This is a genomic window from Levilactobacillus parabrevis ATCC 53295 (assembly GCF_001434055.1).
GTDB classification, from domain to species: domain Bacteria; phylum Bacillota; class Bacilli; order Lactobacillales; family Lactobacillaceae; genus Levilactobacillus; species Levilactobacillus parabrevis.
Genome location: NZ_AZCZ01000022.1, coordinates 1 through 41180, shown reverse-complemented (window position 1 = coordinate 41180; position 41180 = coordinate 1). Strand labels below are relative to the sequence as shown.

Below are 41180 nucleotides of genomic sequence, written 5' to 3'. Positions count from 1 at the left end.
TGTCTATTTTATTGACAGGGGACCATTGAAGAAGGGGGCGAAGATCAAAAGGTACAATCTGGGAATCTAATACGTAATGGAAAGAAAATAAATCACCGACGAGATTGGCTGGTCCTCGCGGATATTTATAATAATGGAGATTATACACAGAAGTTTCATCTTCATAACTACATTGATTTTAAACTGCATGACGGAGCTACAAGGGCTGATTATCTTTACGATGGTAGAATAAGAAATGCAGCACTTTATTTATATATTCGAGAAATTGTTTATGAAGATGATGTGACCGATGCCTGTGAGAAAGTTATTAATTTTTATAATCCAACAGATGGAAAGAAAGTTAGTCAAGTAAACAATGTTCACGGATTACACGGATTCTTGTAAAACATAGTGTTTTTAGATGATTGCTTAGTTGATGATGCCTCTCATAAGATAGACAGCGGTTTAAACTTGAAATACAATTTGAGTCATCTGTTTTAAATTGCAAGAGCTGTTACTATATTACTGTAAATGAACGAGAAGGCATTCTAGAATTTTCAGCCGAAAAATTTTCAATTACTGGATTGTTTTGAAGTTGCGCCGTTCATTTAGTTCAATTTAAAGGAGATTAGGTCGGTTGACCAGTTACCATTCATTGCTTAAGGATCAAAGAAATGTCGAGAACGATGAAATAGCAACAAACTCAGACTTTCTTGATTAGCTACCCAGTTGTGTTCAAAGCTTGCTCAGTTAATCAGGGAGTGCCAATGCTGTTCTTAACAGATTGTCAATCGCTTGAAATTTGGGGGCCGAGTATACGTTGATTGTAATAGTATTCTACTGGCGCATGAGTAACACAAACGTAATTAGCCTTTTATTTCTTATGGAGGTACTGAAATTTAGTGTAAGTTAAGGCACAGAAGTCCGTCAGCGACATCGTCTGGCGAGCGTAAGTACACTGAATCTAAGATAAGCTAGAGAGACCTAAGCTTATTAATGGGCGTCGTTGCATCAGATATTGAAAATTAGTCATGGTTCAAGAAAAAGTGGGCAGAAAAATGTTAGTGACCTTTGTGGAGGAATTCTTGGTCGATAAATAATCCACGTATTGAATATGTTCAGACGTTCCCCTAAAGGATTTGCCACTTGATTCCCTCAGACCACGGGACTGAATTCTTACAGTTAGCAGATATTTCCGATGAACAATGGGCGGCTATTTTTTATGATGGTGATATCCTGGGAATGTACCAAAATACATATTTGGAGCGTGGAGTTATGAAATTCAGAAAAATTTTGTTGTCACTCATGGTGTTGGACTTGGTTCTCCCATTATTCACAGTTTCGGCCAATGCGAGCTCAAAGAAGATTCCTAAGAATCTTCGGGGAACCTGGGTGTCTAAGGCCCAATACAATAGCAAGCACCACAGCAAGAAGACTTTATGGTTACCTAAGATGAGGGTCCGAGTTTACAATAAAACCGTTAAGTGGCAGTTTAAGGGAACTTTACCTACGGATGGTGGACACTATGATCACAAGGTGTATACCATAAAGACCATCAAAAGTAGTCATGGCTTGACCCAATTGACAGGCCACACGATCTTTACGCATTGGAATTTCTTGAGTCGTCACGGCAAGGAGCTAGACTATGGCTGGCAAAATGGCGGGGATCTTTTCATGACTCGCGCTAAGTAAGATATCTCCATAATATGTTATAACTAGTTTTATAAAACAGGCCCATCAGTCGGCACTGGATTTTTTGCATGCCGAGATCTAAGTTTGATACCAAAGAGAGCTACTAGCCAAGAAATTGGCTAGTAGCTCTCTTCTTAATTTCTTATAGTTGCATTAGAACTTGACACGTATGTTAAAATTAATTTACTAAAACAAATTTAATGCCACACCTACAAATTAATTTTCACCTACATACAAGTCTGTTTTTTATTTAGCAGCGGCGTTAAGCTAGCTTTAACCAATTCGGTTGAGGCTAGCTTATTTTTTTAGGGGTGAATGGCGTATGGAAAAAGTAGAGAATCCATTATTGAGTCGATTACAGCTATTGCAAGATTTGAAGTTTTTAATTGATCGAGGGTCGGACCACCGAATTGATTACAGAAGATTTCGTATTTTTGAAATTAAGTTACCGACTGGCGATATTGATTTGGTGGCCGAGTATCAGACCTATGCAAATCAGTGCACGCTGGCCGAAATTGCAGACCTGATTGTAAAGAAGTACCAGCTATAATTTTAAAATTTTCAGGATACTTTCTGAGACAATCTCGCGTTGATTCTCTGGAAGGGACTTTAGATAGGCAATTAATTCTAAAGTGTGGATCCCAGTTAAAGAATCATCTGTGAAAAAGTCGCTTAGTTTTAGGTTGAGAGCCGATGCAATGGACTGTAACTTCTTGAGACTTATATTCTCGAATTCTCCGCGCTCTATTCGCGAGATCAGGCTAACAGAAACACCAGCTCTTTCAGCTAGTTTTTCAATGGTCAAATCTAATGCTCGTCGTTTCTGACTCACCAGTTTACTAATTGCGTTTTGCATAGTTGGCTTCTCTCCTATCGTGGCGTTAAGGCTAACCATAATGGAGTCTTTGTGCCATTAACAGAGAAAAAAAGACCTTTTTATTTAGAAAATAAGGAAAATAATACCTATTTGTTGTATATTATACTGTAAAGCCACTTATATTTGCGTAAGTGGCAAATTATTGATGAGGAGGAGCTTCATGATTAAAAAAGTTTTAGATATTTTCAAGCAAGAGTTTTTCGCCCTGAACGTGCGGTTTTGGGCAACACGGTACGCGATTGCAATTGGGACTGCCATTGCATGGATTTACTTCGGTAAGCAAGCCTTTCTGGGTGGTCAACTTCCGATTTACTTTATCTTCATCGGCGTTCAAGCCGCGATATTTTATCCGATTGCGAACGGGTTACTTGTGTTATACGAGTGGGAACACGGCCGACAGGCGAAGGGGATTTTTGATAATTACTCTGAGATGCAAGCGGCTGATTTCAGAAAAGCGCAGTTTCGCGCTGTCCGATTGGTCAACTCGAATTTCAGAAATAATGATCACTCCTTCGGCGAAACCAAAAATGCTATTAAGAGTGATGCGGCAGGAATGAAGATGATGTTTAAAGCTTTTGGCCATGCAATCTTATGGGCTTTTTCCCTGTTCTTCGCCATCGTTGGGATTGGCCGGTACTTGGTAACGTGGAAACCGGAAAATTATTCATTTAATTATCGCGAAGATGGGACGTTTACCGGCGATTCAAATACTGAAAATTAATTACTGAAGGAGAACCAAAGTTATGAAAAAAAGATTTTTCGCAGTTATTCTCGCTATCACACTAGTTGTAATGGGGGCTAGCTTACTGGAATCGCCAGCAAACGCATCAGCATCGGCCAAATGGCAATTTGGAACCCCAAAAAAGGTTAGAGGCTTGTTTCGTACGAAAACGGTTAAGCACCATTACAACCAGCTCAACATCGCCCAAAACGTCGTGTACAACGAAATTCGAAAACCTAATTGGCCCGCAGAAAAAAGCGGACCAATTACCCTGCTACTGATGTGGCGGGTGCCATCTCGCAAGCTTAGCGCGCACCTTTATCAAATCAAAAGCGTTACCAGCAATGGCAAGCATGTTCGCTATTACATCAAAACGTTTAGTCATAATCGCTTGAAGATTTCGAAGACTAAGGCATTTGCGCACAAGCCTTACTATTACAGAGCTAAGAATTAGTCATTCGTTGACTAATGACGACAACTTTTTTAGGAGAAACCAACAATGAAATTTAACTGGATAAGCAAAACAACGACAATTTTACTTAGCAGCATCTTAGTAGGGGGCGTCGTCACCACCACCGTTCCCATGTTCACGCCCCAAGCACAAGCCTATAACAATGAAGATGCCCCAATTAGTTATCAAGTTTTTTAGGATGACGAAAATAGCGTTAAACGGATTGTCAAAAAGGCCAGTCCTAAAGTAAAGCAACAACTCAATGCCGCCTTCTTTAAACGCATGGCGCAAAATCCCGTCAAGGCGTATGGCAGTTCAATATCAGCGTATTTTTCACAGGTCATGCACGTTCTGACAACTCATGCGGTCAGTGAACTTGGTCGGAAAGGTCAGGTAACCCCAGCATTTAAACAAGACTATCGGGCAATGTTGGCGGTTTACGATCAGTTTAAAGGACGCTTAGATACTGATTACCAGAATTCTGTCAATGACGAGATTGATGAAGCTGATCAACAGATTAGCAAGAATAAAGTTGATCCGGACAGCATTAGTGATGTTGGTGAGTATTTCACTCAGTACTTTGAAACCAACATTCGGCCAACTAAGATCACTGGCATTCCGAGCGTTAAGAGCAAGATTGCTAAGTTAACCGCTAAAAAGACGTCTTCTAAGAAGTACATCAAAGTTACCGGTACTGTGAAATTAGGCAAAAAAGCAAACTATGCTCAGATCAAGACGTATAAGGGAACCCGTTATGCAAAGCTAAAAGGTTCGCACCGTTTCAATAAGAAAATTTACGCACCCAAAGCTAAGAGGGTCAGTGCTACCGTTGGCTATTATTCGCACGGCCATTTTTCACGAGTAACACCGACTAAGACGGTCCATGTTAAATAGCTTTAAAGCATTTGCTAAATAACTTAAGCCATATCGAGGTGAAATCTATATGAAACGACTGATCGCGAGCCTGGCCGTCGTTGGGCTGAGCCTCTTCTTGGGGACAACGACCAGCGGTGTGGCCAACGCGGCAACGGCTACGTCGCTGGCTTCATCATCAACGACCCAGACGACCGCAGCTAGGGAAGAATCCACTTCATCTGAATCAGCTGGCGCTTCTTCCAGCTCGTCAACAGCGTCGAGTTCAGCAACTAAGCCCAAGGCCAAGCCAAAGCCACGAGTGACTTACCGTAAAGTCATCGGTAGGCAAAAAGTGAACTACTACACCAAAATTGGGACCAACCGAAAGCATAACTACAAGGTGTACCGAACGGGAGGCGCCAAGTCTTCGGCTCAGAATATGAAGGCCATTTCGACTGGTCGGCACTACGCGAAGAAAAAGGTCCACATTACTCGCGAAGAAAAGATGGGCGATGGGACTTGGCTGAAATTTACTTATAAGCATACGCGAACAGGGTGGATTCACCGCAACGGGACCGTCAAGTCCTACCGGTGGCTCAACATTCCTTTAATTGCGCAACGGCCCCAACTCCCGACTGGCTGTGAGATTACAGCGACGGCGATGATGCTCCGATACGCTGGGGCTAAAGTCACCAAGCTGTCGCTAGCCAAAGAAATGCCACGGAGTTCAAACCCCAACAAGGGATTCGTGGGGAGCCCCTATTCTCGTTCTGGTTGGTGGATCTATCCGAAGGGTCTCACGAAGATCGTCAGACATCACCTAGGTTCAGCTACAGACATGACCGGGGCTTCGCTTAAAAAGATGAAGGCCAAGATCAATCGCGGGCACCCCGTCGTTGTCTGGGTTGCTGGCGTCGATGGCTTTGTGAATCACGCTGTCACGCTTTCTGGTTACAGCAAGACGCGGGCCTACTACAATGACCCGTGGACCAAGCGGAAAACAAGCATGACCATAGCTAGCCTGCACAATCACCGGAAACATGATGCCTATCGGGCTTTGAGCTATTAATCAAGTTTATATTTAATAAATTCACAAAGGAGTAAAGTATAATGAAGAAACAATGGCTATCCACATTACTCGTCATTGCCGGTCTAAGCAGCGTTGGTATGACTACCTCCGCACAAGCTAAGACCAGTTACTACACCAATAACCCGGGCATTATCCGGGTCAAGAAGACGGTTGCCTACTACAAGGACGCCGCTAAGAAGCACCACGTGGCAACGGTTCATAAGGGCCACTACGCTAAGATTTCAAAGGTGGTAACGGTTAAAGGGCACGCGCCCGTGCTGAAGACCAACACTGGCAAGTACGTTACTGCCAACAAGGCATGTGTTGCCAAGACGAAGGGCTACCAAAACCCGAAGAAGTATTATCAAGTCAATTACAAGCAAATCAAGCCTTACGGTAAGGTAGGGTATACGGTCAAGCGGGGCTATGAGGGGATTAAGACTTGGAGAATCATGCGGCGCTTGGGTACCGCCAATGGTTATAACAAATATAATTCTGCAACCTACTACGCTGTCAAAAACTTTCAGCGTAAGCACCATTTGAAGGCTACTGGGAACGTCAATGAAAAGACATGGGTTAAGTTAGGCTTCTCTAAGTCCAGCTGGAAGAGCATTGATTCATACGTAGCCCCATTGGGTGCTCACGCCTGGAATGGCCGTTCAGCCCACATTGAAGCGATGATTAAGCAAGCCTACAAGTACAAGGGCAATCCTTACTTAGTCGGCTCTTCATCTAAGCCATTTTACGGCACGGACTGTTCTGGTTTGGTTATGCAGTCACTATATGCTGGTGGTATCAACACTAAACCAATCAGTGCCATCCATCATGCTTACCCCGGTAACGAGTGGAATTCTCGCAACCTGTGGGCTAGCAAGAAGTTCCAACACGTCGCCTACAGTCACAAGAAGCGTGGGGACTTGGTCTTCTATTACCAACCAGGCACCCACACGATTTGGCACGTTGCCATTTACTTAGGTAAGGGCAAGGTCATCGAAAGCTGGCCACCACGGATCATGGTCCAACCGATTAGAAACGGTCAACGCTCTAACGTGGCTGGGATTGCTCGCGTGTTCCATTAGTCGTTAAGTGCTTCAGCGCATATAATTTAGGGCTCCTTATCAATGAGTGTTGATGGAGGGGCTTGGAGGGGGTCAATTCGTTGTCGAATTGGCCCTCTTTTTGTAACGGGAGTTTGAATTCAATTTAGATGCGATAGATAAAAATAAAATGAATATGATGAAAAAATAAACTAGCGTTCGATTGTGCTGGTACGCAACGTCCGGCATACTGGAGAAACATCTATACAGTATGGGAGAGACATTTGGAAAATTATTTGGATGTTATCACGTGGTATCACGGGACTGTGAGTATCTTTTACAAAGAGATTCAAGAAATTGATATTCAAAAATCTTTTGGCAATAAGGATTTTGGCCGTGGTTTTTATTTAACGCCAGATTACAATCAGGCGTTAAAATGGGCCAAACGGAAAGCAAGTATTGTTAATCAAACAGGCAATCGAAAGTATGTTGGGGCGCTTGTAGCTTCATTTCGCATAGATTTTCGATATCCCACAGAATTTGAAATCTTGAGTTTTGGTTACGAGTTTAACAGATCGTATTTAGATTTTATCATTAGTAATCGCTTAGGATTGCGTAGTACTTGTTCACCTGATGTCGTTTATGGTCTCATTGCGGATGGTATTAATTTAAACGCAAATTTACGAGATTATTGGAGTGGAAAAATCAACTTTATTGAAGCGAAACGTCAAATAAGGTATAGTTCAGATACAGTACAGCTCTGTATTCGCAGTCAACGGTTTGCAAATGAACGAGTGGCTTTCCTTAAAAGTAAGGTGGTTCCAGTATGAAAAACGTATTAACGATAAGACAAGACCTACAGCAACAAATAGAGACTCGGTTACGCTCGTATAATTATAATGATTCAGAAATTGCGAAATTGTTAATAATCTATCGTGCTAGCATTCTTGAATGGCAACAAAGCTACCTCGTAACTGGAACCCATGTATCACCGGAAAATATGGCTGATGATATTGTATTTTCGGAGAGACTGTAGTCAATTTTAAGAACAAATCACATAGTCCAATAAAAAACACGCTTACCTTTTGGGGGTAAGCGTGTTTTCGTTTCGATCATCATTTTAAACTGGGTTAACTCGCGTTGCTTCATTATTGATTAGTTTTGTGGCTGTTCGTAATCTCATTAGCATGTTCAATTAACGAGACGAACTGTAGAATACTGCCCACTTGTTCCTCAGTTAAGCCGCCCATTTTGAAAGGCAGGTTATCTGAGACACCTAGCAGGTAGTCCGCTGATGTATCAAGAATGCCGCAGATTTTGACGAATGTTTCAAGTGAAGGATGGTTCGTAGGTGGAAACCGTTTTGTGTTAGGTGGGCGTAAAGTCAGTGAATAAGACTTAGTAGTTGGCTTGTTCTAAAAGGAATGTTTGCGTTCATGTATGTTCATTTTGAAATCAACGTTAGTTCTTTTAACAATCATTGCGAATACCGGTGAAGGGTTTAAATAGTACACAATTCATTGAAAAATTCGATTGATTTATCAGGTCATTTAACGATTTTTATTTAAAAATATAATTGTGGTAAGTGCTGTTATAGAAGCATCCTTAGACACTTTCAAAAACATTTATGTGGCACAAAGTTTTATGCCGTTGATTATTCCTCACAATCTGACTATAATGGATAGTAAATAGAGCTTATAGAATGATATGCGGTATAAGTTCGGCGTCAAAGTATCTGATTTTTGGTCATAGTTAATGAGGGGGACCAATCATGAAGGATTTTGAACGGAAAACACATTATAAGATGTACAAATCACATAAGGGCTGGCTGGTAGCCGGTATCACGGTAACCAGTATGGCCGTTGGGATTATTGCGGGACCACAAGCCACACAGACGGCGCAAGCGGCGGACGAGCCAGAAACAGAAAATGTTAAAGAGGGTCAGCCAGCGAACGAAGCCTCAAAAGTACTTTTGAAGACAAAAGTGGCTGATCAGTCGGTCAGTGGTGAGTTGACTGCTGGCGTTGGTGAGCAACAGGAACAGTCACAAGAGGCACAAGGGCAGTCTCAAGAGCAACAAGAGCAGCAAGAACAACAGAAACAGCAAGAAGAACAAGAGCAGCAAGAGCAACAGAAACAGAACCAGCTACAACAGGATCAGGAGCAACATGTTCAGGGACAACCACAAAATTCTGGTACTGGAAATTCTGCACAAAATCTGAGTGGTACAGAGACAAAAACAGTAAATGAAAATCCTGGAGACAGTGGGAACACGCGACCGACATCGAGAATGGGGAGATCGAATCTTGCGCGAGCTGCTGTTGTAACGCCAACTAACGTGAAAACCGGGATCACGGTTCAAAATCCGGATAACTTGACGGATAAGGTTACGGGTCAACCAGTATTCAATGTCAGCAAGACCCAGCGGCTTCAATATACTTATGATCACTCTGACGCTAATGGGGTCAGCACTGATCTGCGTGTGGTAGATGGTTACAGTGACAAGTATCAGGCGCAAGGAGCTGGGACCTGGGTAGGCGAGACATATGCTAACAATATTGCCCAGGATGCTAAGGGAATGGATATGAACTCCCCATTAAAGTACAGTGATGGCACGCATCCACTCTACATTGATGAATGGATGCCCGATTCTGGTTTGCAATACTTCATTTGGCAAAGCAATTTTGCTAAGCAGTTCGCAACGATTGATGACTTCAGAAATAACTTTACGAAGGCAGATCTCGCAACAGTTACGAGTATCAACTCGAATGAACCCATGCAAGCTGCTAACAGTAGTAACCAGGCTTCAACGTACTACTATGCGTTGATGTCGATGACCACGTTAGAAGGTCTTCAGAACGCGACGAATCTTCAAAGCCTGTATCTTTACCCTAATCTTTTAGTCAGTGTCAATACGTTTGGCAATGGGATGCAATCTGGTAACTTATGGGACATTCGGGCGTTAAGCAACTTAAGTAAGTTGCAGAGCGTTAATGTGACGTTGTTCTCTGTGAACGATATTTCTGCGCTGAGCAATAAAGACCAGTTGACGACTGTTGACATGTCCTACAATCAAATTTCTGATATTTCACCGCTAGCTACGGATAAGAACCTGGTCATTAAGACTGGGACAGAATTAAGGGAACAACATATTTTATTGGAGCCAATCAGCGTTAGCTCAGCGCTTGGTAAGGGTGATAACGTTACGGCCGATGGGACATTGAGTTACACGACACCATCCTTTATCATCAAAGACCTGACTGCAGCTAACTTACCGGTTAAAGGTTTCGATAATGCTAACGATGCGGAATATCCGTCCTTATTTCCATCCAGTGCCGATGCTGGGAACATCAACAGTAATACCTTGAACTGGTACAACTTACTTACTGGAACGGATACAGACTATGGTAGCCTATCCACAATTTGGTCCGATCCAAATAGTGACTTCGCTGGGTACATCATTCAACCGTATGATATGGCTGAAAATGTCAGCGACTTAAACGTCAACATTCAACTCCTGCAAGCCGATGGACAACAGCTTAACTTGGCACCTGCAACGCTGATTTCAGGTGATGTAGGTTCCGATGTCAACGTGCAAGCCAATGCCACGGTCATGACTTTTCTGAACCAGCAAATTGCCAAAGGATACACCTTCTCTGGTCTGATTTTAGATGGTACGGGTCTGTACTCTGATTGGGCGGCAGACAATGGCAAGGCGACGCGTCAGGCAAGCTGGACCACGACTTTGACGGATGCTCCTAAGACTTGGACGGTCCTGTTTTACAAGGACGTCTTGCCTTGGAATGTTTCCGTTGATTATGGGACTAAGGATGCCGCTGGTAACTTCACGCCAATCACCAATGAAGATGGCACGTCAGTTACTGACAAGTACAACGGGACGTCAGATGCTCAGGTCGCTCTGAACAGTTACCAGAAGGATTTCCCAGACTACGTTTACACTGGTGCTGAGACCAGCGTGGATGGTAAGACTTGGACCGATATCAGTCAGTCAACCGATATTCCATTTGCTGGGGCTAAACAAGCCATTCGCATGGTTTACGCCAACGCCAAGCGCGCTACCGTTACCATCAAGGATGCCACTACTGGCAAGACTGTTCAGACGTTAGACTACAAGACTAACCCCGAACTGCGGGGCGCCATTGGGACTACCAGTAACTTTGACTCCGCTTCAGTGATTGATCTGGCCGTGGCTAAAGGATATAAGCTGGTCAGCGACACCACTAAGAATGCCGATGGGACCAGCGCAATTGTCTTTGGCAAAGATGCCGACACAAATCTCGACTTTACGATTACTTTAGCGCACGACTTTAAGACGACTGAAAAGGCCGTTACTGAAAAGATTACGTACCAGGATCAACAACAGAAGCAAGTCGCCGCTCCGGTGACGAAGACCATGACCTTTGCTACGGTAACTGATCAAGTCACCCAAGACGCTGTGACCTACAGCAATCCAGTTGCCACTGGCGCGCCAGAATTGGATGTTACCGGTCAGCCAACTGATACCAATTGGACCGTTTACAAGGACGGCGACCAATTAGCATTCGCTGCCGTTAAGAATCCAACTGTAGCGGGGATGCACGTCGCTTCAACGACTGATCCAGCCAAGGATTTGACACAAACCACGGCACAGGCAGTTACGCCGGATAGTGCCGATGTGGCCGTTGCTGTGACCTATGCGGCGGATGCCACAACTGGTGGCGGCGGTGATAACGGTGGCGGTGCCGACATCGTCAAGCCTGGTAAGGAACCAGCAACGACGCCTAAGACACCAGCTAAGAAGGCTAAGACACCTGATAAGGTCGCAACAACGCCTAAGGCCAAGGGTGGCCAAGCAGTCGTTGTTACGAATGGTGGTCAAGGTGCTAAGGTGCAACAGCTGGCTACGCCTACCAAGCAAGTACAGTCACGGAAGGCACCTGTTAAGTTGGCTCAAAGCAAGACTGAATTGCCACAGACCAACGAACAACGGGGGAGCAGTTTAGCCCTTGTTGGATTAGCCCTATTAGGTAGCCTAGTCGGGTTAGCTGGTTGGAAGAAGCGGGAACACTAAGTAAGCATTTTAAATCGAATAGGATTTGGCACCGTCTGGTTGTCCTTAGGGATGACGGGCGGTGCCTTTTTTGATAGTTGAGTTCGTAGTTAATAATGGTGAGCAACAGCCACTAATAGGCCATTCCAACGAAAAAGGACAGTGCCATTCAACTAGAGTGCGGTACTGTCCTTTGACATTGATAGCTTAGTTTAATTTTTGGGGATTCTTGGAAGTCTCAGCTGGGGATAAATTTCTCAATTTGTCCATGGAGTCGGTGTTTGTTAGTAAGGTTTGTAACTGACGAATAGCCATCTTGTTCAGCCGCTTGGTTCTTTCTTCAGCTGGAACTTTAGAAATTAGTAACTCCGCATTAAAGCTTTCAAGATTTGTTAGAACAGTTAGTTGTTCTAGACTCGCGTTGTCTCTAATATTGCCAGTAGCATTTGGATTTTCGTTTTTCCATTGTTTAGCAGTTTCTCCGAAAATAGCCATATTTAAACGGTCAGCTTCTGTCGCATACTTGTATTGTGTTTGTTGAGAAGATAGGACGACGATACTATCCTTCACAGCATCGGTATGAATACGGTAGTTAACCTTTGCTAATTGACGATTGAGATTCCATTCTGTGTTTAAATGACTGTGGCTATTTTGCTTCAGTTGCTGATAGTCTTTAATCAAGTAGAGTCTGAATTGAGGAGAAATCCAAGATGCAAAGTCAAAAGCGATATCTGAGTGTGCATAAGTCCCGCCATAGCGTCCAGGGCGAGATAAAATGCCGATGGCGTTAGTTTCTTTTATCCATTTCGTAGGGGAGAGAATAAACGCATTAGAGCCAGCTTCTGTGAGAAGATCGGTTAATCCTTTAGTGTTTAAGTGGCTATTGTGTAGTTCTTCCCACGTGCCAAGGTACTCAATTGTATTCTTTGAACGCATCCAGTTCCGGATTAGTTCGTTTGGAGCTGTCTGGTTTTTGTATTTTGCAATATCAGTGAGGCAGATGTAGTCAGTCTGCGCATCTTTTTGAAAAACTGAAACTGAGATGCCATAAGTGTGGATTGTGTCTCGATGATTTGTCATTTCTCTCCTTTTTAAACCCATCGAATTCGACGGGTTTAGAACACGAACATTGCAACAAATATGATAATGACGCGCATTATCCCTGTGGATAACTTTCGATTTGGAAAAATCGAACGTAAATTAAAGAATCACCTGAGACATTTCCAGATAAGGGTACGACGGAAGATACTGAGGTTCAACATTAATCATAGGATGTTGAGAATTTTAAATCCAGTTATTTGCTAGTGTTTTCAGAATCTTCTCATAACACCTCACGTGGTTCCCACCAGCCAAAAGTGTATAATGAGGATATTCTAATAATTCAGGAGGAAATCATGGCAAAATCCACACATTTTTACGAATTATTCCAACCTACGCATTACAACGTATACTTAGACATTAATCGTGCCGCTAAATCAATCTCTGGGACGTCCACCATTACCGGTGACGCCAAGGCGACTAGCATCGCCATTCACCAGAAGTTCATGACCATCAGTGCCGTTAAAGCCGACGGTCAAGATGTGCCATTTACCTTCGATGACAAGAGTGAAGGCATCCATATTGACCTGACCAAGACTGGCGAAACCACGCTGGCCATCGACTTCACCGCGCCTCTGACCGACAGCATGATGGGCATCTACCCATCTTATTACGACGTTAATGGCGAGAAGAAGCTGATCATCGGGACGCAATTTGAAACGACGGCTGCCCGCCAAGCCTTCCCCTGTGTCGACGAACCCGAAGCCAAGGCAACATTTGATCTGGCCATCAAGTTCGACGAACACGACGGTGAAACCATCATCAGTAACATGCCTGAGACCAAGACCGAAAACGGCGTCCACTACTTCGACACCACGGTCCGTATGTCCACATACCTGATTGCCTTTGCCTTCGGGGAAATGCAGAGCAAGCTGACGACCACCAAGAGCGGCGTGCAAGTCGGTGTCTTCGCCACCAAGGCGCACCAAGCCAAGGAACTCGACTTCGCCTTAGATATTGCCAAGCGCTCCATCGAATTCTACGAAGACTTCTACCAGACGCCATATCCACTGCCACATTCTTGGCAGATGGCCTTACCCGACTTCTCAGCCGGTGCCATGGAAAACTGGGGCCTGGTCACGTATCGTGAAGCCTACTTATTGTTAGATCCCGACAACACCTCATTTGAAACCAAGCAACGGGTCGCAACGGTTATCGCTCACGAACTCGCGCACCAATGGTTCGGTGACCTGGTTACCATGAAGTGGTGGGATGACCTCTGGTTGAACGAAAGTTTTGCCAACATGATGGAATACGTTGCTATCAACGCCATCGAACCCGACTGGCACATCTGGGAAGTCTTCCAGACGACTGAGGCCCCAATGGCGCTCCAACGGGATGCCACCGATGGCGTGCAGTCCGTTCACGTGCAAGTTGAAGACCCCGCCGAAATCGATGCCTTATTCGACAGTGCCATCGTTTACGCCAAGGGTGCCCGGATGCTCGTCATGGTTCGTGCCTTGATCGGTGACAATGCCTTGCGTCAAGGCTTGAAGGCCTACTTCGCCGCTCACCATTACGGTAACGCTACCGGGGCTGACCTCTGGGCCGCACTGGGTGACGCTTCCGGTATGAACGTCGGTGCCATCATGAACTCTTGGCTGGAACAACCCGGTTATCCGGTCGTTTCCGCCGCAGTGGTCGATGGCAAATTAACCATTACCCAGCAGCAATTCTTCGTGGGTGAGGGAAAGGACGCCGGTCGTCAATGGCAGGTGCCGTTGAACAGCAACTACAGTGCCGCTCCAGCCATCTTCGCCGACCAATCTGCCACCTTAGGGGACTACGCCACTCTGCGCAAGGCCAGTGGCGAACCGTTCCGTTTGAACGTGGGCAACAATTCTCACTTTATCGTGAAGTACGATGACACCTTGTTACAAGACATCCTCGCTAACCTGGATTCCTTGGATGCCATCACCCAGTTACAATTGCTACAAGACTTGCGGTTATTAGCCGAAGGTCGTCAAATTTCCTACGCGGCAATTGTGCCATTACTGGACCGTTTCGCTGCCAGCCATTCCACGGTCGTCAACGATGTCTTATACGGGGTTGCCAGCAACCTGAAGAAGTTTGTGACGCCAGATTCTACCGAAGAACAGCAGTTACAAGCCTTATTCGATAAGCTGAGTGCCAAGCAAGTTGCTCGGTTAGGCTGGACGCCTAAGGCCGGCGAATCTAACGATGACCAATTAACGCGGCCATACGTTTTGAACGCTACCTTATATGCCAAGAATGCTGAATCGATTGCTGCTGCTCACGCGGTCTTCGTTGCCCACCAGGACAACCCAGGAACGTTGCCAGCCGCAACCCGGGTCTTCATTTTAGCCAACGAAATCAAGCATTTCGGCAGTGACCAGTTGTTCGATCAATTGTTGAACGACTACCGGACTTCCAGCGATGCCGGCTACAAGGCAGACCTGTCCTCTGCGCTGCCAACGACGCCAGACGCCAAGCAGATTGCCAAATTAATCACGTTGTTTGAAGATGCTGAAACCATCAAGCCACAGGACTTGCGGGCTTGGTATCGCGGTGTTCTGGGCAACGACAAGGGGCAACAAGCCGCTTGGGACTGGATCAGAAACGACTGGCAGTGGCTGGAAGACACGGTCGGTGGCGACATGGAATTCACCACGTACATCACCGTTACCGCTGGCATCTTCCACACGCCAGCCCGCTTAGCCGAATTCAAGGCCTTCTTCACACCAAAGATCAACACTCCAGGCTTAACCCGGGAAATCAAGATGGACACTAAGGTCATCGAGAGCCGAGTTGACTTGGTAGAAGCCGAGAAAGATGCCGTTCACGCTGCAGTTGCCAAGACGGTGAAGTAAGCGCGGATCATTTTAAAAGTAAGTTATCGTGAGCAGTTACCAGTAACTTTGGTAGCTGCTTTTTTGCCCTCTACTTACTACTAATGTAATTTTTCGCAATCCAGTCGCATTTTTCTGCCAGTTCGTGAGAAAAATTGGTTTAAGCCAATAATTGTTTCCGTGCTAATGGAGGCGGCGCTGCCGATACTGCCGGTGTTATGGCATGGAATATGGTATACTAAATCTACTATTTTCAAGTTAAGTGACTTGACCAACTGGTGACTGCCACCGATACTGGCGTTCGCCTTTTACGTGAAAGAGGGTTGTCATGAACGACGTCATCAACTATTTTCAATCAATTAGAATTCGCGGGCTTGGGTGGCTCCTGCTCATCAGCTTGTACCTATTTGCCAATCAACCCATCCTGATTATCGTCTACATTTATTTGGCGGCAGTGATGGTCGTGCGGACCTGGCTCGCCCAGTTTCCTCGACCGGCGAAGTTGGGACTGACCGCTGCTTATGGGCTCCTGCTGGTCCTGCAGATTATCTTCATTTCGGTGGTGGTTTTTCCCATGCGGGGATGGTCGCCCGTGTACTTTCCGGCTAAAATTTTAGGTGTCATTATTATTCTCGTTCCGTTATGGGTCGAACGGTTCGTCACGACCAACAATCAGACGGTTTTCTATTTGCCGACGGTCGAAGAGGCGGCAACGGTCAGCTTCGATGAGCTGCGGCAGAGTGCCGACAAGCTGAGTGACCTCATGAACACGGCGGCTGAGGCCAAGGATAAGGTCTCGGTTGCTCACGTGAAGACGATTCTGGAAGACTTACCGCGCCACAGTTCGGTACGATACATCAACCACGGGACGCTCACGAACGCTTACTTTGATGCGGCGGACGCCACCCTGGGTGATACCAACTTGTATCTGGCCGTGTCCAATACGGGGAGTGCCGCTAGCGAGATGATCTCGGTATTTACCCGTAAGCAGTTCAACCATGTGTCACTGGCCTTTGACCGCGATCTGGAGACCATCATCAGTTACAACGGTGGCGACAACGTTTACCCACCGGGGATGAATGCCGAAACTCTGGAGTTCTTCCATCAGAAGGCGGGCGCGTCTTTGCTGGTTTACAGTTTGCCGGTGACCGCGGCACAAAAGGAGTTCGTGATCGACAAGATCGATGAGATCAATCGCGAGGGAAGTGCCTACAACATGCTGGGGCTGGTTTCCAAGCATTCCGCTAAGCCCAACATCATGTTCTGTTCCCAGTTTGTCTATAAAATGCTCAAGATGGCGGGGGTGGCCTACTTTGACATGAAGGATGGTGCGGTCCGGCCAACGGACTTCATCGAACAGGATTACTATAAGAAACTGAAATTTGAGTACGAACTGAAATTCTAAGTTATATCAAAAGGGCGAGCTACCGGCGTTTTATGCTGGTGGCTCGCTTTTGCTTTGTAAAGTTTGTGAAAGGGGCTATACACCTATGGGGTGAAGCAGTTATACTGACTGGAATGGTGAGAAACGGAAGAAAATGGTCAAGGCAGGTGTATAGCCAACGGGAGGACACAAAATGACAATGGTTGAGGGTGGCAAGCTGAAACAAGTTATTAAAGTTAAGGATCGGAAAGAGTACGACAAGGTTATGAAAATCTTGTTGCCTACGGGAAATGAACCGACTGATACGGAGAAGGCTCATATTGAACGCGCAGTTATTGCATTTAAGAAGGCATTAGAGACACCCGATGTATAGAACCCATATTTCAAAGATAAGTTCGCAAGAATCATTGGTCAAATTTGACTGTGGCGAGCCAACTGTTAATCGTTTTTTAAGAGAACGGGCTGCTTGGGCCGATCAGTTAGGGCAAACTTCAACGACCGTCTTGGAAGCGAAAGATAAGAGGGTGATTGTTGGATTCTATGCATTGTCCGCGAGTATTGTAGAGGTTCAGAGCGCATACGATGCACAAATATTTCGAAACTTACTGGATGATTTATCGTGGCTTAGCCAAGCGGTAATCCCGTATCCTGCTATTGAGATTACTTGGCTAGGTGTGGAGCGAAGTCTTCAGAATCAAAAGAATGGTACAAAGTTGATCCTAGATATATTTGAACAAGTACTAATTGCCAGATTCAAGTTGAACATTGGCATTTTTGGGATTCAAGTTGCTGCATTACCTGGTGCCTTGGAATTCTATCAACAATTAGGATTTGAATATTTACATGCTGATTATGACACTGTGCCAGCTATACTGGAAACTTATCCGATGTTTGTCAAAATTGAGGTGGTCATTGAAATCATGAAGCGTCTAAAATTGGCATAAAAAGATGACTGCTCAAGAGCTAATGTTAAGCTTCTGAGCAGTCATCTTTTGTTAGTGAGAATTAGTCGTTTAAGTTGTACCGTAACTTCATGTGTTCGGAACCAAACGTCACCATGTCACCCAATAACTTCGTTTGACGGGTGAAGGATTCATCGGAAAGCTTTTCGTTGGCTTCCTTCAGGATCTTGGTGTCGGCACCGTCAACGATAGCGGCATCCGTTTCGTGTTGAATCTTCCGGTAAGCAGACATTGCCTCTAAGGCGAAGGTGTTACGGAAGTCTTCGTAAAGACTGTAATCCGTGTCACCCAACAGTGCCGTAGTGCAGCTCAACCAGTACATGTGGTTCATGTTGAACGTCCCGTCAGCGTCTTTGTAAGCAGCTGGCGTGTCATCAACGTTAGCGTAGAATGGCACAACGGTGTTGAACGTGTTGGCACCAAAGGCTAACCAGTGAATCCCGGCGATACTGTCGGGCACGTTATTTCTGATTTGTAAGATGTGCACATCGTGGTTCCGGTTGATCCCAATTGGACGGAACAACGTCTTGTCGTCTTCAGAGCCGTGGCCGTAAACGTCGTACTTCGTGTTTTCAAAGTGAGAGCTCAAAACGAATTTTACGTCGTCGATTGAGATCTTCCGGTTGGCGTGACAAATGAATGGCAAGTCTTGGTCCTGTGGATCTTGTTCGATTTCAGGATTGAAGTACTTCTGACCGAACCAAGCACGGGGGTTGTTGTAGACCGTGTCCTTAATGGAAGCACTGCCGAAGATGTGACGCAGGTTAACGTGGTCGAAGTCGGGGTTCAGGTTGTACTTGGTGATCAAGTCTTCCAAGTCGTCTGAAGCCAAGGTATCTTCGGCACTAAAATCAAAGTCGTCAATGTTCATGCGGTTAGGCGCAACCACGTAGGCGTCGTCTGGAATCCGCTTAGCAGCCCAGTGATGCCCACCAATGGTTTCTAGCCACCAGATTTCGTTGTTGTCGGAGAAGGCAATCCCGTTTGGTTCGTAGGTTCCGAATTCTTCCAGCAGGCTACCTAAACGCTTCACACCATCGCGAGCGCTGTGAATGTATGGCAAGACCAACGTTACCAGGTCTTCTTCACCGATTCCGCCGTCAACGTAGGGGTCGATCCCCAACACGCGGGAGTTCGTGGTAATGGTTTCGGTAGCGGACATCGCAATGTTTTCACTGTTGATGCCGGCTGCTGGCCAGATACCGTTGGTTAAGATGGAGTTAGGAATTGAGGTGTAACGCAGTGGGTTGTCGGGTAACTTGATTTGCACACCGCTGATCACCGCTTGGTAATCGCGAGGTTGGTCATCAGGGTTGACCACAACGAACCGTTCTGGGTCTAGGGCTTCGTGGCCGTCATCGTTCCGTGAAATGATGGTGGAGCCGTCTAAGGAAGCCTTTTTCCCTACTAAAATCGTGGTACATGAACCTTTAATTCTCTTCGTCATGAATACAGCACTCCTTTTAAAAAACATTATAGCATTGATAGCAGGAGCGTTGAAGTGGTTGGTCAGTCTTCGAGGGCTTTTGTGATATTCATTGCAACCTTTTGCTAGTCGGTGAGGAGCGGTTTCAGCTCAGTTGATTAAGGGGGATAGTGGAGCGGTGACGAAACAATAGAAAAGGGGCCAGCCGCAATAGTGACTGGTCCCAATACGAGAATCATGTAAAGATTGTTATGCACCGTTTCGTTAGAAAAGCTCGGCGTGTGTGTCGATGGAAATTGAAAAGACTTGGTTAGTTTCCGGCAAAATCGTATAAATTAAGAGATGATCGCCGTTTTTGCCATCCAAGTGACATTCCGTGATGCTAACGGAAATATGCTGCTTTGAGAGTAGAAACTTGATTTGTTTGGCAAGCTGTTGTTTTCCATGTAAGCGATGAGGATAGAAGTAACTTGGTATTGGAGTGCCAGATAGTAGACAAGATATGACGATGTCCCAGGCTGGACGATTTTCACCTGCTAGGGGTGCAGTGCCACTGAAGACGCGGTTCCAACGCGGTGTCTTTTGAACATTCTTGAACTGTTGCTTGAATTTTCGAGTTGGGTGAATGGTGTAAAGTGACCACCTAATTTGATAAGCCTTTGTTTAAAGCATCTAGCGTTGTATAGGATTCAAGTTCTTCTTTGCCATTTAAGGCGTTAAGCACCTCATCAATGGAAGCAAGTAGATCAGCCTCGGTGATTGTTGGTGAGGGGGATGTCTGATTGTCGGCAATACTCGTGATAATAGTCTGTAGTAAATGTGTGAGGGAAATACCGTTCATCTGTAGGTTAGTTTCCGCACGCTTTCTAATCTCAGAATCAATGTCGATTTGAATTTTGTCTTTGGTTGCCATAGTAAATGGCCTCCTTCTTGAGTAATCCGAGTTTAGCATACTCGAATGGAGATAGTTGGAAACTTGCTTGAAATTAGTCATGGGAATCACTCCTTTCTAATTAACTACGTAAAAATCGCTTCATTATTTTTTTAAAATGAACTTTTCCGATTCAATTTGGCGTAACTAGAAAAGGGGCCAGCCGCAGTAACGACTGGTCCCAATAAATAGTGATATAGCGTGTGAAAGTAACTAGGCTTCCAATTGAACAACGTCTTCCGGTGTAGTAGATGCCAACAATGGCAAGAGGTGCGCCGTAATTTTTTGAATGGCTGTTGGGCAGGTGGCCGTCAAATCGGCAAACTCATCGGCTGATAGTCGTTGCGTGATGGCAATGGTCAGCGCGTTCGCCAGAGTGGGAGCGGCCATGCCAAAGATATCAGCGCCGACCAAGTGATGGGCGGCATCCAAAACGACCGTCATTTCGGCTGCAACCTCGTGGGGGCCTTTGGTGCCAGTAAGCTTGCCATAAGGAATCTGGGCGATCTGGTAGTCGGAATTACCGGCGGCTTCGGCAGCGCTGATTCCGACCCGCGCAATGCGAGGGCAGGCGGACAGGACGTTGGGGAGAACCGGGTAACTGATTGGCGCGGTATCGCCCAGAATTTGAGCGGCGATGTAGTTGGATTCAAAGGTAGCCGTTGCGGGTGTCTTGGCAACGGTTTTGGCGACGGCATCACCGCTGGCGTAGATGTTGTGGCTGGTAGCACGCAGATGATCGTCCACGACGATCCCGTTATCGCTAGTGTAAATGCCAGCATTTTCCAAACCCAGCATCTGGGTATTGGGTTCATGTCCCGTCGTCGCCAGTACGTAGTCGGTGGCAATGGTCAGACCACTTTCCGTCGTGACACCGTAACCCGTTGCCGTCTCATCGACGCTATGGACAGGTTCGCGGAACCGAATGTCGACGCCGGCTTGTTGCAGGCGGACTAATAATTTTGTGACGTAGTGGGGCGCAAAGTTCTTAGCTGCTCGTGCACCGTGGGTTAAGATGGTAACCTTGGTGCCGAGATATTGCGCTAGGGAAGCAAACTTAAGGGCAAGGACCCCAGCACCGATAATGGTTAAGTGGTTGGGTAGTTGCTTCAGGCTCAGAAAGTCTTGACCGTCGTGAAGATATTCCTTACCCATAATAGCAGGTAGTACGGCGTGTTGGCCGGTACCCAGCACGATATTTTCAGCGAAAATGTGTTGGCTACCGATCTGAATCATGTGTTTACCCATCAGGATACCGGTACCGTGAATGAGCGTGATGTCGTATTTAGCGAAGAGTGTCATCAGTTGTTGGGTTTGGGTGTCGCTAACGTGTTGCCGGTGCGCTGTCACGTCTGCCCAAGTAAAGTCGTCAGTATCACTGGCCAGGTCTTGAGGGTGTGCCGTCAACGCGGTAGTTTCGTCCAAGGTACTGGTTCCACCAACGCGGTCCTTTTCAATCAGGACCACTGACTTGCCAGCTTTTCGTAAAGCAACGGCGGCGTGCCAGTTGGCGTGGCCACTGCCGATAAATGCGACATCGTAATGCATCATAAAAATAAGTTACCTCTTTCTCTTTTCCTAAGTGTCAATAAATAGTCGTGCACGACTGATTGCTGAAAATAAATAACTGCTAATCTAGCATTTTTTCAAGAGTCGCAATTAATTCATGATTCTGTTTCAGGGTGCTTTGGTAGCGTTCTGGATCAATATTCTGCTGGGTGACGCACAGACGGATCGCTTGAAAAATAGCGGTCTTGCTAGCTCTCCCTTTTTCCGTGAGTTGGATAATTAATTGACGATGGTCCGAAGAACCAAGTTGGCGGGTCAGCCACCCTTTATTCTCCATCCTTTTCAGGAGTGGGGTCAGGGTGTTACTGCCAAAGTCTAATTGTTCACCTAATGCGTGGAGGGGTTGGCGATCCTCTTCCCACAGCGCCAAAAGTACCAAGTATTGGGGATAAGTCAGTGCAAACGGTTGGAGTGCTTGCTGATAGAACTTGATAAAAAGGCGGCTTGCGTGGTACACCGAAAAGCAGAGTTGGTTGGCCAGGGTCATATCTGAGTCTTCCACGAGTAGTTCCTCCAATTCGGTTGCGTACGATTTAATTTACTATAAGCGAATATGTGCTGGCTGTCAACTATTTCAGGGTATTTTGTGAAAAAAAGCTGTTCGGGTATCCGTTCGGTTGTATCGGTTGACGTTTGCCAGTAGAATAGAAGCATTGAGAAGAAGGAGTAAGCATTGATGGACTTAGCGGCAGCGCAACACATTTTAAAGACCACGTTTGGGTACGATGACTTTCGCCCCGGGCAGCAGGCGGTCATCGAGCACGTCATGGCGGGGGAGAATAGCCTGGCCATTATGCCCACGGGTGGTGGGAAGTCTCTGTGTTACCAGATTCCTGCGCTGATGTTCGACGGGATTACGGTTGTGGTGTCGCCACTGATCTCCTTAATGAAGGATCAGGTCGATGCGTTAAATGATAGTGGCATCCCCGCGACATTTATCAACAGTTCGGTGGACTGGCCGGATATTCAAGAACGCCTAGCCGGACTACATAACGGCGCTTATAAATTGCTGTATGTGGCACCCGAACGGCTAGATTCGGCGGCATTCCTGCAGGCACTGGGCCAACTGCCAGTGGACTTGTTGGCGGTTGACGAAGCGCACTGTATTTCACAGTGGGGACACGATTTCCGGCCGAGTTACTTGGCATTGAGTACAGCCATTGAGCAACTGCCAACGCAGCCGCAGGTATTGGCGTTGACGGCGACGGCTACCGAACAAGTGGCGGCCGATATTTGTCAGCAGTTACGGATTGACCCACAAAATGAAGTCAATACTGGCTTCGCCCGCGACAATCTGGACTTAACGGTGGTCAAGGATCAGGATACCGACCGGTTTATTTTGGACTACTTGAAGGTCAATCAGGGTGAGACGGGGATCATCTATGCCAGCACGCGCAAGGAAGTTACCCGGTTGACGACGCTGTTGACCCGGCACCACGTTAAGGCGGCCGCCTATCATGCGGGTCTGAGCGACGACGAACGGCGCGCAAATCAGGAGGACTTCCTTTACGATCGGATTCAGGTGATGGTTGCGACTAACGCCTTTGGAATGGGTATCGACAAGAGTAACGTGCGTTTCGTGATTCACGCGCAGGTGCCCGGAACGTTGGAAGCCTACTATCAGGAGGCTGGTCGGGCCGGTCGGGACGGGTTGCCGAGTGAGGCTATCCTACTGTATCGAGCTCAGGACCTCCAGATTCAACACTTTTTCATTGACCAATCTGAACGTGACGAAAGCAATAAGCAACGCGAATACCAGAAGCTACAGGTGATGAGTCAGTACGCTAACACGCAGGGGTGCCTACAACAGTTCATCCTCGCTTACTTTGGGGAGGATTCAGAACCGTGTGGCCGTTGTAGTAACTGTCGTGATGATCGTGAAGCCCAAGATATTACGGTGTCGGCGCAAAAGGTCTTGTCGTGTGTCGTTCGGCTGCGGTCACGGTTTGGCAAGGGAATCGTGGCGCAAGTTTTAACGGGAGCGCACAATCAACGCGTGCGAGACAACCATTTGGAAGAGCTATCGACCTATGGCATTATGAGTGGTCAACGCCAGAAGAGCGTCGGTGAACTGATTGACTTTCTGACGGCGGCGGGTTATTTGCAAAGTGTCGGCGGACAGTATCCCACGCTAGCGATTACCCAGGAAGGCGCGAGCGTGCTGAAGGGGGAGACGCAGGTTTTCCGGAAGATGGCGCGCAAGGCCAAGCGGCTGGCACCAGTGGATGATGAACTCTTTGGCAAACTGCGAGAGTTACGGCATCAGCTGGCGGAAGATCAGCACGTGCCGCCGTTCGTTATCTTCTCGGACCGGTCGTTACACGGCATGTGCGAGGTGCTTCCGCAAGACGACGAGGCTTTTTTGTCGGTCAAGGGTGTGGGTCAGAGCAAGCTGGAGAAGTATGGCGAAGCCTTCATGACGATTATTCGCGAGGACCAGGCGGCGGCTAAGGCATAGCGTGTCGTGCACGGTTGAATACGTTTGATGACTTTAGTCAATGTGGCTCCTAGTCTATGATGATAAATAAATGATTTCGAAGTGACGCGATGAACGCCACTTTTTTAATATCTGCAGGTTCTCTGGCGTCTTAGGTACTGATGTTGGATGATAGGTGTCGTGTGAAGATGAGGAAAGTGCGTCGATTGAAATAATGTTTGGGCTAGAACTAGCTTAGCTGGAGGAGGTCAGAGGTGTAGCCAGCCGTGGCGATGGCGTTAGCACGGGCGATTGTTTCTCCCCGTGTTTACGCCATGGGACGACCTTGGAAACTCGCGGTTTGGGCGAGGTTTCAAGTCGAGGTAAAAGACCGCTTTTTGGGTTTTACCGTTCCTCACAGCGGCGGAACTCACGGCAGCCGTGGACGACGATTCTAGCCCAGAATTTGCGAGTCTATATGCTTGGGTCGTTCAGGGGGTTATGGTACTCTTAAAGGCGCTGTGTTGCTCAAGTCTAGCAGAGGAGGGTTCTGCCATGTCTGATCCAGATTTCATTGAGATTGTGAATGACCGTGAGAATAACCTGAAAAATATTAGCCTCAAGATTCCTAAGAATCGCCTGACCGTCTTCACTGGGGTCTCTGGTTCCGGTAAGTCTTCTATCGTCTTCGATACAATTGCGCAAGAGGCTGGACGTCAGTTGAATAGTACATATGATAGTTTTACGCGAACCTTTCTGCCGAATTATCGGCGACCAGATGTCGATGAGGTACGGAACCTCTCGACTGCCATTGTGATCGATCAAAAGCCGCTGGGCGGAAATGCGCGTTCAACCCTAGGAACGGTCAGCGATATTAGTCCCTTGTTGCGAATCTTATTCTCACGATTCGGCACGCCACATTATGGGACGGCCAGCAATGCCTTTTCCTTCAATGATCCGGCCGGTATGTGTCCAACCTGTGAGGGGATTGGGAAGACCTACGTGGTCAAACGCGATGCGATTCTAGATCCAGAGAAGTCGCTCAACGATGGTGCCATCTTATTGCCCGGTTATGGGCCACAGACCTTTTTGTTTCAAACGTTGGTGGCGACCGGCTGGTTTGATTTGGATCAACCGGTTAAGGAATTTTCACCCGAAAAGCTAGCGCAACTCTTAAATGGGGAACAGTCAGTGCGGGTTAATTATAAGGATTCAGTCTTTAATGTGAAATTTGAAGGCTTGGAACGACTGTTTTACCGGCAGAACTTGAAGGTCGGCAAAGGGATCAGCGAGGGCGCCCGGAAGAAAATTGAGAAATTTGCGACCATGAGTCCTTGCCCAGATTGTCACGGAACGCGGTTCAATCCTGAAGCTTTAGCCGTGAAGATCAATGGCTATAATCTCTATGACTTGACCGCCATGCAGCTAACGGATTTGCGGACGACCCTGGCCGAATTTAGTGATACCCGGATGTCGAACTTAATTGACAGCATTCAGGAACGGGTCGAGGGATTGATCGACGTGGGTCTCGACTATCTCAGCCTGACGCGGGAGACGACGACGCTTTCTGGTGGCGAGTCGCAGCGGGTCAAGACGGTCAAGTATCTGGCTAATAGCCTGACGAACCTGCTGTATATTTTGGATGAACCCAGCACGGGCTTGCATCCTAGAGACGTTCATCGCCTCAACGACCTCCTGATCAAGCTGCGCCAGAAGGGCAACACGGTTCTAGTGGTTGAGCATGATCCGGATGTGATTCAGGTGGCGGACTACGTGGTCGATGTTGGCCCGCGTGCCGGTATTCATGGTGGACAGATTACTTTTACTGGCACGTATCCAGAGCTGTTAAAGTCCGAGACGTTAACGGCAAAATACTTGAATCGGCACTTAGCCATCAAGGATGCGCCAAGGTTGCCGGAAAAGTTTATCACGAGTGAACCGAGCCGTCGGCATAACCTTAAGGATGCTATTTTGAAAATCCCAGTCGGGCTATTCACGGTGGTGACGGGGGTGGCGGGTTCTGGCAAGAGTACCCTGGTTGAGCAGGTCTTTGCCAAGGAACATCCCGAGGCCATTCGGATTGACCAACGGGCGCTACATGCGAACAGTCGTTCCAATCCGGCTACTTACATGGGTGTCCTTAATGACATTCGTAAATTGTTGGCAGCGGAAAATGGCGTCAGCGAAAGCCTGTTCAGTGCTAATTCGAAGGGTGCGTGTCCGCAATGTGGCGGTAAGGGGGTCGTGGAGCTGAATTTGTCCTTTATGGAAAACGCCACGGTCACGTGTTCACTGTGTCACGGTGGACGATTTGACCCTCAAGTACTGACATACCAGTTCAAGGGAAAGAATATTGAAGAGATTATGGCGATGACGGTGGAGGAGGCCACGGCTTTCTTTGCGGGGACTAAGGTCGTTGCTAAGCTCAAAAACGTTTTGACCGTGGGACTGGCATACTTGGCATTGGGACAACCATTGAGTACGTTGTCCGGAGGCGAGGGACAACGACTTAAAATTGCGAAGGAATTAAATAAGCGAGGAAACATTTACATCCTCGATGAACCGACGACGGGGCTGCATCCTTCGGACATTGTAACAATTGTCCGAATCATCAATGATTTAGTGGACAAAGGAAACACAGTAATTGTGATTGAACATAACCTAGATGTTATGCGCAGTGCCGATTGGCTGATCGATATTGGTCCGGATGGTGGGACTAATGGGGGTGAAGTCTTGTATGCCGGACCAGTGGCTGGCGTACGGATGATCCCACGTTCGGTAACGGGACAGTACCTTTAAAAATAAATCAAATAAATTTAGGCGGCCAATCTTTCCCGGATTGCCGCTTTTTTAAGTTAATTATTTATCCGGATGAATATAAAATTGCTCCAAATTGGCGAATGAATACATTGTAATCGCTTACACAGTGTGCTACTATTATTCTCATAAATTACTGTGAAGGACTGACCACTGATGGCAAAAACTGAATTTCAAAAAATGATGGACGAGGAACTCTATGATGTCAACGATGAAAAGCTGGTTGCGGATCGTTTTGCTGCCCGCGATTTATATGAAGAATTAGATACGATTCCCTTCCGTGAGAAGGATCGCGTCACGGCGTTGGTGACGAAGTTATTTGGATCGGTTGGGAAGAATGTTGAGATTCGACCTAGATTTGCTTGCGACTACGGCTACAATATTCACGTTGGGGATAACTTCTTTGCCAACTTTGACTGTATTTTGCTGGATACTTGTGAGATCAATATTGGCAATAACGTGTTATTGGCACCAAAAGTTCAAATTTATACGGCCGGCCATCCATACAACTTGGAGGCGCGGACGTCCTGGTTGGGTTACGGGAAGCCTGTCACCATCGGCAATAACTGCTGGATCGGTGGGAATGCCGTGATTGTGCCGGGCGTGACGATTGGCAATAATGTTATCGTTGGTGGGGGCGCGGTCGTCACCAAATCATTTGGAGACAACGTCGTCATTGCCGGTAATCCTGCACGAATCGTGAAGCATCTGGACGCTGAAGGCAACGTGATTCCAGAGAAAAAGTAGATTTATCCGCATAAAAACTACCTAAAGTTGGCGGTTTAGTGGGAAATTTGCTATGCTAGTGTTAATCAAACAAATTGCGAACAAATTTGGGGCCGTTGCATGGCGGCTGGTGGTGTTTGCGCAAAATGTAAAAAACGTTACCATGAGCCACTACCGTCCGGCATGGATACGAACTATGGGAGAGTAACTATGGAAAATAAATACCAAAGAGTCAAGGACTCTCTGAAGGAAGCAATTCTTTCCGGGAAGTATCCGATCGATGAAAAATTACCAACTGAAACAGAACTGATGGAACAGTTTAAGGTTTCTCGGTACACGATTCGTCGTGCCGTGGGGGATTTAGAGACCGAACATTTCATCTACCGGATTCAAGGTGGCGGCATGTTCGTTCAGGACTGGCACAAGGACTGGACGACCGAGAACGACAGTAAGATGATTGGTGTCATTACTACCCACATTGCCGACTACATCTTCCCACGGATCATTTACGGACTAGATGAGGTTATTTCCGATAGTGGCTATTCAATGTTGCTGGGAAATACGCGGAATAACCATGACCGTGAGCGTAAACACTTGATCAACATGCTTAATAGCAAGGTTGCCGGGCTAATCATCGAACCGACCCAGAGTGCCTTGCCCAATCCCAATATGGATTTATACCAGGAAATTAAGGATGACCAGATTCCCGTGCTCTTCATTAACGCGGCTTATCCACAGCTGGACTTTCCGTACGTCAATACGGCGGACGCTAAGACTGAAAAGAAACTCGTGGAATATTTGTTGGGCATGGGCCACGAGAGCATTCTGGGCATCTTTCAAGTTGATGATATCCAGGGGGTTAACCGGATGAATGGGTTCGTTCAGGCCTACCAAGAGCATCCGGATATTTCCTATAAGAGCAATCTGATTATGTACCAGTCCGGCGATGACTTTGAACGGATCACTAGCCGGGTGGCCTCTTATATAGATAGTACTGATCGACCAACTGCGATTGCCTGTTATAATGACCAACTGGCTATCCCGGTCATGTCCTACGTTAAATCGCGGGGACTGCGGGTACCACAGGACATTTCAATCGTGGGCTTCGATAACTATCAGATGTCGCAGTACATGAGTCCTGGACTGACCACGCTCAATCACGTGAAGGATGTCATGGGGGAAGATGCAGGGCGGATGATGCTCCAGTTGTTGAATAAGCAGCCGGTGCAATCGATCACCTATGAACCCGACTTAATTGTTCGACAATCCACGGCGGCACCGAAGCACGTGGACTAGATAGGTTAGGATGAATTTTGGACCAACCTCAGTGATTGGCGCTATGACAACTCAAAACAGATAACTTTGAAGGCTTACGGAAAACTTCCGTGAGCCTTTTTGGTTGTGCCGCTGTCAATCAATGAACTTGCACGTGGGGTTAATCGACCAACTGAGGGGGAGTGGGCACCCAATTGTGGGGATTGTGGCAATCGCCCGATAACTAACCAACCAACTGAATGGATCGGAAATGTGGAGACGGAACTTGTCCGATTAAAAAAAACATTTCCCAATAAACTGGTCTGTACCGCGAATTGATTGAAAGGGTTCGGTCGAAGTAAAAGGCTTAACTTACCGCGATTCGGAAACGCTTTCAAAAAAAATAAAAATGCGCAAACCCGTGTTATAGCAAGGGTTTTCACGGAATATTAATCCGCATATAAAAAATAGGTGTTGATTTATGCGTATAAATATAATACACTAAGTTTGTTCAGAAATGAAAACGCTTCACAAAGTTAACCGGAATTTTCGGGCTGGCCGGCCAGTTTGAAAGGGTGATTAACGTCAGGTGGAACTGCTTCATTTCTATCAATAGTTAAGCGGGAGAAGCCATTATTTAGTTTTTTATCTTTGACCCCTTTAAACTTAGGAGGAACGAAATTTGGAAGCGAAAGCGGAAAAGAAAGTTTCAAGTAAATTCATATTCTTCTTTGGATCGTTCGGTGGAATTCTGTTCGGTTATGATATTGGTGTTATGACCGGTGCCTTACCATTCTTGAAGACCGACTGGGCATTGACTAACGCGTCATTAATCGGTTGGGTTACTTCATCAGTTATGTTCGGTGCCATCTTCGGTGCCGCAATTGCTGGTCAACTTGCCGATAAGTTAGGTCGTCGTCGGATGATTCTGATGTCATCCTTAATCTTCGCCATTGGGTCAATCCTTTGTGGGTTCTCTCCTAACGGTGGGACTTACTACTTAATTGGGATGCGGATCTTCTTGGGGTTAGCCGTTGGTGCTGCCTCAGCCTTAGTCCCAGCTTACATGTCAGAAATGGCACCAGCGCGTTTGCGTGGTAGCCTTTCCGGGATCAACCAGACCATGATTGTTTCTGGGATGTTGATTTCTTACGTTGTTGACTTCGTCTTAAAAGACTTACCTGGTAACTTATCATGGCGTTTAATGTTAGGCTTGGCTTCAGTGCCTGCCTTCATCCTCTTCTTCGGGGTTCTGAAATTGCCAGAATCACCACGTTTCTTAATCAAGACTGGTAAACTCGACGAAGCACGTACCGTTCTTTCATACGTACGTAAGCCAGAAGATATTGAACCAGAAGTTGAATCCATTCAAAAGACTGCTGAAACTGAAGAAAGTAACTTAGAAAAGACCTCATGGGCTACGTTATTTAACGGCAAGTACCGTTACTTAGTTATCGCCGGTGTTGGGGTCGCTGCCTTCCAGCAATTCCAAGGTGCCAACGCGATCTTCTACTACATTCCACTGATCGTTGAAAAGGCAACTGGTAACGCCGCAAGTTCTGCTCTGATGTGGCCAATCATTCAAGGTGTTCTGTTAGTTCTTGGTTCATTACTCTACATCGTGATTGCTGAAAAGTTCAATCGTCGGACGTTGTTGACTATGGGTGGTACGGTTATGGCTCTGTCATTCCTGTTACCAGCTATCATCAACAAGTTAGTTCCTAACGCAAGTCCAATGATGATCGTTGTCTTCTTGTCAATCTACGTTGCATTCTACTCATTCACTTGGGCACCACTTACCTGGGTCCTCGTTGGTGAAATCTTCCCATTAGCTGTTCGGGGCCGTGCATCTGGTTTAGCTTCATCATTTAACTGGATCGGTTCATGGGCTGTTGGTTTGATCTTCCCTATTATGACTGCTGCAATGTCACAAGAAGCTGTGTTCGCTGTCTTCGGTGTCATCTGTGTATTCGGTGTTCTGTTCATTCGTTTCTGTGTTCCAGAAACTCGTGGTCACTCACTTGAAGAAATCGAAGCTCGTGGGACTAACCATGGTAAGAGTAAAGAAGCTACGAACAACGACTAGTAATTCTCGATTTAAAATTATTGGGAGGTAAGTTAAATGAACTTAGTTGAAACGACTCGCGCTATCGAAGCCGGTGAGGTTTCCTTAGGGATTGAGTTAGGTTCAACCCGGATTAAAGCGGTATTGGTCACTGATGACTTCAATACTATCGCCTCAGGCAGTTATGTTTGGGAAAACCGCTTTGAAGACGGTGTCTGGACATATCCTATCGACGAAGTTTGGACTGGGATTCAACAAAGCTACACGCAAATGGCAGCCGATGTACAAAGCAAGTACCACAGTGCTTTGACTAAGATCAGTGCCGTTGGGGTCAGTGCCATGATGCATGGTTACTTGGCCTTCGATAAGAGTGGCAAATTGTTGGTACCATTCCGGACTTGGCGGAACAACATCACGGAACAATCCGCTGATGAATTGACCAAGTTGTTCGATTTCAATATTCCACAACGTTGGAGTATTGCCCATCTGTACCAAGCTATCCTGAATGGTGAAGACCACGTTCGCAACGTGAACTTCATTACCAGTTTAGCCGGCTACGTAACTTGGAAATTATCTGGCGAAAAGGTCTTAGGTGTTGGGGATGCTTCTGGTGTCTTCCCAATCGATGACAAGACGGGTTCTTACGACAAGAAGATGTTGGAGAAATTCAGCAACCTCGACAACGTTAAGCAATACCCTTGGGACATCGAAGACATCTTGCCTGATATCTTACCAGCTGGTAAGGTTGCCGGTCACTTGACCGCTGAAGGGGCTAGTCTCCTGGATGCAAATGGCAACTTGGAAGCCGGTAGTGTGATGGCACCACCTGAAGGGGATGCTGGTACCGGGATGGTTGGTACGAACAGTGTGCGGAAGCGGACTGGGAATATCTCCGTTGGGACTTCATCCTTCTCCATGAACGTCTTGGACAAGCCATTGACTAAGGTTTACCGCGATATTGATATCGTGATGACCCCAGATGGCTCACCAGTTGCCATGGTCCACATTAACAACTGTTCTTCAGATATTAATGCTTGGGCTAGTGTCTTCAACGAATTTGCTGCCCGTTTGGGTGTTGAATTGAAGCCAGACCGTCTGTACGAAACGCTCTTCTTAGAAGCAGCTAAGGCAGACCCAGATGCTGGTGGATTGGTCAACTACAGCTATCAATCAGGTGAAAACATCACCAAGATCAAGGCTGGTCGTCCATTATTCGTCCGGACACCAAACAGCAAGTTTAGCTTACCAAACTTCATGCAAACTCAGTTGTATGCTGCCTTTGCACCATTGAAGATTGGGATGGACATCTTGATCAATCAAGAACATGTTCATACTGATGTTATGATTGCCCAAGGTGGTTTATTCCGGACACCTGTTATTGGTCAACAAGTTTTGGCCAATGCGTTGAACGTGCCAATCACTGTTATGAGTACTGCCGGCGAAGGTGGTCCATGGGGGATGGCGGTCTTAGCTGTATATGCTAAGCGCGATACCGATGAATCATTGGAAGACTTCTTGGATAAAGAAGTGTTCACGAACCCAGAATCCATGACTTTGAGTCCAGAACCTGATGGGGTTGCTGGATACCAGAAGTTCATCGAAAAGTATCAAGGTGGCTTGCCGGTGGAAGCTGCCGCTGGCGATGCAATTAGCGACTAAGAGAGGAAGTTAATTGAATGTTAGAGGAATTAAAGCAAGAGGTTTACGAAGCCAACATGCAATTGCCAAAACTTGGCCTGGTTACCTTTACTTGGGGTAACGTTTCCGGGATTGACCGGGAAAAGGGTCTGTTCGTCATCAAGCCTTCTGGGGTTGACTACGACAAGTTAAAGCCTAGCGACTTGGTCGTCGTAAACTTGCAAGGTGAAGTTGTTGAAGGGGATATGAACCCATCCAGCGACACACCAACGCATACGGTACTTTACAACGCATTTCCAAACATTGGTGGGATTGTGCACACGCACTCTCCATGGGCCGTATCCTTTGCTGGCGCCAACTTAGACGTTCCAGCAATGAACACGACACACGCCGACACGTTCTACGGTGATGTTCCAGCGGCCGATGCATTGACCAAGGAAGAAATCGAAGAAGATTACGAAGGCAATACAGGTAAAACCATTGTCAAGACCTTCAAGGAACGTGGTTTGGATTACGAAGCTATTCCAGCTGCTCTGGTTAGTCAACATGGTCCGTTCGCTTGGGGTCCTACTCCAGCCAAGGCCGTGTACAACTCCAAAGTTTTGGAAGTGGTTGCTGAAGAAGATTATCACTCCATGCAATTAACCCATAAGAACCTGGAATTGCCACAATATCTGTTGGATAAGCACTATTACCGTAAGCACGGTAAGAACGCTTATTATGGGCAAAACAATGCCAAGTCGCAGAGTCATGCGGCGCGTGAATAATCTGGTATCAATTGCTTCATGAATAACAATCAATTATATAGAAGGAGTGCTTAAATTATGTTATCAGTTCCTGATTATGAATTTTGGTTTGTTACCGGTAGTCAACATCTCTATGGTGAAGAACAATTGAAGTCTGTTGCCAAGGATGCCCAAGACATTGCCGACAAGTTAAACGCAAGCGGCAAATTACCTTACAAGGTTGTCTTCAAGGATGTTATGACGACTGCCGAAAGCATCACTAACTTCATGAAGGAAGTTAACTACAACGATAAAGTTGCCGGGGTTATTACCTGGATGCACACGTTCTCTCCAGCCAAGAACTGGATCCGTGGGACTGAATTGTTGCAAAAGCCATTACTTCACTTGGCTACGCAATACTTGAACAACATCCCATACGCTGACATTGACTTTGATTACATGAACTTGAACCAAAGTGCGCATGGTGACCGTGAATATGCTTACATCAATGCTCGTTTACAAAAGAACAACAAGATTGTTTACGGCTACTGGGGTGACTCAGAAGTCCAAGACAAGATTGCTTCTTGGGAAGATGTTGCTGTCGCTTACAACGAAAGCTTCAAGGTTAAGGTTGCTCGTTTCGGAGACACCATGCGTAACGTTGCCGTTACTGAAGGTGACAAAGTACAAGCACAAATCCAAATGGGCTGGACTGTTGACTACTACGGTATCGGTGACTTAGTTGAAGAAATCAACAAGGTTAAAGATGCTGACATCGACAAGGAATACGCTGACTTGGAAAGCAAGTACACCATGGTTCAAGGTGACAACGATGCTGACAAGTACACCAAGTCTGTACGTACCCAATTGAAGCAATACATCGGGATCAAGAGCTTCTTGGAAAAGGGTGGTTACACTGCCTTCACCACGAACTTCGAAGACCTCTGGGGTATGGAACAATTACCTGGTTTAGCCGCACAATTGTTAATTCGTGACGGTTATGGCTTCGGTGCCGAAGGTGACTGGAAGACCGCTGCTCTTGGCCGTGTCATGAAGATCATGTCCCACGGTAAGAAGACTGCCTTCATGGAAGACTACACGCTTGACTTACGTAAGGGCCACGAAGCAATCCTTGGTTCTCACATGCTGGAAGTTGACCCAACTATCGCTTCCGACAAGCCTCGTGTTGAAGTTCACCCATTGGATATTGGTGGTAAGGCTGACCCTGCACGTCTTGTCTTCACTGGTTCAGAAGGTGACGCCATTGACGTTACTGTCTCTGACTTCCGTGACGGCTTCAAGATGATCAGTTACGCCGTAGCTGCCCACAAGCCAGAAGCTGAGACTCCTAAGTTGCCAGTTGCTAAGCAACTCTGGACGCCAAAGGTTGGCCTTGAAAAGGGTGCCTTAGCTTGGATGCAAGCTGGTGGTGGTCACCACACTATGCTCTCATTCGCTCTGACTGAAGAACAAATGGAAGACTTTGCTACTATGGTTAACATGAACAAGGCATTCATCAAATAGTCATTAATGGCTGAAAAAATGGTTGGGGTTGCCGAGAGCAGCTCCGGCCATTTTTATTTAACCAGTCAAGCGGCCGACGATTGTGACGTGAAATGGGTAAGTGAGACAGTGAAAATGTGGTCAGGTAGGCTCTAGATGGTGAGTCGTCGTTCTCAGCAACGTCTTGAGGCGTTGATTGCGCACTGAGAGGGACGATTGATTCGTTGCGGGGCTGTGGTGGCCGGTTTCAGCTGTGTTGTTAGCTATTATGCATTATAAATCGAGTCGTGGTTTCAACAGGACGTGCAAGGAGGAAGAGAATATGGGAAAATCAGAAAAAGAGAAAATGATCACCGGCGAATTGTTCGACGTGTATAATGACGAATTGGTCGCAGAACGGGGTGCTGCTCGTAAACAGGTCGAGGCAATCAACGCCCTGGGTGAAAGTGATCCCGAACAGAGCCAGAAACTGATTAAGAAGCTCTTCGGTTCCACGGGTAAGGACGTTAGTGTTCATGCGAGTTTCAAGTGTGATTACGGTTATAACATCTACGTGGATGAGGATTTCTTTGCCAACTATGATTGTGTAATGCTTGATGTTGCCCCCATTCGAATCGGTAAGCACTGCCTGTTAGGACCCAAGGTGCAGATCTATTCCGTAAACCATCCGGCAGATCCTAAGTTGCGGCGTAATGGTGCCATGGGCATTGGTAAGCCAGTGACAATGGGAGACGATGTCTGGGTCGGTGGTGGTGCCATCATCTGTCCTGGCGTGACGTTAGGGAATAACGTCATCGTCGGTGCTGGTAGCGTGGTCACGAAGTCCTTTGGGGACAACGTGGTCGTTGCAGGCAATCCAGCCCGGGTCGTCAAGCACTTGGATTAGACCGACTATACCAGGTTCATGGGGTGAAAGATACCTTTGAACGCTAATCCGGTATTAAGTGACTCATCAGAACGCTTCCATCCTTATGGGTGGGGGGTTCCGATGAGTCACTTTTTTTGTGGAAAAAAGTCAATTTTCGAAAAAAGTTTTTAAGCAAGCGGTTGCTTTCATACCGGGATTTGTTAAAGAAAGCGCTTTGAAAGATCATCCGCATAAGAGAAAACGCTATTGATTTATCCGTATAACTGTTTTAAAATATTTGTATTGCGTTTGTGAAAACGTTTTACCTGGTTCCTGGTAAACACCGGTTTTCCTGACGTTGAAACGATAACTATGATTTATCGGACCAATATACCTTTAGCCCGATTTGGCACAGAGAGAACACGCAGAGACATTGGGAGGTATTTTTAAAGTGAAAGGCAACAAGAAAATTTCAAGCGGTTACATCTACTTTTTCGGCTCTTTTGGGGGCATCTTATTCGGGTATGATATCGGGGTCATGACGGGGGCGTTACCCTTCCTCGAGACGGACTGGAGTCTATCAAACGCAACGTTAATTGGCTGGATTACCTCGGCTGTCATGTTTGGGGCGATCTTTGGTGGCGCGCTGTCTGGTCAGCTGTCAGACAAACTTGGTCGGCGGAAGATGATTCTGCTCTCAGCCCTGATCTTTGCGCTGGGGTCACTGATGTCCGCCATGGTTCCTAACTTGGGTGAGTACTATCTGATTGGGGTTCGGATCTTCCTCGGCTTGGCTGTGGGGGCTGCTTCAGCTCTGGTGCCAGCATACATGTCCGAAATGTCTCCAGCTCGGCTACGAGGCCGACTGACGGGAATCAACCAGACCATGATCGTATCAGGGATGTTGATCTCCTACGTTGTTGACTTTCTTTTGAAAGGGCTGCCAGAAGCTTTTGCTTGGCGGCTGATGCTGGGCTCCGCCGCAATTCCCGCAATTATTCTCTTTGCTGGGGTTCTCCGGTTACCAGAATCACCACGTTTCTTGATTAAGAACGGCCAATTAGACGCCGCGCGGACGGTCTTGAGCTACATTCGCCCAGCCGATGAAATTGACAACGAAATTGAGACGATTCAAAGCACGGCCAAGACGGAAAGCGTTGCGGCCAAGAACACTTCTTGGGCAACGTTGTTCTCCAGAAAGTACCGGTACTTAGTCATTGCTGGGGTTGGTGTCGCTGCCTTTCAACAGTTCCAGGGTGCCAATGCCATCTTCTACTACATTCCATTGATCGTGCAACAAGCTACCGGGAGTGCCGCTAGCAACGCGCTGATGTGGCCAATTATTCAAGGGATCATTTTGGTTACCGGGTCGTTAGTCTTTCTGTGGATCGCCGATAAATTTAATCGGCGCGCACTGTTGATCTTAGGTGGCGCAGTGATGGGTCTATCCTTCTTACTGCCAGCCTTTCTGAACGTGACTCACCTCAACAGTAACCCCATGTTAATTGTGGTGTTCCTGTCCATCTACGTGGCGTTTTACTCCTTCACGTGGGCTCCATTGACTTGGGTCCTTATCGGTGAAGTCTTCCCGTTGGCAGTGCGTGGTCGGGCTTCCGGTTTGGCCTCATCCTTTAACTGGATTGGGTCGTTCGCAGTGGGACTGTTATTCCCAGTCATGACGGCTGCAATGTCTCAGGAGGCGGTCTTTGCCATCTTTGGGGTAATCTGTCTGCTGGGTGTTGCCTTCATCCGGTTCTGCGTGCCAGAAACTAAGGGACGGACACTGGAAGAAATCGAACAACAGGGGACGCGTGCCAAAGAAATTGAAACTTTGGCGACCTCTGAGGACTACACGGAATAAGTTAACTATTAAGCAAAAAAAGTCACAAGGACCTGCGAATTTTGATCGCAAATCCTTGTGACTTTTTAATTACTATTTACTGAGATTAAATGAAGCAGACCCAGCTACCCATGCCTAACAACCCAATACCAACAATCGTAAAAATAATCAGTAAGATTTTGGTGTCAGCATCAGCCTTGTGGTTTGTTTGTGGAAATAACTTAAAGATGATTAGGACCAACAGCGCAATGCCCGCTAATAGAATTAGTGCCCCCGTTAAGATATTGTGCGACATCATCATGATATTCTCCCCCTTCAACTGGTTTCATTATAACGGCTCGGCTAGACTTATGCCAGAAAAGGGTGAAATAATTCCCGTGGATTCTACGCCTATGTTAAAATATACCGTGATTAGAAGAATTTTACCCACGCCTACTGCGGTAGGATCATCGCAAGTAATCAAGTGGTGTCAATTTGTAAGTAGAACTAACAGCACATAAGGGGTGACGAGAATGATCGATAAGCCAGAAGTAAGTGCCAGTGCTCTGTGGCTAACGCCGTTGGAGCAGGGGATTATCCGCATTGGATTCGCCGATGACGGGCGGGAACTTTTAGGGCCCGTTCAGAAGATCACGTGGCAGGTCGAACAGGGCCGGGTCCACTTGGGGACACCATTTCTCATTGTTAGTGGGGTTAATGAAGAATTAACGCTGCACTTCCCGTTTGCCGGGAGGATCGCGCAGATCAATGAAGACTTAGCGGCTCACCCGGAATGGCTGAACAATCGCAATGACGATCTCGATTGGATGGTCGATCTCGCGATTGAATAGAAGGGAACTTATGGCATGGAATTAACGTGGCAGGTAACAACACCGGTGACGAGTCTCAAGCGGTTCTTGAACCAGCAAGGCGTCAGTCACCGGGTTTTTAGTGACTTGAAGGAAAACGGGACGATTCGGGTCAATGACACGGTCGTCACTCCCGCAGTAACCTTGAAGGTGGGGGATGTGGTGGCAGTTACGCTACCCGCCGAAGCGGATGATCCCGATGTAGCGACGAGCAGGGTTCCAATTACCGTTTTATTTGAAAATAGAGACTGGCTGGTGATCGACAAGCCAGCCGGTCTCAACGTGGTACCTGGCCCCGCCAACCGAACGGATACCCTGGTTAATCGCATCAAGGGTCACTGGGCACAAACGCAGGCGGAAAACCGGGTGCCCCATATCTTAACGCGGCTGGACCGGTTCACCAGTGGGGTGGTCTGGGTTGCCCGACACCGTTTGGCCAATAGCCTAGCAAGTCAGTTGCAGGCCCAACATCAGGTGGATAAGCGTTACCTGGCCATTGTCAGTGATCGGCTGTCACAGGACCACGGCATGATTGATGAACCGCTGGCGAGTGACCCGACCGGCTATAACCAGATGGTCTCTCCCGCCGGTAAGCCAGCACAGACCGAGTACTGGGTCAAAGAACGTTTTGACCAGGCAACCCTCGTGGAAGTCAAGCTACATACGGGACGGACGCATCAAATTCGGGCCCACTTTGCCTATTTGGACCATCCCTTGATCGGTGACCATCTCTACGACGGCCCTGAAATGGGCGGGATGACGCGGCAGGCCTTGCATGCGCATACCCTGAGTTTTACCGATCCCTTTACCCAAGAAAACCGATCGTTTATGAGCGAGGTGCCGGCTGATTGGCAGCAGCTCGTCAAGCAACTAAGGAGTGACATAAATGGCAACTGAACAACTTCACTGTTTAGTAGACGGTGAACCTGTGGCCTTGGAAGGCAGTCTGCAGCTGGCCGAATTAGACGCCGGCCTGAGAAATCGAATTAAGCGGGATTATCCGCAGAGTAAGCCCACTGACTATATCTGTGGTCATCACCTGCTAAAGTACCGTCTGGAGCACGTAGACGCCCTGATCAATGCCGATATGAAGCAGACCAAGAAGATCAATCAGAAGCTGACTAAGGCCTTGCAGAGCGATGACTACGATATTATCGATGTGAATGATAGTTTGTCGGAAAGCCTGACGTTTGGGCAGAAGGTATCCGATGATGTGGCGCGCTTTGGTGGTTCCTGGGGCTTTATCTTTGTTTTCATGTTCGTGTTGATCGGGTGGATGATCGTCAATGGCTTACATTTATTTGGAGTCAACTTTGACAACTACCCCTTCATTCTGTTAAATTTAGTGTTAAGTTGCGTGGCGGCGATTCAGGCACCCATCATTATGATGAGTCAGAATCGTTCCGCCGATCGTGATCGCATGATGGCCGAAAACGACTACCACGTTAACCTGAAGTCGGAGCACGAGTTACGTCTGCTCCACGCCAAGGTCGATCACCTCGCACAGAATCAGGTCCCCCACACGATGGAGATCGCACGTTTTCAACTTGAAATTTTAGGCGAAATTCGCCAAGAACTAGCCGAATTACGGGCGCACGACGCCGGAAGTTCAGATTCGGCAAAACGAAGGGAGTCTCCCCATGAGAACATGGATAACAGCTAGCGCTTTATTTGCCGTTGGGCTGATATTTGGTAAACGGGCCGCAGATCGCAGGGCCAGTAGTGTTCGGCGGTTAGTTAGCGAGAACTAATTACGCTGAAGTTCCGCGACCATCTAAGCGTCATGACAGTTACATAAGTGGGCGGAAAGCTTTCCGCCCAGTTTGGCAAATCCTTTGACAAACGCAGCATCCTCCGTTAGGCTAGTGAGAGAACTAGAAATGGAGGATTTTTTGTGATAATTCGCGAGGCTCAACCGGCGGACGCTCCTCAGATAGCGCCGCTGATGAACTTGATCTACGATGAGATGGAACTGACAGATTTGGAAGACGTTCCCGAACCCGACTTATTGAAGGCCATTACGGCGGCGTACCGGACCCGGACATACTTGTCTGGACCGGCAACCACAGTGGTGGCCGAGGCCGATGGCCAAGTCGTGGGGATGGCCTTTGGCTACCCCGGAGAACGAGAAGAAGCTGTAGACGATGTCTTTACGCAAATCACTGCCAAGAGTGCTGCGTTTGATGTCCCATTTGAGACCCAGTCGGAAACGGCCAAGGGTGAGTGGTATCTGGATTCACTGGCCGTATCGCCCGACCATCAAGGGAAGGGAATCGGTCACCAGTTATTACGGGCGCTGCCACACTACGCGCGCCGGGACAATCAAGCCGTGATCGGTCTGAATGTGGACCTGGAGAACCCGGCCGCTATGCGCTTGTATAAGCGCATGGGGTATGAGGTTTCCGGTAAGCAGATGATTGGGGACCATCACTATTATCACATGCAATTAGAGATTGGGCAGCGTGCCCGGGTTGCGAACTAACTAGATATTGACGTGAGAGGCCGGGATAATTGTCCTGGCCTCTCTTTTAAGAAATATTGCCGGCGTAAATGAAATTTTATTTGGCCCTCAATTGTCAAATCAAGTGCA

35 protein-coding genes are annotated in these 41180 nt (G+C 47.1%); 28 read left to right on the top strand and 7 right to left on the bottom strand.

The window, feature by feature from the left end:
• Positions 1 to 1254 precede the first annotated feature (1254 nt).
• Both FD07_RS07135 and FD07_RS07130 read left to right on the top strand, forming a co-directional pair.
• Entirely contained in the window at positions 1255 to 1671 is a 417-nt protein-coding gene (locus FD07_RS07135; RefSeq protein ID WP_155823068.1) for a hypothetical protein, read from the top strand.
• A gap of 322 nt (positions 1672 to 1993) precedes the next feature.
• Positions 1994 to 2221, top strand: coding sequence for a hypothetical protein (locus FD07_RS07130; RefSeq protein WP_020089632.1), 228 nt, complete (start codon positions 1994 to 1996; stop codon positions 2219 to 2221).
• On the opposite strand, the gene FD07_RS07125 is transcribed toward FD07_RS07130, so the two are convergent.
• Positions 2216 to 2527, bottom strand: a complete 312-nt coding sequence (locus FD07_RS07125; RefSeq protein ID WP_020089631.1) for a helix-turn-helix domain-containing protein — start codon at positions 2525 to 2527, stop codon at positions 2216 to 2218. The two genes, FD07_RS07130 and FD07_RS07125, sit on opposite strands and share 6 nt — an antisense overlap.
• A 181-nt stretch (positions 2528 to 2708) precedes the next feature.
• On the opposite strand from FD07_RS07125, the gene FD07_RS07120 reads away from it, so the two are divergent.
• The 8 genes from FD07_RS07120 (at position 2709) to FD07_RS07085 (ending at position 11752) form a co-directional block, all read left to right on the top strand.
• Positions 2709 to 3269 (top strand): hypothetical protein, encoded by a 561-nt coding sequence (locus FD07_RS07120; RefSeq protein WP_020089630.1) that lies wholly within the window; start codon positions 2709 to 2711, stop codon positions 3267 to 3269.
• Positions 3270 to 3291: 22 nt separating this feature from the next.
• Positions 3292 to 3723 (top strand): hypothetical protein, encoded by a 432-nt coding sequence (locus FD07_RS07115; protein WP_020089629.1) that lies wholly within the window; start codon positions 3292 to 3294, stop codon positions 3721 to 3723.
• A 45-nt stretch (positions 3724 to 3768) separates the two neighbouring features.
• Positions 3769 to 3918 (top strand): hypothetical protein, encoded by a 150-nt coding sequence (locus FD07_RS12345; protein WP_020089628.1) that lies wholly within the window; start codon positions 3769 to 3771, stop codon positions 3916 to 3918.
• Between the two features lie 84 nt (positions 3919 to 4002).
• Complete coding sequence (locus FD07_RS07110) at positions 4003 to 4614, top strand: hypothetical protein (RefSeq protein ID WP_057161936.1); 612 nt, start codon at positions 4003 to 4005, stop codon at positions 4612 to 4614.
• A 49-nt stretch (positions 4615 to 4663) separates the two neighbouring features.
• Positions 4664 to 5644 (top strand): C39 family peptidase, encoded by a 981-nt coding sequence (locus FD07_RS07105; RefSeq protein ID WP_020089626.1) that lies wholly within the window; start codon positions 4664 to 4666, stop codon positions 5642 to 5644.
• A 41-nt stretch (positions 5645 to 5685) separates the two neighbouring features.
• A complete protein-coding gene (locus tag FD07_RS07100) occupies positions 5686 to 6723 on the top strand; it encodes a DUF5776 domain-containing protein (protein ID WP_020089625.1) in 1038 nt (345 codons plus the stop codon).
• Between the two features lie 242 nt (positions 6724 to 6965).
• On the top strand, positions 6966 to 7511 hold the full coding sequence (locus FD07_RS07095; protein WP_020089624.1) for a DUF3990 domain-containing protein: 546 nt from the start codon (positions 6966 to 6968) through the stop codon (positions 7509 to 7511).
• Between the two features lie 941 nt (positions 7512 to 8452).
• The gene (locus FD07_RS07085) at positions 8453 to 11752 is read left to right on the top strand and encodes a mucin-binding protein (RefSeq protein ID WP_020089622.1); all 3300 of its coding nucleotides are present in this window, start codon (positions 8453 to 8455) and stop codon (positions 11750 to 11752) included.
• Between the two features lie 186 nt (positions 11753 to 11938).
• On the opposite strand, the gene FD07_RS07080 is transcribed toward FD07_RS07085, so the two are convergent.
• The gene (locus tag FD07_RS07080) at positions 11939 to 12811 is read right to left on the bottom strand and encodes a KilA-N domain-containing protein (protein WP_020089621.1); all 873 of its coding nucleotides are present in this window, start codon (positions 12809 to 12811) and stop codon (positions 11939 to 11941) included.
• A 314-nt stretch (positions 12812 to 13125) separates the two neighbouring features.
• Between FD07_RS07080 and FD07_RS07075 the strand changes: the two genes are divergently transcribed.
• From FD07_RS07075 to FD07_RS07060, 4 genes are all read left to right on the top strand, one after another.
• Entirely contained in the window at positions 13126 to 15660 is a 2535-nt protein-coding gene (locus FD07_RS07075; protein WP_020089620.1) for a M1 family metallopeptidase, read from the top strand.
• A 307-nt stretch (positions 15661 to 15967) separates the two neighbouring features.
• Positions 15968 to 17044 (top strand): hypothetical protein, encoded by a 1077-nt coding sequence (locus FD07_RS07070; RefSeq protein WP_020089619.1) that lies wholly within the window; start codon positions 15968 to 15970, stop codon positions 17042 to 17044.
• A 172-nt stretch (positions 17045 to 17216) separates the two neighbouring features.
• Positions 17217 to 17396: a hypothetical protein gene (locus tag FD07_RS07065; protein WP_020089618.1), complete on the top strand. Its 180-nt coding sequence runs from the start codon at positions 17217 to 17219 to the stop codon at positions 17394 to 17396.
• The gene (locus FD07_RS07060; RefSeq protein WP_020089617.1) at positions 17389 to 17967 is read left to right on the top strand and encodes an N-acetyltransferase; all 579 of its coding nucleotides are present in this window, start codon (positions 17389 to 17391) and stop codon (positions 17965 to 17967) included. The genes FD07_RS07065 and FD07_RS07060 overlap by 8 nt, the downstream gene beginning before the upstream one ends.
• A 61-nt stretch (positions 17968 to 18028) precedes the next feature.
• On the opposite strand, the gene FD07_RS07055 is transcribed toward FD07_RS07060, so the two are convergent.
• The 4 genes from FD07_RS07055 to FD07_RS07040 form a co-directional block, all read right to left on the bottom strand.
• Positions 18029 to 19432 (bottom strand): C69 family dipeptidase, encoded by a 1404-nt coding sequence (locus tag FD07_RS07055; RefSeq protein ID WP_020089616.1) that lies wholly within the window; start codon positions 19430 to 19432, stop codon positions 18029 to 18031.
• A gap of 622 nt (positions 19433 to 20054) precedes the next feature.
• On the bottom strand, positions 20055 to 20324 hold the full coding sequence (locus FD07_RS07050; protein WP_020089615.1) for a hypothetical protein: 270 nt from the start codon (positions 20322 to 20324) through the stop codon (positions 20055 to 20057).
• Positions 20325 to 20555: 231 nt separating this feature from the next.
• Positions 20556 to 21893, bottom strand: coding sequence for an FAD-dependent oxidoreductase (locus tag FD07_RS07045; RefSeq protein WP_020089614.1), 1338 nt, complete (start codon positions 21891 to 21893; stop codon positions 20556 to 20558).
• 79 nt (positions 21894 to 21972) lie between these two features.
• A complete protein-coding gene (locus tag FD07_RS07040; protein ID WP_020089613.1) occupies positions 21973 to 22413 on the bottom strand; it encodes a MarR family winged helix-turn-helix transcriptional regulator in 441 nt (146 codons plus the stop codon).
• A 174-nt stretch (positions 22414 to 22587) separates the two neighbouring features.
• Here FD07_RS07040 and recQ point away from each other — a divergent pair, with 174 nt between their 5' ends.
• The 10 genes from recQ to FD07_RS06990 all read left to right on the top strand — a co-directional run bounded on the left by recQ (position 22588) and on the right by FD07_RS06990 (position 37763).
• Positions 22588 to 24369 carry a DNA helicase RecQ gene (gene recQ / locus FD07_RS07035; protein WP_020089612.1) on the top strand — a complete coding sequence of 594 codons (1782 nt, stop codon included), beginning with the start codon at positions 22588 to 22590 and terminating at the stop codon, positions 24367 to 24369.
• A gap of 513 nt (positions 24370 to 24882) precedes the next feature.
• Positions 24883 to 27126: an ATP-binding cassette domain-containing protein gene (locus FD07_RS07030; RefSeq protein WP_020089611.1), complete on the top strand. Its 2244-nt coding sequence runs from the start codon at positions 24883 to 24885 to the stop codon at positions 27124 to 27126.
• Positions 27127 to 27300: 174 nt separating this feature from the next.
• Positions 27301 to 27891, top strand: coding sequence for a sugar O-acetyltransferase (locus FD07_RS07025; RefSeq protein ID WP_020089610.1), 591 nt, complete (start codon positions 27301 to 27303; stop codon positions 27889 to 27891).
• 189 nt (positions 27892 to 28080) lie between these two features.
• Positions 28081 to 29166 carry a GntR family transcriptional regulator gene (locus FD07_RS07020; protein WP_020089609.1) on the top strand — a complete coding sequence of 362 codons (1086 nt, stop codon included), beginning with the start codon at positions 28081 to 28083 and terminating at the stop codon, positions 29164 to 29166.
• A 640-nt stretch (positions 29167 to 29806) separates the two neighbouring features.
• Positions 29807 to 31210 (top strand): sugar porter family MFS transporter, encoded by a 1404-nt coding sequence (locus FD07_RS07015; RefSeq protein ID WP_020089608.1) that lies wholly within the window; start codon positions 29807 to 29809, stop codon positions 31208 to 31210.
• Positions 31211 to 31246: 36 nt separating this feature from the next.
• Positions 31247 to 32848, top strand: a complete 1602-nt coding sequence (locus FD07_RS07010) for a xylulokinase (protein WP_020089607.1) — start codon at positions 31247 to 31249, stop codon at positions 32846 to 32848.
• Between the two features lie 17 nt (positions 32849 to 32865).
• Positions 32866 to 33594, top strand: coding sequence for an L-ribulose-5-phosphate 4-epimerase (locus tag FD07_RS07005; protein ID WP_020089606.1), 729 nt, complete (start codon positions 32866 to 32868; stop codon positions 33592 to 33594).
• A gap of 57 nt (positions 33595 to 33651) precedes the next feature.
• Positions 33652 to 35076 carry an L-arabinose isomerase gene (gene araA / locus FD07_RS07000; protein WP_020089605.1) on the top strand — a complete coding sequence of 475 codons (1425 nt, stop codon included), beginning with the start codon at positions 33652 to 33654 and terminating at the stop codon, positions 35074 to 35076.
• Between the two features lie 301 nt (positions 35077 to 35377).
• On the top strand, positions 35378 to 35941 hold the full coding sequence (locus FD07_RS06995; RefSeq protein WP_020089604.1) for a sugar O-acetyltransferase: 564 nt from the start codon (positions 35378 to 35380) through the stop codon (positions 35939 to 35941).
• 412 nt (positions 35942 to 36353) lie between these two features.
• The gene (locus tag FD07_RS06990; RefSeq protein WP_020089603.1) at positions 36354 to 37763 is read left to right on the top strand and encodes a sugar porter family MFS transporter; all 1410 of its coding nucleotides are present in this window, start codon (positions 36354 to 36356) and stop codon (positions 37761 to 37763) included.
• Between the two features lie 85 nt (positions 37764 to 37848).
• On the opposite strand, the gene FD07_RS06985 is transcribed toward FD07_RS06990, so the two are convergent.
• Entirely contained in the window at positions 37849 to 38043 is a 195-nt protein-coding gene (locus tag FD07_RS06985; RefSeq protein ID WP_020089602.1) for a hypothetical protein, read from the bottom strand.
• A 211-nt stretch (positions 38044 to 38254) separates the two neighbouring features.
• On the opposite strand from FD07_RS06985, the gene FD07_RS06980 reads away from it, so the two are divergent.
• The 4 genes from FD07_RS06980 (at position 38255) to FD07_RS06965 (ending at position 41072) form a co-directional block, all read left to right on the top strand.
• Positions 38255 to 38572, top strand: coding sequence for a hypothetical protein (locus tag FD07_RS06980; protein ID WP_020089601.1), 318 nt, complete (start codon positions 38255 to 38257; stop codon positions 38570 to 38572).
• Between the two features lie 15 nt (positions 38573 to 38587).
• Complete coding sequence (locus FD07_RS06975; protein WP_020089600.1) at positions 38588 to 39487, top strand: RluA family pseudouridine synthase; 900 nt, start codon at positions 38588 to 38590, stop codon at positions 39485 to 39487.
• On the top strand, positions 39477 to 40253 hold the full coding sequence (locus FD07_RS06970) for a DUF1003 domain-containing protein (RefSeq protein WP_020089599.1): 777 nt from the start codon (positions 39477 to 39479) through the stop codon (positions 40251 to 40253). The genes FD07_RS06975 and FD07_RS06970 overlap by 11 nt, the downstream gene beginning before the upstream one ends.
• Positions 40254 to 40484: 231 nt before the next feature.
• Positions 40485 to 41072 carry a GNAT family N-acetyltransferase gene (locus FD07_RS06965; protein WP_020089598.1) on the top strand — a complete coding sequence of 196 codons (588 nt, stop codon included), beginning with the start codon at positions 40485 to 40487 and terminating at the stop codon, positions 41070 to 41072.
• Positions 41073 to 41180 lie beyond the last annotated feature (108 nt).

What these genes read in the sequence shown, in the direction of transcription:
- FD07_RS07135 (WP_155823068.1), top strand. Translation starts at nt 1,255, where the DNA reads ATGAAATTCAGAAAAATTTTGTTGTCACTCATGGTGTTGGACTTGGTT.
- FD07_RS07130 (WP_020089632.1), top strand. Translation starts at nt 1,994, where the DNA reads ATGGAAAAAGTAGAGAATCCATTATTGAGTCGATTACAGCTATTGCAA.
- FD07_RS07125 (WP_020089631.1), bottom strand. Translation starts at nt 2,527, where the DNA reads ATGCAAAACGCAATTAGTAAACTGGTGAGTCAGAAACGACGAGCATTA.
- FD07_RS07120 (WP_020089630.1), top strand. Translation starts at nt 2,709, where the DNA reads ATGATTAAAAAAGTTTTAGATATTTTCAAGCAAGAGTTTTTCGCCCTG.
- FD07_RS07115 (WP_020089629.1), top strand. Translation starts at nt 3,292, where the DNA reads ATGAAAAAAAGATTTTTCGCAGTTATTCTCGCTATCACACTAGTTGTA.
- FD07_RS12345 (WP_020089628.1), top strand. Translation starts at nt 3,769, where the DNA reads ATGAAATTTAACTGGATAAGCAAAACAACGACAATTTTACTTAGCAGC.
- FD07_RS07110 (WP_057161936.1), top strand. Translation starts at nt 4,003, where the DNA reads ATGGCGCAAAATCCCGTCAAGGCGTATGGCAGTTCAATATCAGCGTAT.
- FD07_RS07105 (WP_020089626.1), top strand. Translation starts at nt 4,664, where the DNA reads ATGAAACGACTGATCGCGAGCCTGGCCGTCGTTGGGCTGAGCCTCTTC.
- FD07_RS07100 (WP_020089625.1), top strand. Translation starts at nt 5,686, where the DNA reads ATGAAGAAACAATGGCTATCCACATTACTCGTCATTGCCGGTCTAAGC.
- FD07_RS07085 (WP_020089622.1), top strand. Translation starts at nt 8,453, where the DNA reads ATGAAGGATTTTGAACGGAAAACACATTATAAGATGTACAAATCACAT.
- FD07_RS07080 (WP_020089621.1), bottom strand. Translation starts at nt 12,811, where the DNA reads ATGACAAATCATCGAGACACAATCCACACTTATGGCATCTCAGTTTCA.
- FD07_RS07075 (WP_020089620.1), top strand. Translation starts at nt 13,126, where the DNA reads ATGGCAAAATCCACACATTTTTACGAATTATTCCAACCTACGCATTAC.
- FD07_RS07070 (WP_020089619.1), top strand. Translation starts at nt 15,968, where the DNA reads ATGAACGACGTCATCAACTATTTTCAATCAATTAGAATTCGCGGGCTT.
- FD07_RS07065 (WP_020089618.1), top strand. Translation starts at nt 17,217, where the DNA reads ATGACAATGGTTGAGGGTGGCAAGCTGAAACAAGTTATTAAAGTTAAG.
- FD07_RS07060 (WP_020089617.1), top strand. Translation starts at nt 17,389, where the DNA reads ATGTATAGAACCCATATTTCAAAGATAAGTTCGCAAGAATCATTGGTC.
- FD07_RS07055 (WP_020089616.1), bottom strand. Translation starts at nt 19,432, where the DNA reads ATGACGAAGAGAATTAAAGGTTCATGTACCACGATTTTAGTAGGGAAA.
- FD07_RS07050 (WP_020089615.1), bottom strand. Translation starts at nt 20,324, where the DNA reads ATGGCAACCAAAGACAAAATTCAAATCGACATTGATTCTGAGATTAGA.
- FD07_RS07045 (WP_020089614.1), bottom strand. Translation starts at nt 21,893, where the DNA reads ATGATGCATTACGATGTCGCATTTATCGGCAGTGGCCACGCCAACTGG.
- recQ (WP_020089612.1), top strand. Translation starts at nt 22,588, where the DNA reads ATGGACTTAGCGGCAGCGCAACACATTTTAAAGACCACGTTTGGGTAC.
- FD07_RS07030 (WP_020089611.1), top strand. Translation starts at nt 24,883, where the DNA reads ATGTCTGATCCAGATTTCATTGAGATTGTGAATGACCGTGAGAATAAC.
- FD07_RS07025 (WP_020089610.1), top strand. Translation starts at nt 27,301, where the DNA reads ATGGCAAAAACTGAATTTCAAAAAATGATGGACGAGGAACTCTATGAT.
- FD07_RS07020 (WP_020089609.1), top strand. Translation starts at nt 28,081, where the DNA reads ATGGAAAATAAATACCAAAGAGTCAAGGACTCTCTGAAGGAAGCAATT.
- FD07_RS07010 (WP_020089607.1), top strand. Translation starts at nt 31,247, where the DNA reads ATGAACTTAGTTGAAACGACTCGCGCTATCGAAGCCGGTGAGGTTTCC.
- FD07_RS07005 (WP_020089606.1), top strand. Translation starts at nt 32,866, where the DNA reads ATGTTAGAGGAATTAAAGCAAGAGGTTTACGAAGCCAACATGCAATTG.
- araA (WP_020089605.1), top strand. Translation starts at nt 33,652, where the DNA reads ATGTTATCAGTTCCTGATTATGAATTTTGGTTTGTTACCGGTAGTCAA.
- FD07_RS06995 (WP_020089604.1), top strand. Translation starts at nt 35,378, where the DNA reads ATGGGAAAATCAGAAAAAGAGAAAATGATCACCGGCGAATTGTTCGAC.
- FD07_RS06985 (WP_020089602.1), bottom strand. Translation starts at nt 38,043, where the DNA reads ATGATGATGTCGCACAATATCTTAACGGGGGCACTAATTCTATTAGCG.
- FD07_RS06980 (WP_020089601.1), top strand. Translation starts at nt 38,255, where the DNA reads ATGATCGATAAGCCAGAAGTAAGTGCCAGTGCTCTGTGGCTAACGCCG.
- FD07_RS06975 (WP_020089600.1), top strand. Translation starts at nt 38,588, where the DNA reads ATGGAATTAACGTGGCAGGTAACAACACCGGTGACGAGTCTCAAGCGG.
- FD07_RS06970 (WP_020089599.1), top strand. Translation starts at nt 39,477, where the DNA reads ATGGCAACTGAACAACTTCACTGTTTAGTAGACGGTGAACCTGTGGCC.